This is a genomic window from Rhodococcus ruber (genome assembly GCF_027270735.1).
Taxonomy (GTDB): Bacteria; Actinomycetota; Actinomycetes; order Mycobacteriales; family Mycobacteriaceae; genus Rhodococcoides; species Rhodococcoides rubrum_A.
In genome coordinates, this window is sequence record NZ_JAPWIJ010000009.1 from 1 (window position 1) to 56050 (window position 56050).

The 56050-nt window shown below is 64.2% G+C and carries 54 protein-coding genes and 2 pseudogenes (1 of these 56 cut by a window edge); 31 read left to right on the forward strand and 25 right to left on the reverse strand.

Translation table 11 applies throughout. From position 1 onward, the window contains the following. Nucleotides 1-224: 224 nt before the first annotated feature. The gene (locus O4220_RS20310; protein WP_269607284.1) at nucleotides 225-848 is read left to right on the forward strand and encodes a DUF6188 family protein; all 624 of its coding nucleotides are present in this window, start codon (nucleotides 225-227) and stop codon (nucleotides 846-848) included. Here the strand turns inward: O4220_RS20310 and O4220_RS20315 are convergent. Next, nucleotides 827-1576, reverse strand: a complete 750-nt coding sequence (locus tag O4220_RS20315) for a YqjF family protein (RefSeq protein WP_269607285.1) — start codon at nucleotides 1574-1576, stop codon at nucleotides 827-829. The genes O4220_RS20310 and O4220_RS20315 overlap by 22 nt on opposite strands. A 23-nt stretch (nucleotides 1577-1599) precedes the next feature. Beyond that, the gene (locus O4220_RS20320; protein WP_269607286.1) at nucleotides 1600-2268 is read right to left on the reverse strand and encodes an SIMPL domain-containing protein; all 669 of its coding nucleotides are present in this window, start codon (nucleotides 2266-2268) and stop codon (nucleotides 1600-1602) included. 87 nt (nucleotides 2269-2355) lie between these two features. Here O4220_RS20320 and O4220_RS20325 point away from each other — a divergent pair, with 87 nt between their 5' ends. After that, a complete protein-coding gene (locus O4220_RS20325) occupies nucleotides 2356-3348 on the forward strand; it encodes an isopenicillin N synthase family dioxygenase (protein ID WP_269607287.1) in 993 nt (330 codons plus the stop codon). Here O4220_RS20325 and O4220_RS20330 read toward each other — a convergent pair. Beyond that, nucleotides 3342-3770, reverse strand: a complete 429-nt coding sequence (locus O4220_RS20330; RefSeq protein WP_269607288.1) for a hypothetical protein — start codon at nucleotides 3768-3770, stop codon at nucleotides 3342-3344. The genes O4220_RS20325 and O4220_RS20330 overlap by 7 nt on opposite strands. 34 nt (nucleotides 3771-3804) lie before the next feature. On the opposite strand from O4220_RS20330, the gene O4220_RS20335 reads away from it, so the two are divergent. Then, nucleotides 3805-4872, forward strand: a complete 1068-nt coding sequence (locus O4220_RS20335; protein WP_269607289.1) for a DNA polymerase IV — start codon at nucleotides 3805-3807, stop codon at nucleotides 4870-4872. Here the strand turns inward: O4220_RS20335 and O4220_RS20340 are convergent, their stop codons facing one another. The 3 genes from O4220_RS20340 to O4220_RS20350 form a co-directional block, all read right to left on the reverse strand. Further along, on the reverse strand, nucleotides 4873-5577 hold the full coding sequence (locus O4220_RS20340) for a TerD family protein (protein ID WP_269607290.1): 705 nt from the start codon (nucleotides 5575-5577) through the stop codon (nucleotides 4873-4875). Between the two features lie 204 nt (nucleotides 5578-5781). Continuing rightward, on the reverse strand, nucleotides 5782-7533 hold the full coding sequence (locus O4220_RS20345; RefSeq protein ID WP_269607291.1) for a pyruvate dehydrogenase: 1752 nt from the start codon (nucleotides 7531-7533) through the stop codon (nucleotides 5782-5784). A 206-nt stretch (nucleotides 7534-7739) separates the two neighbouring features. Beyond that, nucleotides 7740-8852 (reverse strand): YbfB/YjiJ family MFS transporter, encoded by a 1113-nt coding sequence (locus tag O4220_RS20350; protein WP_269607292.1) that lies wholly within the window; start codon nucleotides 8850-8852, stop codon nucleotides 7740-7742. A 157-nt stretch (nucleotides 8853-9009) separates the two neighbouring features. On the opposite strand from O4220_RS20350, the gene O4220_RS20355 reads away from it, so the two are divergent. The 4 genes from O4220_RS20355 (at nucleotide 9010) to O4220_RS20370 (ending at nucleotide 11793) form a co-directional block, all read left to right on the forward strand. Continuing rightward, nucleotides 9010-9309: a type VII secretion target gene (locus O4220_RS20355; protein ID WP_269607293.1), complete on the forward strand. Its 300-nt coding sequence runs from the start codon at nucleotides 9010-9012 to the stop codon at nucleotides 9307-9309. Next, nucleotides 9306-10313 (forward strand): hypothetical protein, encoded by a 1008-nt coding sequence (locus O4220_RS20360; RefSeq protein WP_269607294.1) that lies wholly within the window; start codon nucleotides 9306-9308, stop codon nucleotides 10311-10313. Before O4220_RS20355 ends, O4220_RS20360 begins: the two co-directional genes overlap by 4 nt. 173 nt (nucleotides 10314-10486) lie before the next feature. Then, a complete protein-coding gene (locus O4220_RS20365) occupies nucleotides 10487-11266 on the forward strand; it encodes a hypothetical protein (RefSeq protein WP_269607295.1) in 780 nt (259 codons plus the stop codon). After that, nucleotides 11263-11793 (forward strand): LpqN/LpqT family lipoprotein, encoded by a 531-nt coding sequence (locus O4220_RS20370; protein WP_269607296.1) that lies wholly within the window; start codon nucleotides 11263-11265, stop codon nucleotides 11791-11793. The genes O4220_RS20365 and O4220_RS20370 overlap by 4 nt, the downstream gene beginning before the upstream one ends. Here the strand turns inward: O4220_RS20370 and O4220_RS20375 are convergent. Then, nucleotides 11790-13157: an MmgE/PrpD family protein gene (locus O4220_RS20375; RefSeq protein WP_269607297.1), complete on the reverse strand. Its 1368-nt coding sequence runs from the start codon at nucleotides 13155-13157 to the stop codon at nucleotides 11790-11792. The two genes, O4220_RS20370 and O4220_RS20375, sit on opposite strands and share 4 nt — an antisense overlap. A 178-nt stretch (nucleotides 13158-13335) precedes the next feature. Here O4220_RS20375 and O4220_RS20380 point away from each other — a divergent pair, with 178 nt between their 5' ends. Together O4220_RS20380 and O4220_RS20385 are read left to right on the forward strand one after the other, a co-directional pair. Then, complete coding sequence (locus tag O4220_RS20380; protein WP_269607298.1) at nucleotides 13336-14148, forward strand: cyclase family protein; 813 nt, start codon at nucleotides 13336-13338, stop codon at nucleotides 14146-14148. Continuing rightward, complete coding sequence (locus tag O4220_RS20385; RefSeq protein WP_269607299.1) at nucleotides 14145-15572, forward strand: MmgE/PrpD family protein; 1428 nt, start codon at nucleotides 14145-14147, stop codon at nucleotides 15570-15572. Before O4220_RS20380 ends, O4220_RS20385 begins: the two co-directional genes overlap by 4 nt. Before the next feature lie 48 nt (nucleotides 15573-15620). Here O4220_RS20385 and O4220_RS20390 read toward each other — a convergent pair whose 3' ends face one another. Beyond that, entirely contained in the window at nucleotides 15621-16448 is an 828-nt protein-coding gene (locus O4220_RS20390) for an HpcH/HpaI aldolase/citrate lyase family protein (protein WP_269607300.1), read from the reverse strand. After that, a complete protein-coding gene (locus O4220_RS20395) occupies nucleotides 16445-17233 on the reverse strand; it encodes an IclR family transcriptional regulator (protein WP_037190737.1) in 789 nt (262 codons plus the stop codon). The genes O4220_RS20390 and O4220_RS20395 overlap by 4 nt, the downstream gene beginning before the upstream one ends. A 210-nt stretch (nucleotides 17234-17443) precedes the next feature. Between O4220_RS20395 and O4220_RS20400 the strand changes: the two genes are divergently transcribed. The 9 genes from O4220_RS20400 to O4220_RS20440 are packed head-to-tail and all read left to right on the forward strand — an operon-like array spanning nucleotide 17444 to nucleotide 26800. Then, nucleotides 17444-18664, forward strand: coding sequence for an ABC transporter substrate-binding protein (locus tag O4220_RS20400; RefSeq protein WP_269607301.1), 1221 nt, complete (start codon nucleotides 17444-17446; stop codon nucleotides 18662-18664). Then, nucleotides 18661-19650, forward strand: a complete 990-nt coding sequence (locus tag O4220_RS20405; protein ID WP_269607302.1) for a branched-chain amino acid ABC transporter permease — start codon at nucleotides 18661-18663, stop codon at nucleotides 19648-19650. Before O4220_RS20400 ends, O4220_RS20405 begins: the two co-directional genes overlap by 4 nt. Then, nucleotides 19647-20690 (forward strand): branched-chain amino acid ABC transporter permease, encoded by a 1044-nt coding sequence (locus O4220_RS20410; protein WP_269607303.1) that lies wholly within the window; start codon nucleotides 19647-19649, stop codon nucleotides 20688-20690. The genes O4220_RS20405 and O4220_RS20410 overlap by 4 nt, the downstream gene beginning before the upstream one ends. Then, complete coding sequence (locus O4220_RS20415) at nucleotides 20687-21409, forward strand: ABC transporter ATP-binding protein (RefSeq protein ID WP_269607304.1); 723 nt, start codon at nucleotides 20687-20689, stop codon at nucleotides 21407-21409. Before O4220_RS20410 ends, O4220_RS20415 begins: the two co-directional genes overlap by 4 nt. Continuing rightward, nucleotides 21406-22110, forward strand: a complete 705-nt coding sequence (locus O4220_RS20420) for an ABC transporter ATP-binding protein (RefSeq protein ID WP_269607305.1) — start codon at nucleotides 21406-21408, stop codon at nucleotides 22108-22110. The genes O4220_RS20415 and O4220_RS20420 overlap by 4 nt, the downstream gene beginning before the upstream one ends. Before the next feature lie 13 nt (nucleotides 22111-22123). Continuing rightward, entirely contained in the window at nucleotides 22124-22756 is a 633-nt protein-coding gene (locus O4220_RS20425; protein ID WP_269607307.1) for a hydantoin racemase, read from the forward strand. Further along, the gene (locus O4220_RS20430) at nucleotides 22753-24126 is read left to right on the forward strand and encodes an FAD-binding protein (protein WP_269607308.1); all 1374 of its coding nucleotides are present in this window, start codon (nucleotides 22753-22755) and stop codon (nucleotides 24124-24126) included. Before O4220_RS20425 ends, O4220_RS20430 begins: the two co-directional genes overlap by 4 nt. 20 nt (nucleotides 24127-24146) lie before the next feature. Then, nucleotides 24147-25613 carry a dihydroorotase gene (locus tag O4220_RS20435; RefSeq protein ID WP_094629347.1) on the forward strand — a complete coding sequence of 489 codons (1467 nt, stop codon included), beginning with the start codon at nucleotides 24147-24149 and terminating at the stop codon, nucleotides 25611-25613. Continuing rightward, nucleotides 25610-26800, forward strand: coding sequence for a CaiB/BaiF CoA transferase family protein (locus O4220_RS20440; protein WP_269607309.1), 1191 nt, complete (start codon nucleotides 25610-25612; stop codon nucleotides 26798-26800). The genes O4220_RS20435 and O4220_RS20440 overlap by 4 nt, the downstream gene beginning before the upstream one ends. Before the next feature lie 161 nt (nucleotides 26801-26961). Here the strand turns inward: O4220_RS20440 and O4220_RS20445 are convergent, their stop codons facing one another. Both O4220_RS20445 and O4220_RS20450 read right to left on the reverse strand, forming a co-directional pair. Then, complete coding sequence (locus tag O4220_RS20445) at nucleotides 26962-27885, reverse strand: ABC transporter substrate-binding protein (protein WP_269607310.1); 924 nt, start codon at nucleotides 27883-27885, stop codon at nucleotides 26962-26964. A 72-nt stretch (nucleotides 27886-27957) separates the two neighbouring features. Continuing rightward, the gene (locus O4220_RS20450; RefSeq protein WP_269607311.1) at nucleotides 27958-30261 is read right to left on the reverse strand and encodes an excinuclease ABC subunit UvrA; all 2304 of its coding nucleotides are present in this window, start codon (nucleotides 30259-30261) and stop codon (nucleotides 27958-27960) included. 173 nt (nucleotides 30262-30434) lie between these two features. On the opposite strand from O4220_RS20450, the gene O4220_RS20455 reads away from it, so the two are divergent. Beyond that, a complete protein-coding gene (locus tag O4220_RS20455; protein ID WP_269607312.1) occupies nucleotides 30435-30896 on the forward strand; it encodes a hypothetical protein in 462 nt (153 codons plus the stop codon). 38 nt (nucleotides 30897-30934) lie between these two features. Here the strand turns inward: O4220_RS20455 and O4220_RS20460 are convergent, their stop codons facing one another. Continuing rightward, nucleotides 30935-31468, reverse strand: a complete 534-nt coding sequence (locus O4220_RS20460; protein WP_269607313.1) for a DUF2231 domain-containing protein — start codon at nucleotides 31466-31468, stop codon at nucleotides 30935-30937. An 89-nt stretch (nucleotides 31469-31557) separates the two neighbouring features. On the opposite strand from O4220_RS20460, the gene O4220_RS20465 reads away from it, so the two are divergent. Beyond that, complete coding sequence (locus tag O4220_RS20465; RefSeq protein ID WP_269607314.1) at nucleotides 31558-33054, forward strand: acyl-CoA synthetase; 1497 nt, start codon at nucleotides 31558-31560, stop codon at nucleotides 33052-33054. Nucleotides 33055-33061: 7 nt separating this feature from the next. Here O4220_RS20465 and O4220_RS20470 read toward each other — a convergent pair whose 3' ends face one another. The 3 genes and pseudogenes from O4220_RS20470 to O4220_RS20480 all read right to left on the reverse strand — a co-directional run. Next, nucleotides 33062-34774: an HNH endonuclease signature motif containing protein gene (locus O4220_RS20470; protein ID WP_269607315.1), complete on the reverse strand. Its 1713-nt coding sequence runs from the start codon at nucleotides 34772-34774 to the stop codon at nucleotides 33062-33064. Between the two features lie 46 nt (nucleotides 34775-34820). Then, nucleotides 34821-35072: a DUF3253 domain-containing protein gene (locus tag O4220_RS20475; RefSeq protein WP_269607517.1), complete on the reverse strand. Its 252-nt coding sequence runs from the start codon at nucleotides 35070-35072 to the stop codon at nucleotides 34821-34823. Between the two features lie 15 nt (nucleotides 35073-35087). Continuing rightward, nucleotides 35088-35255 (reverse strand): annotated as a pseudogene (locus O4220_RS20480) (DUF2256 domain-containing protein); the annotation flags it as partial. Between O4220_RS20480 and O4220_RS20485 the strand changes: the two are divergent. Continuing rightward, nucleotides 35239-35805: pseudogene (locus O4220_RS20485) on the forward strand (peptide deformylase). The pseudogenes O4220_RS20480 and O4220_RS20485 sit on opposite strands and share 17 nt — an antisense overlap. On the opposite strand, the gene O4220_RS20490 reads toward O4220_RS20485, so the two are convergent. Beyond that, the gene (locus tag O4220_RS20490) at nucleotides 35806-36288 is read right to left on the reverse strand and encodes a hypothetical protein (protein ID WP_269607316.1); all 483 of its coding nucleotides are present in this window, start codon (nucleotides 36286-36288) and stop codon (nucleotides 35806-35808) included. It lies immediately after the preceding pseudogene. An 84-nt stretch (nucleotides 36289-36372) separates the two neighbouring features. Here O4220_RS20490 and O4220_RS20495 point away from each other — a divergent pair, with 84 nt between their 5' ends. After that, nucleotides 36373-36786 carry a DUF6992 family protein gene (locus O4220_RS20495; protein ID WP_269607317.1) on the forward strand — a complete coding sequence of 138 codons (414 nt, stop codon included), beginning with the start codon at nucleotides 36373-36375 and terminating at the stop codon, nucleotides 36784-36786. A 142-nt stretch (nucleotides 36787-36928) separates the two neighbouring features. After that, entirely contained in the window at nucleotides 36929-38197 is a 1269-nt protein-coding gene (locus tag O4220_RS20500) for a DUF4185 domain-containing protein (protein ID WP_269607318.1), read from the forward strand. Here O4220_RS20500 and O4220_RS20505 read toward each other — a convergent pair. Then, on the reverse strand, nucleotides 38130-38792 hold the full coding sequence (locus O4220_RS20505; RefSeq protein WP_269607319.1) for a hypothetical protein: 663 nt from the start codon (nucleotides 38790-38792) through the stop codon (nucleotides 38130-38132). The two genes, O4220_RS20500 and O4220_RS20505, sit on opposite strands and share 68 nt — an antisense overlap. Next, nucleotides 38789-39745: a hypothetical protein gene (locus tag O4220_RS20510; RefSeq protein WP_269607321.1), complete on the reverse strand. Its 957-nt coding sequence runs from the start codon at nucleotides 39743-39745 to the stop codon at nucleotides 38789-38791. Before O4220_RS20510 ends, O4220_RS20505 begins: the two co-directional genes overlap by 4 nt. 461 nt (nucleotides 39746-40206) lie before the next feature. Between O4220_RS20510 and O4220_RS20515 the strand changes: the two genes are divergently transcribed. From O4220_RS20515 to O4220_RS20525, 3 genes are all read left to right on the forward strand, one after another. After that, a complete protein-coding gene (locus tag O4220_RS20515; protein WP_269607322.1) occupies nucleotides 40207-40929 on the forward strand; it encodes an RCC1 domain-containing protein in 723 nt (240 codons plus the stop codon). A gap of 44 nt (nucleotides 40930-40973) precedes the next feature. Continuing rightward, complete coding sequence (locus tag O4220_RS20520; RefSeq protein WP_269607323.1) at nucleotides 40974-41600, forward strand: class I SAM-dependent methyltransferase; 627 nt, start codon at nucleotides 40974-40976, stop codon at nucleotides 41598-41600. An 81-nt stretch (nucleotides 41601-41681) separates the two neighbouring features. Further along, complete coding sequence (locus tag O4220_RS20525; RefSeq protein ID WP_269607324.1) at nucleotides 41682-43046, forward strand: acetamidase/formamidase family protein; 1365 nt, start codon at nucleotides 41682-41684, stop codon at nucleotides 43044-43046. A gap of 9 nt (nucleotides 43047-43055) precedes the next feature. On the opposite strand, the gene O4220_RS20530 is transcribed toward O4220_RS20525, so the two are convergent. Beyond that, nucleotides 43056-43673 (reverse strand): TetR/AcrR family transcriptional regulator, encoded by a 618-nt coding sequence (locus O4220_RS20530; protein WP_269607325.1) that lies wholly within the window; start codon nucleotides 43671-43673, stop codon nucleotides 43056-43058. Nucleotides 43674-43758: 85 nt separating this feature from the next. Here O4220_RS20530 and O4220_RS20535 point away from each other — a divergent pair, with 85 nt between their 5' ends. Next, nucleotides 43759-45111: a cytochrome P450 gene (locus O4220_RS20535; RefSeq protein WP_269607326.1), complete on the forward strand. Its 1353-nt coding sequence runs from the start codon at nucleotides 43759-43761 to the stop codon at nucleotides 45109-45111. 2 nt (nucleotides 45112-45113) lie between these two features. Here the strand turns inward: O4220_RS20535 and O4220_RS20540 are convergent, their stop codons facing one another. From O4220_RS20540 to O4220_RS20550, 3 genes are all read right to left on the reverse strand, one after another. After that, complete coding sequence (locus tag O4220_RS20540) at nucleotides 45114-45977, reverse strand: alpha/beta fold hydrolase (protein ID WP_269607327.1); 864 nt, start codon at nucleotides 45975-45977, stop codon at nucleotides 45114-45116. Between the two features lie 47 nt (nucleotides 45978-46024). Next, complete coding sequence (locus O4220_RS20545; protein ID WP_269607328.1) at nucleotides 46025-46321, reverse strand: antibiotic biosynthesis monooxygenase family protein; 297 nt, start codon at nucleotides 46319-46321, stop codon at nucleotides 46025-46027. Nucleotides 46322-46389: 68 nt separating this feature from the next. After that, on the reverse strand, nucleotides 46390-47766 hold the full coding sequence (locus O4220_RS20550) for an NAD-dependent succinate-semialdehyde dehydrogenase (RefSeq protein ID WP_269607329.1): 1377 nt from the start codon (nucleotides 47764-47766) through the stop codon (nucleotides 46390-46392). Between the two features lie 241 nt (nucleotides 47767-48007). On the opposite strand from O4220_RS20550, the gene O4220_RS20555 reads away from it, so the two are divergent. Further along, the gene (locus tag O4220_RS20555) at nucleotides 48008-50245 is read left to right on the forward strand and encodes an NADP-dependent isocitrate dehydrogenase (RefSeq protein WP_269607330.1); all 2238 of its coding nucleotides are present in this window, start codon (nucleotides 48008-48010) and stop codon (nucleotides 50243-50245) included. Between the two features lie 186 nt (nucleotides 50246-50431). Here O4220_RS20555 and O4220_RS20560 read toward each other — a convergent pair whose 3' ends face one another. Next, nucleotides 50432-51325, reverse strand: a complete 894-nt coding sequence (locus O4220_RS20560) for a LysR family transcriptional regulator (RefSeq protein WP_269607331.1) — start codon at nucleotides 51323-51325, stop codon at nucleotides 50432-50434. Between the two features lie 82 nt (nucleotides 51326-51407). Between O4220_RS20560 and O4220_RS20565 the strand changes: the two genes are divergently transcribed. The 3 genes from O4220_RS20565 to O4220_RS20575 are packed head-to-tail and all read left to right on the forward strand — an operon-like array spanning nucleotide 51408 to nucleotide 54474. After that, nucleotides 51408-52820 carry a CitMHS family transporter gene (locus tag O4220_RS20565; RefSeq protein ID WP_269607332.1) on the forward strand — a complete coding sequence of 471 codons (1413 nt, stop codon included), beginning with the start codon at nucleotides 51408-51410 and terminating at the stop codon, nucleotides 52818-52820. Then, on the forward strand, nucleotides 52817-54169 hold the full coding sequence (locus tag O4220_RS20570; RefSeq protein WP_269607333.1) for an acyclic terpene utilization AtuA family protein: 1353 nt from the start codon (nucleotides 52817-52819) through the stop codon (nucleotides 54167-54169). The genes O4220_RS20565 and O4220_RS20570 overlap by 4 nt, the downstream gene beginning before the upstream one ends. Next, on the forward strand, nucleotides 54166-54474 hold the full coding sequence (locus O4220_RS20575) for a hypothetical protein (RefSeq protein ID WP_269607334.1): 309 nt from the start codon (nucleotides 54166-54168) through the stop codon (nucleotides 54472-54474). Before O4220_RS20570 ends, O4220_RS20575 begins: the two co-directional genes overlap by 4 nt. Nucleotides 54475-54476: 2 nt before the next feature. Here the strand turns inward: O4220_RS20575 and O4220_RS20580 are convergent, their stop codons facing one another. Both O4220_RS20580 and O4220_RS20585 read right to left on the reverse strand, forming a co-directional pair. Beyond that, the gene (locus O4220_RS20580; protein WP_269607335.1) at nucleotides 54477-55310 is read right to left on the reverse strand and encodes an adenylate/guanylate cyclase domain-containing protein; all 834 of its coding nucleotides are present in this window, start codon (nucleotides 55308-55310) and stop codon (nucleotides 54477-54479) included. Beyond that, nucleotides 55307-56050, reverse strand: the 3' portion of a protein-coding gene (locus O4220_RS20585; protein WP_269607336.1) for a GlxA family transcriptional regulator. Its footprint extends 237 nt past the window's final position; the window shows 744 of its 981 coding nt (coding positions 238-981); its start codon lies off the right edge, out of view; its stop codon occupies nucleotides 55307-55309. The genes O4220_RS20580 and O4220_RS20585 overlap by 4 nt, the downstream gene beginning before the upstream one ends.

Consider the following 56050-nt stretch of genomic DNA (forward strand, 5'->3'; position numbering starts at 1 on the left):
GCGCCGATGGTACTGCACTCGACAGGGTGTGGGAGAGTAGGACACCGCCGAACACAACCATCCCAGTATGCCCCCGACCATCCGGTCGGGGGCATACTGCATTTCGAAACCATCGCCCCCACAACCCAACCCGCCGCACCGATCGCGAATCGATTCTCATCGACCATGCTCGCCAACGGTTGGTTGTGTACCAAGGGCTCGGTTCTGTGGCACAGTCGAAGTCGATGAAACTCGCCGTCGATCAGCACCGCGTCAGCAGAATTCTGCTCGATTTCGATCTGAGCATCGAATTCGACGACGGAGCCACCATTTCCTTCAGTGAAGTGGTGATCGATGACCTCACGGTCGACGAAGACAATCAGTTCGAGGGTTTACGGGCCCTCGCGGCCTTGCACGGTCTCGTGTGCGAAGACGTCGACTACGACCAGTCGGGCGTGCTGCGAATGGCATTCGCCGGCGGGCACACAGTGGTGGCTTCTCCCCGCGACGAAGTCGAATCCTGGGAGTATTGCGCCGCAGACGGGTCCACCGTCCTGTGCGGACCGGAAGGGGCCGTCGAATCGTGGCCGGCTCCTGAGCACCTCAGCACGGAAGTATCGACTGTCGAAGGTCTCCCTTCGATCGGTGCAACCGTGGTTCGGTTGTCGACGGGTGACGAGCCGGCTGTCGAATTCTCGGACGGCACCAAGCTGCTGTTCGATCTTCCGCTCGATTCCGGCTATCTCGTATTGCGGGAGAGCGTCACGTCGAGCACCATCTCCGAAGAAGGTACCGACCAGTCCCACGGGGATTGGGTGGTCGAGCTGTCCTCGGGACACGTGATCTTTTATCGGCCGCGAACCACGTAGGGCTTTCCGAACTGGGTTTCGACACCGGGTGAGTACAGCACCGAGTCCGGCGGGCGTGTGCTGACGCCGGGCAGGCCTGCTGCAGCCACGAGTTCGTCGGAGCAGTGGGTCAGTTCCGCATCGACCAGGTTCCAGTGCCGGTGCACGTTCGGTACGTACAGCAGCCTGCCGGCCAGCGAGGTGTGCAATCCCCATCGCGCCGTGAGAAAGACTGCCAGTGGGTTCTCGGACATGTCGCGTGTTCCCCGGACGATTCCGAAATCGGTCGTGGCACCTCGCCGCGGCGGAGCGAGGCGTTTGCTGCGGTAGCCGATCGTGGTGGTGTCGTCGTCGATGTCGATCGAGGCCCAGCGATACGGAATGCGAGCGAGGTTGGTGCCCAACACGACTGCCAGTCTGGAAGCCTCCAGCGATCTGAACACGACGCCGCGTCGACCCTCTGCGTCGACGGAGTACAGCCGGACGTTGATCTCCCCGAACGTACCGAAGTACGGAACAGGGTGCCGATATCCGAGGCCTGCACCGACCATGTGAAAGCCGATCAGCCCGACCCACGTGGAACCGTCGAACTCGTCGGGTTCACACCCGTCGGGAAGCAGCGGAGCGACAGCCGAGCTGGGCACTTGCCAGTGCAAGAAGACCAGCCGTTCCCAGCGCTGATCCATCACGATCGGACGAGGCAACAGCGGTGGCCGCGGCCAGAGGCGTCGGGCATCGTCTCGATTCATGGTTCGAGCGTATGCGCGCGGCGTCAGATAGCGGTGAATCGGGCGTGCACGCTCGCAGCGATCGTGATGTTCTCGGGTTTGAGCGCAAACCCGGTCGGTGCAGACTTCGCGGCGAACATACGAGGGGAGGCGTCGGGGCCGCCGTGCTCGGCGGTCCCCGGCAGCAGACCTGGATCGGCGATCGCGACGGCGCGCACCCCCGTTCTCCCCAGGCTCGACGCGTAAGCCTCGGCCTTGGCCACCGCGTCCCGAACGGCAAGTTCGCGTACTGCCAGCGTGTGCGAGATCCGGCTCGATGCGGTCAGGTCCCAATCGAAGTGATCGATCGACACTCCCTCGAGCGCAGAGGCGGCGTAGACGAAGGCGTCGACCAGGTCGAGTTGGCTGAACTGTACTTCGACGGATGCCTCCGCTTGGTAGACGTACGGCAATTGTTCGCCGTCGTGATTGAACGGCCTGTTTCGCGAGTGCCGCACCTGATCGACAGACCACCGATCGATGGGGCCGCCGTCGCTGCTGTAGAGGGGTTCGACGAGACGCGTCAGCTCGCGGACGAGCTGCTGGGCAGGCTCGGACGCCGACTCCGCCGTTCGTCCGTCGGTACGGACGGTCAGCGACAGCGTGCACTGCTCGGGCGGATAGGTGGCTGCGCCGTGACCGACGACTGTGATGTCGAGTGCTTCAGGGCTCATGGCGTCCAGTCTCGCATCCGCGCACCGATATTCACCGAATCTCAACAGTGCTGGCCGACGCGGCAGGTGGGGAGGACAATTGCGAACATGCTTCCTGTTCTCGATCTTGCATCCGCCGAAAACGACCCCCGCGCGTTCCAGCGGTCTCTGCGCGAAGCTGCTCATCGTTCCGGCTTCTTCTATCTCGTCGGACACGGGATCGAGACCGAACGGATGCACGAGGTGCTGCGTCTCGCGCGTCGGTTCTTCGCTGTGCCGGACCATGTGAAGGACGAGATCAGTCAGCTGAAGAGCCCGCACTTCCGCGGCTACTCACGGGTGGGTGGGGAGCTGACCAACGGCCGGGTGGACTGGCGGGAGCAGATCGACATCGGACCCGAGCGCCCGGCAATCGACGGGGCCGAGGGGTACTGGAACCTGCAGGGTCCCAATCTGTGGCCGTCACAGCCCACAGGGTTCAGAGAGACGTTCGAGGAGTGGGAGCGCACGGTATCGGGTCTCGGACTTCGTCTCCTGCGACATTGGGCGCAATCCCTCGGAGCCCCCGAGAATGTGTTCGACGATGCTTTCGCCACCGCGCCCGCAACGCTGATGAAGGTCGTCCGCTATCCGGGTACTCCCGATCATTCGCAGGGCGTCGGCGCACACAAGGATTCCGGGGTGCTGACGCTGCTCCTCGTCGAACCGGAGTCGTCGGGACTCCAGGTGGAGACGACTCCCGATACGTGGATCGATGTGCCGCCGTTGGCCAGGGCATTCATCGTCAATATCGGCGAGTTGTTGGAGGTGGCGACCGGAGGCTATCTCCGGGCCACGCGGCACCGGGTGGTCGCGCCGGGGCCCGGCATCGACCGGATATCGGTGCCACACTTTCTGAGCCCGGCCCTCGATGCCGTCGTCCCGGTGATCGAACTGCCCGCCGAATTGGCGCAGCATTCACGAGGAGTCGAGAACGACCCCGACAACCCCATCTACAGCACCTACGGTGAGAACGCGTGGAAGTCCCGCACGCGAGCACACCCTGATGTGGCCGAGTTGCACCACGGCATTGCTCCGGCCGGTCGGCAGTCTGTCTACTGACTCCGACCGCGGCCCTGACGTGACGCGCGGTACTGGGCCCAGGCCCCGGTGCACCACAGCGCCCAGACGATCAGCAGCGGCTGGAACAGCAATCGGATTCCTCGTGCTGCGTCGGAGTCGAGGCCGAACGCGTCGGTGTGGGTGACGAATTGCGAAATGTTGCCGGGGAACACCGCGACGAAGAAGGCCGCGACCACCCACCCGACAAGCGGTGCGCGAGCGGTCCAGAACAGCAGCGCCAGCCCGAGCCCGATCTCGACGACCCCCGACGCCAACACGACGAAGTCGGTGCTCAGTGGCACCCACCCGGGCACCTGGGCTGCGAAAGTACTGCGCGCCCAGAACAGGTGGCTCAGACCGGCGAAGACGAGGAACGCCCCGAGTACGACCCGGCCGATGGTGCGAGATATCGATTTCGTCATTGCGTCATGAGACACCACGGGCACACTGGGCACCATGACCGGGAGCACCCCAACCGACCCAGGGCGTCGCCGATGGGTACTGCACGTCGACCTCGACCAGTTCATCGCTGCCGTCGAAGTGCTGCGGAACCCCGATCTGGCGGGCAAAGCCGTGGTGGTCGGCGGTAGGGGAGATCCCACCGAGCGCGGTGTGGTCTCGACGGCGTCGTACGAGGCGAGGGCCGAGGGTGTCGGTTCCGGGATGCCGCTGCGAGTCGCCGCGAAGAAAATTCCCGACGCGATCTTTCTCCCGGTCGACAAACCGGCGTACGACGAGGCGTCTGCGATGGTGATGGACACGCTGCGAACGTTGGGTGTCGTAGTCGAGGTGATCGGCTGGGACGAGGCATTTCTCGGTGTCGAGACCGACGACCCGGAGCGCTTTGCCAAGACAGTGCACGACGCGGTGTTCGACGCGACAGGGTTGCATTGCTCGGTCGGTATCGGAGACAACAAGTTACGAGCCAAGATCGCTACCGACTTCGACAAACCGCAGGGCATCTATCGCCTGACAGAGAACAATTGGTTCGAGGTGATGGGTGCACGTGGTACCGACGCGCTGTGGGGGATCGGCAAGAAGATCTCGAAGAGGCTTACCGCACTGGATATCTCGACCGTCCGAGAACTGGCCGATGCCGACGACGCGGACCTGGCCGCGGCGTTCGGACCGAAGATCGGCCCCTGGCTCGGAACGAAGGGGCGGGGTGTAGACCTCGCGCCGGTCACCTCCGAGCCGTGGGTAGCGCGGTCACACAGTCGCGAGGTCACGTTCCAGACCAACGTCGCCGATTGGGCCGCGATCCGGCACGAGGTCGCGGCGTTGACGTCGAAAGTGTTGGCAGACATCGAAGCCGAGAATCGGCCGGCCGTACGAGCCGCACTGAAGATCCGCTACGCGCCGTTCGAGACGCACACCGTCAGCGCACCGATCGCTGGTGTGCCGACCTTCGATCCAGAAGTACTGACCTCGGCTGCGGTGGCGTTGGTGGATCGTCTCGATCACAGTCGAGAAGTCCGCCTGATCGGAGTCAGGCTCGAAATGACTCCACCGCAGTCGGTCTGACTACTTTCGGCCCGCTGCCCAGCGCAGTCCCCAGCCGTACTTCTTGTCGAGGTCGGCCTGACTGCCCTGGATGTACTCGACCTCACGGGTGACCGTGATTCCGGCAGACGTGTTCTCCAACAATGCGATAGAGCAGATCCGTGCCGAGTTCTCGGCCGAATCGAGGCGTACCTCCACCTGAGGTCCGCTGGTGGGGTACAGCGTCACCACTCCGTCGACTGCGGCCCAGTTCGGTGCGCCGTCGTAGATCATCGCGAAGATCAGGATGCGGGCGAACTTCTCGGGATGGGCGAGATTGATGTGCATGTTCTCGCCGCCGCTGACCGAGCCGGAACGGTCGTCGCCGTCGAGAGCGATGAACGGCGCGTCCTGCAGCGAACCGAAGCTGTTTCCGAGCGCTTGAACAACGCCTTTGGAGCCGTCGCGCAATTCGTAGAGGCACCCGAGGTCGAGATCGACTCCGCCCGAACCGTACGACGCGGCGGCCAACTTGGCCAGGAAGCCTTTCTTCTTCGGCTGTGCCGCAGGTGCGCCGCTGGACCAGTTGAGGTTCACCCGCATCGAGCCCTGCTTTTCGCCGGACTTGGTCAGGCTGATGGTCGGCGATGCTTTGGACAGCGTCACTTTGCTCAGACTGACCGGAGCGCCGGCCTGCGATGCCGAGGGTTGCCCGGTCGAGGGCTTGCGGGTGTAGTCGATGGCCATGGTGGTGCCTTCCGAACGGTCGATTCCCGGATCGTGATGTCCGGTTTGGGCGGTCCGTCGAGAATAGCCGCAAACCTGGCGATCGACGCTCGGTGTCGGCCGGACATCGAACGGTAGATGGAGGCACCTGCGACAGAACTCGGCGCGACGAGCGAGACCTCGCGGGTCACCCGTCGCGCCGATGTGGACAGACGTGAGGTCCGATCAGGGCCGGGGCACGTTGCGCAGGTTCGACTTCGCCATCCGAACGGCCTCGCCGACGCCGCCGTTGAGGACGACCTTGCTCATCGCCAACGCAAATCCCTTGAGCTGCTCTCCGGTGAGAGTCGGCGGCACCGACAGAGCCAAGGGATCGGTGATCAGCTGGACCAGCGCCGGACCGTCGACAGAGAACGCGGTCTCGAGGGCGCTGCGGATGTCACCAGGCTGCTCGACGCGTTGTGCATGGATACCCGCGGCTGCAGCGATGCCCGTGTAGTCGACCTGGGGCACGTCGACGCCGAAGTCGGGCAGGCCGTCCACGAGCATCTCGGCCTTGACCATGCCCAGCGTCGAATTGTCGAACAGCACGATCTTGACGGGCAGCTTGTACATCGCGACGGTCAAGAGTTCGGAGAGCAGCATCGAGAAGCCACCGTCGCCGGAGATCGAGACAACTTGGCGGCCCGGGTTGGCGAACTGTGCTCCGATGGCGTGCGGCAATGCGTTGGCCATGGATCCGTGCAGCATCGACGCGACGAAAGCTCTACGGCCGGTGGGGTTGATGTAGCGCGCGGTCCACACGTTGCACATGCCGGTGTCGGTGGTGAACACTGCGTCGCCGGCGGCGAGGTCGTCGAGAACCGACGCAGCGTACTCGGGGTGGATCGGAACGAGCTTCTCGGCGTTGCGGGTGTACGCGCCGACGGTCTTGCCCATCAGGTCGTTGTGCTTGTCCACCCACTTCTCCACGTAGCGGCGGTCTGTTTTGCGGGTGACCAACGGAGCCAATGCATTCAGGGTGGCCCGAACATCACCGTGGATGGGGTACTGCACCGAGGTTCGACGCCCCAGCTTGGTGGGATCGATGTCGATCTGCGCGGTCGTGACGTCCTCGGGAAGGAACTGCTGGTACGGGAAGTCGGTGCCGAGCAGGATGAGTAGATCCGCGTCGTGGATCCCGGCATGCGCAGCTCCGTACCCGAGCAAACCCGTCATGCCGACGTCGTACGGGTTGTCGTACTGGATGAACTCCTTGCCGCGCAACGAATGTCCGACGGGAGCGCCGATGGTGTCGGCGAATGCGACCACCTCGTCGTGGGCACCCTTGACGCCGTAGCCGGCGAAGATCGCGACCTTCTCGGCGTTGTTGATGGCGTCGGCCAGTCGCTGGATGTCCGCCGCGGGCGGTGTGACGATCGGTGCCGCGGGAATGGCGATCGGGTCCATCGTTCCGGCGGCCGACAGTTCGGCGATATCGCCTGGGAGCGTCAGGACCGACACCCCACCTCCGGTGATGGCGGCATTGATCGCCGCACGGAACACCCGAGGTGCCTGCTCCGCGGTGGAGACGAACTCGTTGTAGAGAGAACATTCGCCGAAGAGTCGATCGGGGTGTGTCTCCTGGAAGTAACCCGAGCCGATCTCACTGCTGGGAATGTGCGACGCGATCGCCAGAACCGGTGCGCCGGAGCGGTGGGCGTCGAACAGTCCGTTGATCAGATGAAGGTTTCCCGGGCCACACGAACCAGCGCATACGGCCAGAGCGCCGGTGGTCTGCGCGTCGGCCGAGGCAGCGAACGCCGCGGCCTCCTCGTGTCGCACGTGAATCCAATCGATACCGCCCTTGGCCGATCCGCCGGTACGACGCACTGCATCGACCACCGGATTGAGACTGTCGCCGACGATGCCGTAGATGCGTTGTACGCCGGCGTCGACGAGTCCGCGAACGAGCTGATCGGCCACTGTGGTGGGCATGTGAAATTCTCCTCGGATGTAGTGGCGCGTTCGGATCGATGTGCCTCACGTGCGCCAGTTCGACGCCTTCCCTGTGCCGAGGGCGTATCAAACATAGAAGTGCAGCACGATCGCTACCGCAAGAGGAAAGACCAGGTAGAGGCCCGGCGCGATCTCCGTCACGTGGCGATATTCCTGCCAGCACCCAACCGGTTTTGCGGGTGGCCCTACGCAGACAACCGCAACACCCGGAGGGACGCTGCGGTTCCCAGCACCAGTACCCCGGTCGCGATGGCGAAGGCGATCGAATAAGAATCGCCGATGGCGGGCGCGACGATCAGTGGGCCGAGTACCTGCCCGACGCCGTAGACCGCAGTCAGTGTTGCCGCGGTACGTCCGATGGGCAATGTCTGGGCGGTGCTCATCGTCAGCATCGTGATGCCCATGAACGTTCCGCCGAACAACAGAGCCGAGAACACAGCGGCGACGGTGTTTCCGGTCAGAGCGGGAAGGACCGCGGCGACGGTCTGCAAAGCGAATGCTGCCACCAGGGCGCTGCGCATGCTGGTTCGCCGAGCAATTCCCTGCCACAACACGGTCGCCGGTACCGAGGCGAATCCGACGACGATCCACACCGCCGGACCCACCGACGTACTGCCGTGGCCACCGACCGCCGCCACGAGAAACGTACCGACGACGATGTAGCCGAGCCCCTCGAGGAAGTACGCGAACAGCAGTGTTCGCCAGATGGTCCGGGTCCTGCGATCGATGTCGCCGGATGCAGCCTGCGTTGCGGGCTCGGGATGCACCCGTAGCGTCCACGCCGGGGCGACGAGGACCGCTGTCAGCACCGCCGAGCACACCCACAGCGCCTCCCACGACAGATGTGGCCCGACGAGCAACGTCAGTATGCCCGACGCCGCGATGCCTGCACCGACGCCGCCGAACGCGATCCCGGGTGACGCACCGTCGGCACTGTGCTTGGTGACGGTGCTCGCGCACGCGATGAACACCGCGGCGCTCGCCAGGCCTGCCAGGAATCTCAGGGCAGAGAACGCTGCGGTGGAATGCACAGCAGCCATGGCCAATTCGCTGGCGATGAGCACGACAGTCCACAACCGGAACGATGTCGTCGTGTTGATCGAGGGACGCACCGACAGTGCGATCGCGCCGACGAGATAGCCGGCATAGTTCGCGGTCGCGATGACGGCACCGCTGCTCGGGGTCAACTCCGCCGCGTCGACCATGATCGGTAGCAGCGGCGTGAACACGAATCGCCCGACGCCCATCGCGGCCGCGAGTCCGGCCGCGGCAGCGAACGACAGTCGACGGCCGTTCATGGCGAGCACCCCCCCTAGGTCGTTAGCCGGGCCAACGGTACTCGCCGCAGTCACGGCTCCGGAATCGGACCGGACGGAACCGATCCGAGCCCGCGGGCGTCAAACCCGATGACGCCGATTCACCGGGCGTCGATACGGTGCGACTCGGGGGAGCGTCATGACAGTGAATGTGGATCCAGTGATCCTGCGGCAATTTTCGAATGTGTTGTCGGGAACCGGGGAGGCGATCGCCGAGTTGAATACCCTCGCCCCGTTCCGCGAATCCGAGAATGCGCTGCAGGGTACCGACTTCGGCGCAGCATGTGCGGCGGCCGCGGCAGCGGCGGCGGGAGCCGTTGCAGCACTGGCCGGCCGGGCCGAATGCGTCGCGGACATTGCCCGCGGCGTCGCGCAGAACTACGAGATCGCCGACGACGAACTCGCCCGTTGCCTCGCTGCGATGGACCAGCCGAAGTGACGCCGACAGTGCCGCACGTCGCCGGCTGGGAACCGGAGTCGATGCGCAAGACGATGATCGAACTGGCCGAGATAGTCGAACGTGTCAACGGCCAGCGCACCGGGGTGTTGGAAGAGCAGGATGTGCTGGCCGAGACGTGGACCGGCGAGGCTGCGAGCGCTGCAGCAGAACGCGTGGTGACCGAATGCACCCGGATGAGCTCCGTGTGCGGTGAGATCGATTCCCTCGGTAGGGCATTCGAGACCGCAGCAGGAATGGTCGACGCCGCGAAGGCCCACCTGCAGGCGCAGGTGTCGGCGGCAACGGCGAGCGGGTTCGCCGTACAGGCAGACGGTGTGGTCGATCCCGGTGGAATGATCGCGCTGATCCCGGACAGCCTGGGCGACGAGAAGATACGCCAGGCCGACGAACTGCGCTCTGCTGCAGCGCAGTTGACTCGGGATATTCAGAGTGCTCTGAACCAGGCCGAAAAGGCCGCGCTCGACGCTGCCGAGCAGCTGGTCGGCCCCACGAAGCTGTTGACAGAGTTGGCGCTCACCAGCCCGACCGGACAGTTCGTGGAGAACCCGGACGGATCGTTCTCGTGGATGCCGGATTGGCCGACGACCGTGGCGGCGTCGGTCATCGGTGCAATGACCGACGCAACGAAGAGGGCGCTGGAACTTCCAGGTGTCGGTTCCGTGGACGACGTCGCCAAAAACATCGGTCGCGGACTCGGGGCGTTCGGTGCGGTCGCCGGAACGATTCCCTCGATTGCACACGATATCGACGAAGGAGTGGACCCGACCGAGGCAATCCTGGTGAATTCGGCGAGCACGGCCGTCGGTCTGGCGGCCGCAAGCTACGTGACGTACGCGCTCACCGGACTCGGGGGCGTAGCGGGCTCGTGGTTTCCGGGGCCTGGAACGGTTGCCGGCGCCGCCGCAGGGGTCGCGTTGGGAACCCTCGTCGGGGGCACCGTGAGCCACGGCGTGTCCAAAGTCTTCGAGTGGACATTGCGATGATCGACCGCAGAGACGATCGTGCCGTGCCGCGGCAGGAGGGTCCTCCGGCATATTCAGTTCGTAAAAGCGTTGTGGGACAGACGAAGCCACTATGGGTGCGAACGTGGCGCAGTGTGCATGTCGGGTGGCTCATAGCGTTCGTCGGCCTCGCTGGGGCATCCGTAGCGATTCTTGTGACCCTCGTCCTTCTGTTCGAGCCCCTTCCCCCGGATGTGCTCATGGGCTTGTTGTGGCCCGCGTTTCTGGTGATCGTGGCACTCGGACAGTCTGTGGTGATGTCCGGTGTAGGGTCTGCGCGGCTGTCGCGTTTCGTGCGACCGATCGAGGTTGCTGCGGAGGGACGTGGTTTGTCCGTGCCCGGGCGGGGAGACTTCCTGATCCGGAGCTTCATCTTCGCCCTCGCGGTTCTGCTCGGCGTTTCCTACTTCTACTGGAGGGATGACGAACCCGGACGTCGCCAGTTCAGGGCGGAGATCTCGACGCTCGTCGGAGCCCCGGTGGTGCTGCTGTGCTTCGTCCTCGGTTTCGTCATCGTCAACCGGACGAGAATTTCACTGCATCCCGACGGCATAGTGCAGGAGATCTATCGACGTCGGGCATGGAAGGTGATCAGCGACGTCACGGTTGTTCCGTGGGACGGGATTGTCGGCCTGCAGCCACAAACACATCCGAATCCGGCGGTGCCCCATCCGCACTTGTACCCCACTGTCCGGGTTGTGTATCGCGAAGCCGACAGCGAATCGGATCAGGAGCTGATACTGATGGTGTGCGAGAAGAAGGTCGAACCGAACTCGTTGCTCGCGCTGTTGCAATGGTGTCGCGACAATCCCTGGGCTCGTGAGCAACTGGGGCACGACGATGCGCGCGAGTTGCTGCGTCCACCCAGTCTGCTCGAGCGCATCCGCGCCGACCGAGCCGCCTCGATCTCCGCTGGAAGGAATGCTGTCCAGTGACGGTTCGAGAGGGATCGATCGAACGTTTCCTGCAGCAGCAGGGTGTCGAACTCGTGTCCGTACATCGCAGCGAATGCACCAGGTTCGGTCTCGAACTGCCGACAATGCCGGGCTGGGACCTGGTTCCCGAGTACCTGTTCCCGCATGCCACCGCGGTGCTGTGTTCGCCGTCGAACGCCGTCGACGGGTTCGTGCCGAATGCAATGGCTCTGGTGGGTAAGTTCACGCGGTCCGTGGACCCGATATCGCTGCTGGAGTGCGGGTTCGGAGACTCACGGGGGTTGCCGGGTTGGGTCGAGGTCAGTCGCGACCGAGCACCGCTGCGCGGATTCCCGTCCGTCTCGATCGCCGGTCGATACGACTGGGACGGTCGGACGCTGTTCGCCCGGACCCGCTATGTGGTCGTCCAGCACATCGTCGATCAGTACCTCGTGCAGATGACGGTCACCCTGCCCGACCTGACCAGGGATCGATTGGGTTGGGCAGCAGACGAGTTCGTAGACGAGGTGCGGATCGGACAACGCTAGTGTGTGGGCAACGAGCGCAACAGTGTCGCCACGTCATTCGTCTCGGCGATGGCATCGACGACGCCTTCGAGGATCGTGGCGTCGGCGTCACCGACCAAGCGAGCTATCTTGGCACGCAGGGCGGCGTAATCCATCGGGAAGTGATCGATGTCGCCCAACGGATTCGGAGCAGTCGCCGACACCGTCGTTCCGTCTCTGAACGCGATCGTCACTTCGGCGGCTCTCCGTGCAGGTAGCAGCGCATCGAGTTCGCTCGATGACTCGACGTTGACCCGTGCGCTGAACAATTCCGCCGACGTGAAAGTCGTACCTGTGGGATTCAGTGAGTCGACGTCTATCGCATCGGACACAAAAGCGGTCGCCACCACGAAAGGAAGCGAGAACATCGCGCCCAGCCTGCTGGACGGGTGCCGCCGAAACAGCGGTTCTGCCAACGAATGCGTCCGCACCCGCACATGCTCGATGTCGTCCACGGACCACTCGGCATTCGAGCGCAGGCTCTGTACGGCGTCCACAGCCGCGTGTGTGTACGAGCAGCTGGCGTGCTGCTTCGCGTAGCCCTCCAGCGTGAGCCATCGATCACCGAGGTCCTCGGTCAGCTTGGCCGTGTTCAAGGTGCCGACAATTGCGCCTAGGGTGTGTTCGATAGCGCCCGAATTGTGGACCATCCCCGATCTGGCCAGTTTGGCTGCGCTGACGCCTGCCCGTGCAGCACCGCCGATCCACAGGTTTCGGGAGAAATTCCCGTCGAGGACCACCGCCCACGGTGCCACCTGAACCAGCGCAGACGACGAATCGATCGCCGCAGCAACCTCGTTCGCACCCGCACCATGGATGATGGCAGCTGCCGTGGCCGCACCGGTAGCACCCCAGTGCCCGTGGGTGTGCCAGGAACTGTGGCGGGTCAGTGCCCAGCCGAATCGAGCAGCAACCTCGTATCCCGCCACGACGGCCGTCAGAAACGTCGAGCCGGTAACCGGCGTCGATGCCAGCCTGGTCGCAGCGATCGCCGCTGGTAGCACATGAGCAGCAGGATGACCGGCGGCGTATTTGTTGCCCTCGTCGAGTTCGAGGCAACACGACGCGATCGCGTCGAGCTCGGCCGCAGTGTCGACAGTGGTGCCGGCGCTCCCACCGATCGGGTGCGTAAATCCTGGCTCGGCCGACCAGTTCCTGCGCAATTCGACCATCTCCGCGGAGCGCGCACCGGCGAGGGTGACGCCCAGCAGATCGAACAGGATCAAGCGGACTCGGTCGCCCAGTGGTGCGGGCAAGGGTGCGCCCCTGAGTTCGACCATCACGGCTGACAGGCGATCAATCGCATCAATATGTTCCGTTGAGCGAAACGCTTTGGAGTCATCCATTCGTGGACTGTATTAGGTCCTGAACGGAAGAGTCAATGATCGAGACGGGTAAGCAGGGGACTGCTACGCTCGGCCTACTGCCGGTGCGACTCTCAGTGATTCTCAAACGTTCCGGCTAGCGAAACAAAATTACGCTGGTGTGAGGTGTCTGCTCAGCGTCGAACGAGGAGATGAAGCAATGTCCGATCAACTTCTTCGTGCCGTCCAGGGGGGCGTGCATGCAGTCGATCTCGGTAGGCAGCTGAGGGTCGGCATGCCGCAGTCGCCGAATCATCCGCAGTTCTGGCACACGTTGCCGCGCAGGCACGGTGACATGACTCGTGCGGATGGCGGCAGCGCCGCGAACGACATGATCACCACCGGAACGCATGTGGGCACACACATCGATGCCCTTGCTCACGTCAGCCAGGACGGCAAACTGCACGGCGGGGCCGATGCAGGTCAGTCCTGCCTCGGTGGAAAATACGTCGAACACGGCGTGCACACCATCGAGCCCATGATCCGCCGCGGTGTCCTGCTGGACATCCCGAGGCTCCTCGGCATCGGCCGATGCGAGGGCGGATACGAGATCACTGTCGACGATCTCGAATCAGCCTGTGCTGCAGAGGGCGTCGAGGTCGAACCCGGTGATGTCGTCCTGATTCGTAGCGGCTGGGGCCAGCTGTTCGCCGAGGGCCTGCCCTACGTAGGTGGACCGTCCGGTGTTCCCGGAGTCGGAGAAGCAGGCGCACAGTGGTTGGCGGGCAAAGGCGTACACGCTGCAGGTGCCGACACCATCGCGTTCGAGCGGCTCGCTCCCGGCGGCGGCCACGGTCTGCTACCCGCACACCGAGTTCTGTTGGTGGAGAGCGGTATCTACATCATCGAGGCACTCGACCTCGAAGAGCTCTCCCGCCAGGAACTCTTCGAGTTCACGTTTCTCCTCGTGCCGCTGAACATCTTCGGCGCAACGGGTTCGCCGGTCCGCCCGTTGGCGGTGAGGTCCGCATGACCGAACGCACACTCGCGCAGCACATCGCCCATTTCGCCGCGACCACCCGCTACCAGGATCTACCCGAGGCAGTTGTCGCCTCGGTGGGGATGCGAGTACTCGATACGCTCGGCATCGCGGTCGCTGCCACCGACCTCGATACCAGTCGGGCCGCGACCGCATGGGCACGCGAACAAGGTGGGTCGGCAACGGCGTCCGCCGTCGGACTCGATGTCGCACTGCCGCCTGCCATGGCCGCCTTCGTCAACGGCGTGCTCGCACACTCGCTCGATTTCGACGACACCCATCTGCCATCGATCCTGCACCCGAGTGCCAGCGTGGTGCCTGCGGCACTCGCAGCCGCTCAGGAGCACGGAACCGACGGTCGAGAACTCGTACGGGGCATCGCGATCGGGCTCGAGGTATGTGTACGGATCGGGATGGCGGGGTTCGATCCCGAGACCAAGAATTCGGTCTTCTTCGAGCACGGTCAACACGCCACCTCCATCTGCGGTGCCATGGGCAGCGCCGTGGCCGCAGCGGTCATCGGTGGTGCATCCGAGGAACAGATCGTGGACACGATGGGGATTGCGGCGTCGATGGCGTCGGGAATCATCGAGGCCAACCGCACCGGCGGAACGGTCAAGCGTATGCACTGCGGCTGGGCTGCGCATTCCGCGCTGTCTGCGGCCGGGCTTGCGCGACATGGGATCACGGGGCCGCCGACTGTGCTGGAAGGACGGTTCGGCTTCTTCCAGGCCTGGTTGCACGAGCCGGGCCGAGCGAACGAAATTCTGGACGGACTCGGCTCCGAGTGGGCCGTCCCCGGAATTTTCTTCAAGCCCTACCCGGCCAATCACTTCACTCACGCTGCGATCGACGCGGGAGCAGCGCTGCGGGCGAGGGGAATCGGGCCGGAGCAGATCGAGAAGCTGGAGCTGGGGGTGCCTGCGGCGAACCTGCGGACCATCGGCGAACCCATCGACGTCAAGCGCACGCCCGAGACCGGATATATGGCTCAGTTCAGTGGCCCCTACGCGGTGGTGGTCGGCTTGCTGGGCGGAGGCGGACTCGGTGCTGCGCTGGAGGACTACACGGACGAGTTGGCGAAGTCGGCCGATCGGCGAGCGCTGATGGCCAAAGTGGACGTCGTTCCGGATTCCCGGTGCGATGCCATTTTCCCGCACCAGTTCCCAGCGGTACTGACTGCGACCCTGACCGACGGAACAGTCGTCGTCGAAGAGGTGCTGACCACCCGTGGAGGACCCGAACGGCCGCTGTCGTTCGGTGAGGTCTCGACCAAGTTCACCAGCAATGCGGGGCCGTTCCTCTCCGACGTCGAACTGAAGGAACTGGCCGGTCGATGCGATCGACTCGGGGACCTGACCGACATCGGAACACTGCTCGCGCCGTTGACCGATCTGAAATCGACCAGGCAGCAATAGGACAGTCCTCGGGCACCGTTACTCGTGTGGCGGTGCCCGAGCCGGTTTTCACGCGCGGGCGAGGATCTCCCGCGCACCACGTACCACTGCTTCGTCGACGAAACGGCCGTTGTCGTCGACGGTCGGGCCACCCTGGGCCACGTCGTACAGTTCCACCAGTCGACGTGCGGCAGCGACGTCCTCCGTCGACGGCGTAAGTGCGGCATTGATGATCGGAACCTGGCTCGGGTGCAACGCCGTTCGGCCGCGGAACCCCATCTGCACGAAACGTGCTGTGGTGGTGACGAATCCGTCCAGGTCCCGGAAGTCGGTCGACGTCGGAGCGATCGGTGCGGCCAAACCTGCGGCAGCGCAGTCGATCACGACGCTCGCGCGGATTCCGTCGATCATCGCTTCCGTGGACTCCGAACGGGTGATCCGCAAGTCCGCGAGCAGGTCGACTTCACCGATCCCGAACGTTCGAACTCTGTTGCATCGAGCCATCTTCGGCAGAGCACGTAAGGAGTGAGCCGTCTCGATCAGTCCGATCAGCTCGACCTCGGGCAGGTTGTGCTCGGTGAGGAATCGGTCTGCGTGAGTGAGTGACTCGATCGAACACTTCGCCACCATGATGCCGGTGACTCCGCCTTCGGCCACGGCCTCGAGGTCCTGCGCCATGAATTCGGGGGTGACGCGGACCCAGATCTGAGTATCGGTCGATGGTTCCGACGCCAACCACCGTGCGAGGTCGGCGCGTGCTCGGTCTTTGTCCAGCAGTGGAACCGCGTCCTCCAGATCGATGATCACTGCGTCGGCGACACCGGCGACGGCCTTGTCGAACAGTTCGGGCTTGTTCGCCGGTACGTAGAGGAACGACCTGGCAGAGGTGAGGGTCATCGAGCTGCACGCGCTTCCAGGATGCTGGTGATCGACTGGGCTGCCGCGACAACCTGACCGGCGTGCACGATGTGTTCGTCGTCCGCGGACGAGGAGTAGCGGAAGGCGGGTCCCGAGGAGCTGACCGATCCGAGTACGTGCCCCGCGGCGTCGAAGAACGGAGCGGCGATCGAGGCTGCACCGGTGTTTCGTTCGTTCGTCGAGGTTGCGTACCCGTTGGTGCGGATCTCGGCGAGGCGAGCGCGGAAGCGGGTCTCGTCGGCGTCGGGGGAACTGCTGCGGAGCTCCTGAAATGCTTCCTGCGCGAATCGATCGGGGAGGAACGCCAGGATCGCTCGGCTCGATGCACCCGAGTGCAGCGCGTACTGAGGCCCGATCTCGACGACCATCTTGACCTCCTGGGGGCTCTCGTACTGATCCAGATAGACGCGTCGGTGACCGACAAGCACCGACAGTGTTGCGGTTTCGCGTGTATTCGCCCGCAGCGCGCGGAGCACTGGAGCGGCGATCGAGCGAACGTCGAGCTGGCTCCACGCCTTGGTGCCGAGTCCGATCGCCGCCGGGCCGAGTGAATAGGTCGACTCGCCCGCGACCGGCTGCACGATCGACCGCGACGCGAGCGATTGCAGAATGCGGTGCACCACAGCCTTGCTCAGGTCCAGAGTGCGGGCGATCTCGGACACGCCGAGCGCCCGGTCGGATTGCGCGAAGGCGATCAGTACATCGGCGACACGATCGGCCGACTCGGTTCCGGTCGAGGTCTCCAGTGCAGGCTTGCTGACCATAAGTGCCACCTTTCGGATGTGCAGGCGTTCCGCTGAGCGAACCATACCCGTAACAAGAAATTGACGGAAGAGCCTGTTCTGAGGCCGTGATGCGTGCCATACTCGATTTCAGCGAGATCAATCATCAATCTGATGGTGCGCTCAGCGGAACGGTAGGTTCCGCCCAGTGGTTCGACTCGGCGCCGATGGGCGCGGAAGGCAGACTCAACAATGAAGAAGCTCGTAGGTGTGCTGACAGCCGTTGCAGTCGTGGGTGCAGCAGCGTGTGGTTCCTCCACCGGCTCGGACGACTCCGGCCCCATCAAGATCGGATCGGTTCATCCCACCACCGGAGCTCTGGCAGGTGTGGGCGGATTGATGAACGACGGTGCTGCTCTTGCGGTGGCCGATATCAATGCAGCAGGCGGCATTTCGTCCTTGGACGGTCGGCAGTTGGAGTTGGTGTCGGGTGACAGCCAGGGCAAAGCAGAGGTCGGCCAGAGCGAGGCACAGAGACTGATCGACGATGGCGCGGTGTCGCTCATCGGCACGTACCAGAGTGACGTCACGCAGAACGTCGCTTCGGTCGCCGAGCGATCTCGGGTGCCGCTCGTGATAGACGTGGCCGTCGACGACAAGATCCTCGACCAGGGGTACCAGTACTCGTTCCGTATGCAGCCGAACGCCTCCAGCATGGGAACCGACGGTGCCAAGGCGCTGGCCGCCATCGAGGAGCAGACCGGTCAGGCCATCGACCGAGTCTCCTACCTGCACATCGAGGGATCCTTCGGCGACAGCGTCTTCAACGCATTCGAGGCCGAGGCTGCGAACCAGGGAATCTCGTCGGTGCAGGAAATCACCTATCCCGCAACGAATTTCTCCGACGCCACCACACAGGTCCGTGAGGCGGCGGTGTCCAACCCCGACGTCATCGTCGCCACCGGCTACTACCCGGACGGGCTGTTGATCGCCCGTGCGGTCGAACAGCTGAATTTGAACGTCAAGGGTGTTTACGGAATTGCCAACGGCGCGTTCGACGACAGCTCCTTCCCCAGCGATGCAGGCGCGGCCGGCGACGGCGTGTTGAGCGCCAACTACCACTACGACGCCACCAGTGACCGCGTCACCGACATTCGTTCGCGCTTCGAGGCCCAGTACGGACGCCCGATGGAGACCGCAGCGATGCTGTCCTACCAGGCGGTCGAGGTCATTGCGGCAGGTCTGAACGACGGCGCCTCCAGTGACCCGGAAGATCTGCGCGAGGCCATTTCCGGCGTCTCGATCGCAGACCCTCTCCTTGCCTTCAGCGGACCGATCGAGTTCGACGAGACCGGGCAGAACAAGAACGCGACCGTCATCGTCATGCAGGTGCGCGACGGTGCAGTCGCTCAGGTCTTCCCCGAGGAGTTCGCAACGGACGCACTCGAGTTCCCCGTGGGAGCCGGCCAGTGACGGCCGCTACCTCGACTGCGGAGAAGACGGGAAAGAAGAGTCTCTCCGGGCTGAACCCCGGCATCCCGGTCGCAGCAGCGATCGTCGTCATCATGGCGGTGATCTATCTCGTCGGCGGAAAAGATCAGGGCCTTGTCACACAGTCGGTGGTCTCCGGACTTCTCCTCGGTGGTGTGTACGCACTGATCTCCGTCGGGCTGACGCTCATCTTCGGCGTTCTCGGTATCGTGAACTTCGCCCAGGGTGCGATGCTGACGATGGCGATGTACATCGTGTATGCGCTGTCCACCGCCGGGTTGCCGGTCTACGTCGCAACGCTGCTGGCCGTTCCGGTGATGTTCCTGTTCGGCATGGTCGTCCAGGCAACGCTGCTGACGAAGCTGACCATCAGTGGCAGCCACGACGGCCCGCTACTGGTCACCCTCGGCCTGTCGCTGCTGATCATCAACGTGCTGCTGATGATCTTCGGCGGGCGACCTCAATCGGCACAGGCTCCGATCGACGGTTCTCTCGACGTACTCGGTGCCGTCGCCTCGTGGCCGCGAGTCATCGCGTTCATCGGGGCCGCTCTGGTCGCCGTCGCGCTCACCGCGGTACTGAAACGGACGCCGCTCGGATTGTCCATCCGTGCGGTGGCGTCGAACTCCGAGGGAGCCAAGCTCGTCGGCGTCGACATCGGTCGGGTCTACGCGCTCACCTTCGGTATCGGTGCTGCCTGCGTCGCAGTCGCCGGCGGCTTGATGACGCCGTTCACCAGCCTGACGCCGTCGGTCGGAGAACAGTTCACCATCCTGGCCTTCGTCATCGTCGTCCTGGGCGGACTCGGAAGCGTCGTGGGAGCCATGGTCGGCGGCCTCGTCATCGGCCTCGTGCAGACCGTCGGCGCGCTGTATCTGCCTGGAACAGGCTCGCTGATCCTGGTCTTCGCGGTGTTCGTTCTCGTCCTGTTTCTCAAGCCCGAAGGATTGTACGGAGCGCGCCGATGACAACGACAACAACCGCACCCACCCCGGTGCCCGACGATCCACGGTTGAAGGACACCTGGCTTCGTCGTCAACTGATCACGCTCGCAATCGGATTCGTCGTGGTAGCAGCATTGCCGCTACTGCTCGGTGAGCAGGCGCAGACCGTTGCCGTTCGTACGCTGATCTTCGCCGTGATGGCCGTGGCATGGAACATCATGAGTGGGTTCGGTGGCATGTTCAGTTTCGGCCACGCCGCCTTCTTCGGAATCGGTGCGTACACCGGTGCATATCTGTTGGTCGAGCACGGCATTTCCCCGTGGATCTCGATGGTCGTCGCGGCGATCATCTCGGCGGTGGTGGGAACCCTCATCGCGTATCTGTGCCTGCGTTACCGACTCGCCGGTTCCTACTTCGCGTTGGCGACGTTCGCCTTCGCGCAGATGTTCCTGCTGCTGGTGCAGAACCTCGAAGTCTTCAACAAGACCGAGGGATTCAATGTGCCCATCCTGCCTCGTGATTCGTGGTGGATGCTGCAGTTCGAGAAGGGCAGCCCCAACTACGTCTGGATTCCCCTCGTCATCCTGGCCCTCGCCGTTCTCGGAACCATCTTCTACACCCGCTCGCGGGCCGGGCAGTTCGTCCAAGCCACTCGCGACGACGAAACCGCCGCGGCCTCGCTCGGTATCGACACGATGAAGTATCGGCTGATCGCGGTGGCGGCGAGCTGTGCTCTGACCGCCGTCGCAGGCGTCTACTACACGCAGTACTACTTCTTCGTCGGCCCGGAACAGGCCTTCGGTTCGGCGGTCTCCGTCGAAGCGATCGTCCCGGCCGTCATCGGCGGCATCGGAACGATCTGGGGACCGGTCATCGGTGCTGCGGTGATCGGGCCGCTGTCCGAGTTGATCAACGAGCTGCTGAGAAACCCACCCGCCTTCCTCGAATTCCTGCAGGGAACAATCGGATTGGACGTTGCCGCGTACTCGGTGATTCTGATCGCGATCGTGATCTTCCTGCCCAAGGGAATCTTCGGCACGATCCGTGAGAGGTGGAACCGATGAGCCTGTTGAGCATCGAATCCCTGAGCAAGTCGTTCTCGGGTATCCATGCGGTGCGCGACGTCAGCCTCGATGTGCCCGAGCACGAATTCCTCGGGATCATCGGCCCCAACGGGGCAGGTAAGACGACCTTGTTCTCCCTGCTGTCCGGTGAGCAGCCGCCGACCACCGGCCGAGTGATCTTCGACGGTACCGACATCACCGGTTGGCCGGCCAGCAAGATCGCACGCGCCGGACTGGTTCGTACCTTCCAACTGATGCGCCCCTTCGAGTCGATGTCGGTGTTGGAGAACGTCACCATCGCCGCGTTGTCGAAACGCAAGTCGCGTAGGGATGCTCGGCGTCACGCCCTCGACGTTCTGGACCGCGTGCAATTGTCCGATCAGGTCGGAGGCAAGGTCTCGGCCATGTCGACGGCGGGATTGAAGAGACTCGAACTGGCTCGCGCACTGGCCATGGAGCCGCGCGTTGTGCTCCTCGACGAGGTTCTCGCCGGGCTGGTCCCAGCCGAGCGTGCACCGATGATCGAACTGCTGCGCACAGTGCACCAGGAGGGCCAGACGGTGCTGTTCGTCGAGCACATCATGGCGGCGGTGATGGCCCTGTCCGAGCGTCTGGTAGTCATGCACGAAGGCGCGGTGCTCACCTCGGGTGACCCGCGCACGGTGGTAGCCGACGAGCGTGTCGTCGAGGCATACCTCGGTGAGGAGAAAACAGCATGATGCTCGAAATCGACAACCTGCATGCCGGATACCGTCGTCTGGAGATCCTGCACGGGTTGAACCTCGGGGTCGATCGACACGAGATCGTCTCACTGATCGGCGCGAACGGTGCAGGAAAGACGACAACACTGCGTGCACTGTCCGGCCTGGTGTCCACCTCCGGCGGCAAGATCCTGTTGGACGGCAACGCCATTCACGGAATGCGGGCGGACAGGATCGTCCGAGCGGGGCTCGTGCACGTGGCACAGGACCGAGCGCTGTTCGGCAGCCTCACTGTCGCCGACAACCTCGAGATGGGCGCCTACACCCAGAAGCGCAGCGGTGTGAAGGAATCCCTGGACCAGGTCTACGCACTGTTCCCGATTCTGGCCGAACGACGAGAACAACGGGCCGACACCATGTCCGGTGGTCAGCAGCAGATGCTCGCGATCGGCCGCGCGATGATGTCGAAGCCGCGAGTGCTGACGCTCGACGAACCGTCGGTCGGGCTCGCGCCCAAGCTCGCGGCCCAGGTGCTCGATGCGATCGTTCGAATCCGTGATTCGGGTGTGACCGTGCTGATCGTCGAACAGAATGCCGCGCAGGCACTCGCGATCTCCGATCGCGCATACGTCATCGAGAGCGGGTCGATCGTGTTGACCGGCACCGGATCCGAATTGGCACACGACGAGCGGGTCAAAGCTGCCTACCTCGGTATTTAGGAGTTCACTTCACATGCACCTCTTGGCCTTCACCCCGATCGATGTCGACGCGGCAGAACTGCAGCGGCGGCAGGATCGGTACGACCAGCTCTCTCCCGCAGGGATCAGCGTCGAGCTGCGCAACATCGGGGCCGACGCACCCAGCGCATTGGACACCGAATTCGACATCAGACGATCCGAAGACGTGCTGGCGCTGGCCTTCCGCTCCGTGCACGAGACGGAAGCCGACGGGTTCCTGCCCGACTGCGTGCTCGATCCCTGCGCCGAGGAGTCGGATTCGTTCGCGCGGCCGCTCTACGGCCTGACCCGGCTGACGGCATCGTTCTATGCCTCCCAAGGACACCGGATCGGCGCGCTGGCGAGGAACGACGCCATCGCCGCGGAAATGGACCGCCGACTCGGGTTCTACCGGATCGTCGCCGAGGCCACCGAGGTACTCGGGCTCGGTGTGCACGATATTGCCGACACCGCAGCCTGGGGGAGAGCAGTCTCGGGACACGCGAGCAAGCTCCGGTGCACCATCGCCATCAATGCCTGCTCCGCAGTCGATCTCGTCGATCCACTCTCGTCCCCGCAGGTGGTCGACCCGACCGCCACTGCGCTGAGGCTACTCGGTCTGCGTTCGGAATTGCAGGTCCCCGCATGAGCGAGGACGGCCCCGACCTGGTGGTGGCCGGCGCGGGCGGCGGCCTCGTCGCGGCTCTCCGTGCGGCCGAGCTCGGGCTCGACGTGCTGGTCGTCGAGGCCAGTGCGCACTTCAAGCGGGGCAACAACACTGCGATGTCCACGGCCATGATCCCCGGTGCCGGTTCACGGTGGCAGCGTGCGGCCGGAATCGACGATTCCCCGCAGCAGTTCTTGGACGACGTGTTGCGCAAGACCAAAGGCAGTGCCGATCTGCGGCTGGCGTCCACCCTCGCCGATGTCAGTGCCCCGCTGGTGGAATGGCTCGCAGATCACGTGCAACTACCGCTCACGCTCGTCACCGATTTCGCGTATCCGGGCCATTCACAATTGCGTTGTCACACTGTCGAAGGCCGGCACGGCAGTGGGATGCTCGAGCACCTCGCGCGAGCGGTCGCCGACGAGCCGCGCATCGACATGCTGACACCCGCGCGACTGACCGACGTGTCCGTCGATTCCGACGGGGCCGTCGACGGAGTGACGATCACGATGCCCGACGGCAGCGTCGATGTCGTTCCTACTCGTGCAGTCCTGTTGGCCACCAACGGCTACGGTGCCAACGCGGAGATGGTGGGGGAGCACGTGCCGGAGATTTCCGCTGCCCGCTATCACGGCAGTGAGTACTCCACCGGTGACGCGCTCACCATCGGGCGTCGCCTCGGTGCCGATTCGGCGTACCTCGACGCGTACCAGGGCCACGCGGCACTGTCGAAGCAGGCGACGACGCTCGTCGGGTGGGCAACGGTGATGCACGGCGGCATTGTGCTCGACGGAACCGGCAGGAGGTTCGGCGACGAGACGACCGGATACTCCGAGTATGCCGCCACTCTCGCCGCCAGGCCCGGTTCCGAGGGTTGGGTTGTCATCGACCGCGAGATCTACGACAAGTGCTTGTCGTTCAAAGACTTTCAGCAGACCGTCGACTCGGGTGCCGCAGTGTGGGCCGACGATGCGGAGGGTCTTGCGGCCGCAACAGGGCTCCCACCTGCGGCAGTGGCGGAGGAACTCATCGCTGTGGAAAGGTATGCCTCAGGCGAGGCACCGGACCCGTTCGGCCGCAGCTCTTTCGAGCACACACTCACCGGGCCGTATGCCGCCATCAAGATCGTGCCCGCGTTGTTCCATACGCAGGGCGGCCTCGTCGTCGACGAGAACGCACGTGTTCTTCGCACCGACGGTTCCGCCATCACCGGTCTGTTCGCCTCGGGCGGTGCCGCGATGGGAATCTCCGGCCACGGTGCTGCCGGGTATCTCGCGGGGAACGGACTGCTCCCGGCACTCGGACTGGCGTACCTCGCGGCAAGCTCACTCCGAACAACTGAACTCTTGTGAAAAAATTCGAAAGGACCATCATGTCAACGCTGTTGATCACCAATGCGCGCGTAGTTCGGCCAGGATCCGACGCACCCGACGAGGGTGAGTTTCTGGATCTGCTGATCGAAGACGGCAAGTTCACCCGTATCGAGGCGAACATCGATGCAGGATCCGCGGAGACCGTCATCGACGCTGCCGGCAAGGTCGCATTCCCCGGTGTGGTCGACGCACACCAGCATTGGGGCATCTACAATTCGCTCGGCGACGATGCCGAGACCGAGTCGCGGGCGTGTGTCCAGGGCGGCGTGACCACCTCACTGTCGTACATGCGGACCGGCCAGTACTACATGAACACCGGTGGTTCCTACGCCGACGTGTTCCCGAAGGTTCTCGACGCCACCGAGGGACGCCCGTACGTGGACTACGCGTACCACCTCGCGCCGATGTCCAAAGAACACATCGACGAAATCCCCTCGCTGATTGCCGATCACGGCGTTACCTCGTTCAAGATCTTCATGTTCTACGGCAGCCACGGGCTCCACGGGCGGTCGACCGATCAGAGCGAATTCCTGATGACCCCGGAGGGCGAGCGCTACGACCTGGCGCACTTCGAGTTCGTGATGCGCGGCATCCAGGCTGCCCGAGAGCAGATGGGCGACAAAGCCGATCACATCTCGCTGTCGCTGCACTGCGAGACCGCCGAGATCATGAGCGCGTACACGAAGATCGTCGAAGAGGAAGGCACCCTCGAGGGCCTGGCTGCATACAGTGCGTCGCGGCCGCCGCACTCCGAGGGCCTCGCCGTCACCATCGCGTCGTTCCTCGCGGACGAGACGCAGCTGCCGAACATCAACCTGCTGCACCTGTCCTCGCGCAAGGCGCTGACTGCGGCGATGCGGATGGCAAAGGCGTTCCCGCACGTCAATTTCCGCCGTGAGGTCACCATCGGGCACCTGTTGGCCGATATCGACACCGCATACGGCCTCGGCGGCAAGGTCAACCCGCCGCTGCGTCCGCGTGACGACGTCGAAGCGCTGTGGGAGCACCTACTCGCAGGTGACATCGATTGGGTCGTCAGCGATCACGCGTGCTGCAAGGACGAGAAGAAGTTCGCCGAGGACCGCGGCGACATCTTCGCCGCCAAGTCCGGCTTCGGGGGTGCCGAGTACCTGCTCCCGGGACTGGTCAGCGAAGGACGCAAGCGCGGCCTGAGCTGGCGGCGTATCGCCGAGCTCACCTCGCTCAACCCGGCCCGGCGCTACGGCCTACCGGGTAAGGGAGACATCGCCGTCGGGATGGACGCAGACATCGCCCTGATCGACCCGGACCACACCTGGACCGTCCGTCCGGAGGATTCCGAGTCGGCGCAGGAGTACACACCGTTCGAGGGATTCGAGCTCGGTGCCAAGGTGACCGATACGTTCGTCCGTGGTCAGCGGGTACTCGCCGACGGTGCCGTCGCCGGCGCTCCCGCCGGCCGCTACCTGCACCGCCCGTACCTGTGACGGGGCCACTGGAGGGCATCAAGGTACTCGACATCTCGACGATCCTCGCCGGCCCCCTCGTCGCGCAGATCCTCGGCGACTTCGGGGCAGAGGTCATCAAGATCGAGCACCCCACCAAGCCCGACGGTATGCGCGGGCATGGCTTGGACAAGGACGGTCACCCTCTGTGGTGGACGATGATCGGGCGGAACAAGCGCACGGTCACCCTCGATCTCGGAAACTCCCAAGGCGGAGCCATATTCCGACGCCTCGCCGCAGAAGCCGACGTGGTCGTCGAGAACTTCAGGCCGGGAACCCTCGAACGCTGGGGACTGGGATACGACGTTCTCTCCGAGCTCAACCCTGGTCTGATCCTGTTGCGTGTCACCGGCTTCGGCCAGACCGGACCGTACGCGACCAGGCCGGCCTTCGGAACGCTTGTCGAATCGATGAGTGGTTTCGCGCACCTGACCGGCGAAGCCGATGGGCCGCCGACGCTTCCGGCGTTCGGCTTGGCGGATTCCCTTGCCGGGATCGCGGGCTCGTCGGCCGTGTCGATGGCTCTACTGCACCGCACCAACAACGGCGGCAAGGGGCAGCAGATCGACCTGGATCTGTTGAGCCCCATCATGGCTGCGGTCGGGCCGGGCGTCATCTACGCCGATCAATTGGGCATCGATCAGGAGCGGACCGGGAACCGGTCGAGCAACAACGCGCCCCGCAACCTGTACAAGACCGCAGACGGGCATTGGTTGGCGATCTCCACGAGCGCCAACTCGATAGCCGAACGCGTGCTGGTACTGGTGGGTCACCCCGAGGTGCTGGACGAACCGTGGTTCGCCACCGGTCGTCAGCGCGCCGCCCACGCCGACCTTCTGGACGAGTACGTCGGCGGCTGGATTGCCGAGCGGACCAAGGACGTGGTGATCGACGAGTTCGAGAAAGCCGGCGCGGCAGTCGCTCCCGTTTACAAGCCGAGCGACCTGTTGTCCGATCCTCAAGTCAACGCCATCGAGATGGTGACGACCGTCGAGGACGACGACCTCGGCCCGGTCCGGATGCAGAACGTCATGTGGCGGATGGGTGGTAGCCCCGGCCGAATCCGCTACACCGGCCGCAAACACGGTGCCGACACCGATGAAGTGCTCACCGAAATCGGATGCAGCGCCGGTGAGATCGAGGCCATGCACCGCGACAGCGTCGTCTAGGGCTGGTTCGTCGTTCGACGACAGTCCCTCTCTGTAGTGCTCGGAAGTTCGGCTGCAGGAGGGACTGTCGGCCTCGATCGGTACGTCGCAGGACAGAGCACGCCGGTCGTGGGTTTTGAGCTACCCGCGAGAGTTACCGGGATTCACGCAGGCGGCGGGATTCACGCAGGAATTTGTTGCACCACGGCGGCAACAGCCTCCACCTGGTCCGCGATGCGAGGACCCCATCGACTCGACAGATCCTCGTCCATCGGGAAGACCCGGCCGTCCCGGACGGCGGGCATCGATCCCCAGCCCGGCCGAGCCGCGACGGATTGGGCTGTCACTCCGCAGCATTGGGCGTCGGCGAGAAAGATCACGTCGGGGTCCGCGGTGATCACCGTCTCGGCGGACAGCTGCGGGTAGTCGCCTGCATCGGAGCCGTCGGCGATGCTCTGCATACCGAACAAGCCGTAGATCTGGCCGACGAAGCTCTTGCTGGACACCGTGTACAGCGTGTCGTCGAGTTCGTGAAAATACTTCAGCGGCTCTTCACGCGTTGGCACGCTCGCGACGGCGGCGTCGATCCGGTCACGCATCTGTGCGACCACCGCGTCGCCTTCGGCGTCGTGCCCGGTCGCGTCGGCCACTTGTTCGATCTGCGAGTACGCGTCGTCGAGGCTCGTCGCGGCCGGCAATAACAGCGTCGGGACCCCCGCCTTGGCCAGAGTAGATGTCACGATGCCCAAGTCGGTGGAGGTGATCACCAGATCTGGGTCGTACGCAATGATCGCCTCGAGGCTCGGCGTGAATGCCGACAGGCCGGTCTTGGGCGCGTCGGCCGGATAGTCCGACTGATCGTCGACGGCCGCAACCTGCTCACCCGCGCCGACGGCGAACAGGGTCTCCGTTGCCGTCGGGCTGAGCGAAACGATCGTGCGGGGCATCGCGTCGATAGTGACGGTCCCGCCGTCCGAGCCGGACGCGATCGACTTCGGAAACTCCCCGCTCGGCGCAGCAGAGGAGGTGGCGGTCGGTGCGTCCGTAGTCGCGCTGCCGCACCCGGCTGCAACGAGCGCGACGACCGCGAACCCTGCTGAGATCATTCGTGCCGATCGACGCTGCACTGCTACTCCTGTGTCCGATGTCCTGGAGGGTCAACACTATCGGGTCCTCGGTCACCGTCCCAGGCTGCGCGCCAGGTACCTCCCGGTGTGGGTGTCCGAGGCGAGCAGTCCGCCCACCGGTCCGGTGAACGTGATCAGGCCGCCGTTGTGCCCGCCGTCGGGACCGAGGTCGATCACCCAATCGGCGGCGGCGACGACGTCCAGGTTGTGTTCGATGACGATGACCGATCTGCCCTCGTCGACCATCCCGGACAAAAGCGCGATCAAATTCGACACGTCCGACGGGTGCAGGCCGGTCGTCGGTTCGTCGAGCACCAGCACCGGTGATGATCCGACCAGTTCGGTGGCGAGCTTGAGCCGCTGGCGCTCGCCACCGGACAACGACGACAGGTTCTGGCCGAGTGAGAGGTAGCCGAGTCCGACGTCCCGGCACCGCCGCAGAATGTCGCGGATCTTCTTGACGTCGAAGAAGTCCTGCGCGTCCTCGACGGACATCTCGAAGATGTCGGCGATGCTGACGCCGTCGACGGTGTGCCGGATCGCGCCCGACCTAAACCGCCTGCCCTGGCACGTCTCGCACGTGCTCGTCACCGGGTCGGTGAACCCGAGATCGGTGAAGATCACGCCACTGCCCTGGCAGTCGGGGCAGGCACCGTCGGAGTTGGGTGAGAACAGCGAGGGCGGCTGGCCGGTCTTCTTGGCGAAGTACGCGCGGATCGGGTCGAGTAGACCTGTGTAGGTCGCGGGGGAGGAGCGGCGCGAACCGCGGATGGGGGCCTGGTCGATGATCACGGCGTCCGGTGCCGCCTCGCGGAGGTGTCCGTGGATGAGAGATGACTTGCCGGAACCGGCGACCCCGGTGACGGCGGTCAGCACGCCCAGCGGAACGTCGACGCTGACGCCCTGCAGATTGTGGGTGTTTGCTCCGGTGATACTCAGCCAGCCCGAAGGTGTACGGGGAGTGCGTAATTCGACGTCCTCACGCCGCAGAGCGGCACCGGTCCGGGTATCGGCATCACGCAGCTCTTCGTAGGTGCCCTCGAACACGACTGTGCCGCCGGATTTTCCGGCACCGGGCCCGATCTCGACGATGCGGTCCGCGATGGCCATCACCTCGGGGTCGTGCTCGACGACGAGGACTGTGTTGCCCTTGTCGCGCAGGGCGAGCAGCATGTCGTCGAGGCGGTGCACGTCGCGAGGATGCAACCCGGTGGTCGGCTCGTCGAAAACGTAGAGCATGTCGTTGAGCGTGGCTCCCAGGTGCCGCACCATCTTGATGCGCTGAGATTCACCACCGGAGAGCGACGACGTAGCGCGGTCGAGGCTGAGGTACCCGAGCCCGAGGTCGACGAGTCTGCGTAGTTGCGTGACGATTTCGTTGGTGAAGGTGCCCAAGCCCTTGATCTGCCAGCCGTCGATCCGGTCGGCGAGTTCGGATACCTGCATGGCGAATGCGTCGGGCAGCGACAGCCCTTCGAGAGTGGCACCGCGGATGGTCTCGTTGTATCGGGAGCCGCCGCAGGCCTCGCAGGTGCCGCGCGTGACGATGCGCTCGAATGCCAGCTTGGACTTTCCCTTGAGCGCATCGGCGTCCTTCGCCAGGTAGCTGCGCCGGAAACGAGAGACGATGCCCTCGTAACTCTTCATCACGGCGTCGGGGTTCGTCACCTCGACCTCGCCGGGCTTGGCGTCGAAGAAAATATGGCGCTCTCGGGCCGAGTACTGCTCGATCGGGACGTCGAGATCGAACAGACCCGAGTCGGCGAACACCCGGTACGGCCATTTGCCGACCTCGAAGTCCGGATGCTTGAACGGCCCTTCTCGCAAGGACTTCGACTCGTCCACCAGTTCGCCGAGGTCGACGACCTTTGCTTCGCCGAGCCCCTCGCACTCGGGGCACATTCCGGCGGGGTCGTTGAACGAGAACGCGTTGGCGTACCCGATCGACGGCGTGACGCCGCGGGACCACAGCATGCGAAGCCAGTCCCCGATGTCGGTGATCGTGCCGACCGTCGAACGCGGGCCACCGAAGAGTCGCTTCTGATCGACGATGACGACGGCCGACAGGTTGGCGATCAGGTCTGCGTCGGGCCGGCCGTAGGACGGAAGAAACGTCTGCGCGAACGCGGTGAACGTTGAGTTGATCTGCCGCTGGGCCTCGGCTGCGATGGTGTCGAAGACGAGCGACGACTTGCCCGACCCGGAGACGCCGGCGAACACGATCAGCGAACGTTTGGGCAGGTCGAGGGTGACATCACGAAGATTGTTCTCGCGGGCACCGCGAACGATGATGGTGGACAGTTCTTCGGCGGGTGTCGATGGTTCGGTCGAGATCGTCGGCTGGGCTGGAGTCATTGCGCGGGAGTCGCCTTTCGCCGCCCCCGGCGCTGGTTCGCCCGGGGCCGACGCAGTCTACCGTACGGCGTACGGAAACGCTCGGAGAGAGACCGCCGTAACAGACTTACCGGTCCGGCGATCTCTCATGGGCACCGGTTGCATCAGGCTGTCGGTCGTGTCGAAAGGTCTTCATGACGAGCAATAGTCGTTTCCGCGTGCGATCGGCCATCGTTCTCGCCCTTCCTGTGTTCGTCCTCGCTGGCTGCGGATCTACGGACTCCGCCGAACCCGAGGTTCGAACCGAAGTGCGGACAGTGACCGTGGAGGCGACCGCGACCCCAGCCACGACCGCGCCGACATCTATCGAGAGGATTGTCCTTCCGGACACCACCGCGCCCGAACCACCCGCCGCGGAGCCCGTCCTCGTCGCCATGCCTCCGGTCGTGTGTATGAATCTGCAGAGTGCTCAGAATGCAATTCAGGCAGCAGGGGTCTTCTACTCCCGGAGCGTCGACGCGTCCGGTGCGAGCCGAATGCAGGTCAACGACTCGAACTGGATTGTCGTAGCGCAGGATCCGCCCGCAGGGACTCTCATCGGTGAGGGGGATGCGCTGCTGTCCGCGGTGAAGGTCGGTGAGCCGAACAATTGCTGACAGACTGCGGGCACCCGACGGTGTCGGAGCCGCGCGGATCACATGTCGTGCTTGCTGGTCAGGGCAGATTCCTCCCCGGTGGAGCTGTAGGCGAGGTGACCTCCGATGAGTCCACCCACGCTGGCAGAAGCGAGACCAGCCGCGGCGAGCGCTTTGGCAACACCGTCGGTGTGCTTGCGGCGTCGTAGGTAGGAACCGAGGAACAGGAATACTCCGGTCGCGTTCGAGGCGGCGTGGATCATCCCTACGCGGCGCTGACGAGTGTTCATCGTCGACCAGTCGGCCCAGCCGGTGGCGATGGCCGCCGGTGCTGACGCCAGCCCGACGGAGATGACCAGTTTGCTCGCCCGGGACTGGTGATTCATCAGGTCGAGGACCACTGCGCTCGTCCAGCTGCCGATGGTGACGTTGACCAGCGCTGGGTGGATGGGGTGCCCGATCCACCGGCCGCGGAGCGCAGAACCGACGGCGGTGTCGTCGAGTGCGGGCGCGAGAACTCCGTTGATCGCGTTGCTGGGCCCGTCGAGGAAGGAGGCTGATTCCAGGCTGTCGAGTGCTTGTTTGACTGTCATACCTTCCCGCATGCCCCACTTGTGCTGCGCGAACCGTAAGGGCAGCCAAACACGGGACGAGATGCTTGGACGTCCTATAACGTCGGGTGATGAGCAGCGGAACACGAGTGAACACCGTCGACGGCGTCCTGCGACGGTCGGCAGCGAAATTCCCCGACCGTCTCGCCGTGACGTTCGAGGGACGTAATCACACCTACAGCGAACTCGATACCGCTGTCACCCGCGCCGCGCGTCGGCTGCGTGCGTTGGGTTTGGAGAAAGGTGACCGTGTGGCGGCGTACGGCGTCAACTCGGACGCGTACGTCGTTGCGTTTCTCGCTTGTGCGCGAGCCGGATTGGTGCACGTTCCGATCAACTACGCGCTCGTGGGCGAGGAATTGCAGTACTTGCTCCAGCAGTCGGGCTCCCGCGCGGTGCTGGTCGACCCAGCCTTGGCTGCCACCCTCGACTCGGTTCGCGGAAAGCTGACTATCGAGCACGTGGTCTCCCTTCCCGACGTACTGGGCACAGATGGCGACGGCTCCGAACTCGAACCCGCCGCCGATTCGACCGACCTCGCTCAGTTGCTCTACACCTCCGGAACGACGTCGAAACCCAAGGGCGCGATGATGTCTCACGGCGCGCTGGTTGCGGAGTACGTCTCGTGTGTCATCGCGCTCGGGTTCACTCAGGGCGACGATCCGCTGCTCGTGATGCCGATGTACCACTCGGCGGGGATGCACGTGTTCATGCTGCCCTACCTGTCTGTGGGTGCCACGGTGCGACTGATGCGTAAGCCCGACGTTCCGGAGATCCTGCGCCGCATCGAAGAAGAGAAGATCAGGTCACTGTTCCTGGCCCCGACGGTGTGGGTTCCGTTGGCCAATCACCCCGACCTGGAGACGCGCGATCTATCGTCGTTGAAGAAAGCGCAGTACGGGTCGTCGATCATGCCGGTCACCGTCCTCACTCGGCTACGCGAGCGGTACCCGGACATCGAGTTCTACAACTGCTTCGGCCAGTCCGAAATTGGGCCGCTGGCAACGGTATTGCAACCTGATGAGCACGAGGCGAGGCCGGCGTCGTGCGGCCGCGCGGTGTTCTTCGTCGAGACCCGCGTCGTCGACGCCGACGGCAGCGATGTGCCGGACGGCGAGCCCGGTGAGATCCTCTACCGTTCCCCTCAGTTGTGCGACGGTTACTGGGACAAGCCGGAGGCGACGGCAGATGCGTTCTCGGACGGGTGGTTTCATTCCGGCGACCTGGTGACCCGCGATGCCGAGGGGTTCATCACCGTCGTCGATCGGATCAAGGACGTGATCAATACCGGCGGCATTCTCGTCGCGTCACGCGAGGTCGAGGATGCGATCTACACCCATTCGGCGGTTGCCGAGGTCGCGGTGATCGGGACCCCGGACGACCGGTGGATCGAGGCGGTGACGGCTGTCGTCGTCCTGAAGGACGGGCAGCAGTTGTCGGCGGAGGCGTTGATCGACCACGTCAAAGGCCGGATTGCGCCGTTCAAGGTGCCGAAGACAGTCACGTTCGTCGACGAGTTACCGCGCAACCAGAGCGGGAAGCTGCTCAAGCGAGAGTTGCGCGGTTGACCTGTTCTCAGGCTGCCCGCCGTTTTCGCCGGTGGTAGCTGTGTATGGGTTGTCTCGAGGGGGCGATGGATTGGGGTGGGATGGCGTACGGGTGTCCGTCGTCGCCCATGATCAGTTGCCAGTCGCCGTGGTGGACGAGGCGGTGGCATTCCCCGCACACCAACGCGAGGTTGTTCAGATCGGTTGCGCCGCCGTCTTCCCAGAACTTCACGTGGTGGGCCTGGCACCACTGCGCGGGGCGGCCACACATCACGCAGCAGGTATCGCTGATGGTCAGGGCGATGCGTTGGTCGTCGCTGGCGAGTCTGGTGGTGCGTCCGAGCGCGAGTGGGACGCCGTGGTTGTCGACGATGACGGGGGTCAGGTCGGCGTCGCAGGTGAGAAGCTCGGCGAGGGAGCGACTGATCGGGCCGGTCCAGTCGAGGTGGAACGGCCAGTCGGCGTCGCCCGGCTCGGGCGCAGACTTCTGCCCGGCACCACCACCACCGGCAGTATCGCTACCGGCTGCTGCTCCGCGGCGAGCAGCGGCGTCGCCCGGCTCGGGCGCAGACCTCTGCCCGGCACCACCACCGGTTGGTGCTCCGCCGCGAGCGTCCGTATCGCCTCGGGCAGCGCCATCGGGACGCGCGCCAGTGCCACCGGTGCTGTCGTCGTCTTCGTGACGCGCAGAGTCGCCGCCGGAATCGACGCCGTGGCGGTCGGCACCGCCGCTCGAAGCGCTCTCGGCGACTGCACCGGTTCCCGCCGAATCCGTTGTTGCGCTTCCTGGTTGCTCCTTGCCGCCGTCGGCGAGCAAGTCTCGTAGCGGAACGATCAGGTGCACCGACGCCCGCGACCCGCCCGCCGTCCCGCGGCTGCTGCCGCGTAGGTGTCGGTCGAGGATCTGATCGAGTGCATCGGCGCGGCGCTTCGACGGGCTGCGTGGGTCGCGTACGCCACCGGGACCTGGCCGCGGTGCCGTCAACTGCGACAGGGCGGTGAGAAGTTTCTCGGCCAATAGTCGGTCGACGTCGCCACCGACCTGGTAGCGGCCGTTGGCCAGAGCATGCATGTCGAATCGGTTCAGGTCCGGGTTCTCCGACACCGGTCGCGGTGCGGGAGTCGGCGGAACAGGCTCGGGTGCAGGCGGTTCCGGATCGGGCAGCCTGCCGCTCGAAGTCGCTGAAAGATCGCTTTGACCCGCCTGATCCCGTCGTTCCTGTTCCTGCCGTTCTTGGTCGCGTCGTTCCTTCTCCGCCTTCTCGTGACGAGCCCGAGCATCGTCGGCCGCGGAATGCGCCAAGGCTTGCGCACGCGAGGTGACCTGACCGGCGGTGCTGCGGAGCGCAGTCTCGAGGAGTTCGGCGACGACGGCCGCGCGTCGATCCTCGCCCAACGTCGGGTCGGCCACCAGCACGACGTCGTAACCCTCGGCGATCGCCGACGCGTGTGCGGCGTGAATCTCACCGCAGGCAAGGGCGTCGAGCACGGTGTGATGGTCGCGCAGCCAGTATCCCAGTGCGTTCTGGCGGGCGGCCGATCCGTCGGTGATCCGGACCGATCGGGCGTACCAGCGGGTGACGGACGAGTGCCCGAGTTTCATCGCCAAGCCGCGTCGGTCGATCTCGGCGAGCAGAGTCAATCTGGTTGCAGCGAGCGCGTTTTCGAGGGAGGCCACGTCAGCGAGCTCGGAGACCAATTCCTGGTTCCCGAGCTCGAACACATCCCCCCATGTCTTCACACCACGAAAGCTATACCCACCCACCGACAGGTTCCTGCGACGCCGGTCAGCGCTTCCAGCGAATCCGGATCGGGCCCTTCGCGGTCGAGGGATCGACGACGGACCCCTTCTGCGTGATCTCGACTTCTCCCGCGTCGACCATGCGGCGAGCAGCGCGTCGGACCGGCTCCATCAAGTCGCGCCATCCATCGTCGGACAGTGCTCGTGCCACGTCGGAGGGGCAGATCGTGGCGTCGCGGGATCGGGCGTCGAGCAGAGCGCGGATCTTGTCTTCGAGTTCCTTGTCGGTGGTGCTCACCTTGTGTCTCCGGCATGCGTCGCTGCAGTACTTGATGTCATCCCAGTTCTTTTCCCATTTCTTGCGCCATTCGATTCTCCGCCCGCACGATGCGCAGACCTTGTCCGCGGGGTGCGCTGTGGGGGAGCGACGGGAGTGGGCCATGCTTCGACAGTAACCTCGTCGCATGGCGATTCGACCCATCCTGATTGCCGGCGACCCGCGGCTGACGACCTGTGCCACTCCGGTGACAAAGTTCGACGCGGAACTGGCGGCGTTCGTGGACGACCTGTTCGAGACCAACACTGCCGCGCACGGGGCCGGCCTCGCCGCCAATCAAGTCGGTGATCCGTGAGCGATGTTCGTCTACGACCTGCGCGACGGCGGTGTCCAACACCGCGGGCACGTGATCAATCCGGTTCTCGAGACGTCGGCGATCCCGGAGACGATGCCCGACCCTGACGAGACCGAGGGCTGTCTGTCCGTCCCGGGGGAGCGGTACCCCACGGGACGCGCCGAGTGGGCACGCGTCACCGGTGTCGATGCGGAGGGCACTCCGGTGACGGTCGAGGGCGAGGGCTACCTGGCTCGGTGTTTGCAGCATGAGTGCGACCATCTGGCCGGCCATCTGTATGTCGACCGTCTGATCGGCCGCAATCAGCGTGCAGCGAAGAAGATGATCAAAGCCAATGGGTGGTTGGAGCCAGGTAACACTTGGCTGCCCGGATCCGACTCGAACCCGTTCGGGTGGTGATCAGCACGCCCCGGTGACAGCGCACGCCGTCGAGCGTTCCAGCTTCCAACGGCCCTCGGTGACTACGAAGCCGACCGAGGACACGTGGCCGTCGCTGGTTCCGCTTGCCTCGACCCGGCCAGGTGCGACGACGTCGACGCGGTCGAAGGACGTCTGCGACATCGTTCCGCCGTTGTCGAACAGTGGCCTGTTCTCCTCGGCCGTGCCTTCGAGTGCGTCGGCGCGGTCGGACCGTTCAGCGGTCCAATCGAAGACGGTGCGGAAGATGGCCGTCGCTTCCTCCGGCGTCGGGGTCGTAGAGGGCGCGACCGAGGGTGGAGGCGGCGGGAACGAGGACGGCGCTACGGTCGGCGCGGCCTCGATTGTCGGTTCGGGTTCCGTTGCAGCGCAACCGGTGAGAGCGACCAGCGTCGGTCCGCCGATCGCTAGGGCGACTCCGGTGAGAATCTTCTTCAGCATGGTGGCTCCGTCGGTTTCGAGCACGAATACTCGGTCCTCACTGGATCGACTGCAACCGACCTTGCGTTACGAAACTGCGCTGCCGCCGAACACGGCACACTGGAAACCATGACTGCAATCGAAGCCCCCATCGTCGCTGAGCGGCTCGGCCGTCGCCTCACGCTGTGGGGCGGTGGAAGTGTGCTCGCCGGAACGGTGTTGGCGTTGCGTGGCTCGTCGCCCGCGCGCCGGGCGTTCGGTCTGCAGACGGCCGGGTGGGGTGCGATCGAACTGGCGATCGCGGGCGCCGGCGCACTGAGTTCGAAGCCACCGACGTCGGCGAGCCTGACCCGTCTGCTCTGGGTCAACGCCGGTCTCGACGTTCTGTACATCGCGACCGGTGCTCACATCGCCGTCAGGAAGCCTCGATTCGGCCGTCGGATCACTGCCGACCAGGCGCTGGGCCACGGAACGGCAGTGGTGGTCCAAGGCGCAGCGCTGCTGGTCCTGGACACGACGCACGCCCGCATGATCCGCGGCTAATCACACGAGTGTCATTCCCGCAGTAGGTGATTTGTCAAGCACCGACACGCCCCATTTGTTGCGCGATGAGTAGATTTGCGTAACACTCGTCCCATCAGTCACATCAGTATCGTGGGTCACACGGGAAACGGTGGGTTCGTCCATGCGTGTACGTAGTCGGCAGATCGCTGTCGGGGCTGTCCTGGCACTGGCGGTGAGCGGGCTCAGCGCCTTGACCGCGCCGACCGTCTCGGCCGAACCGTGTGGCGGCCTCGGCGGGCCCGGCTCGTCGCCGCTCTTCGGGTCTTCGGGCAGCGCGGGGATGTCGGGCAAGAATCCCCAGGGGCCGCAGGGGGCTCTTCCGCGGATCACGGGCAACACGCAGAGCATCGCCTGGGTCACCGGCCCGCAGAGCGTGAACGACACCTACAACACTCTGGCGATGTCGGGAACCGACCTCGGCATCAGTTGGGACAACGGCTCCGGCCAGATCCTGATGGCGTTCGGCGACACGTTCGGTGATTGCTCCTCCGGAAATGCGCAGTGGCGCAGTAACGCGCTCTTCCGGTCGGACAAGGCGTCGACCGATCTCTCGCAGGGAATCAAGATCGGCCCGGCCGACCCGAACAACACCACCTCGGGTGCTGTTGTCAAAGCGAACAACCCACGCTACGCCGCCGAAATCATCTCGAGCGCAAAGCTGCCGAGCGTCGAGGACACGACCATCCCCACGGCGGCCATCGCGATCGGCAACACCCAGTACATCAATTACATGTCGGTGCAGAGCTGGGGGGCACCCGGTCGCTGGATCACGAACTACTCCGCGACGGCCAAATCGACCGACAACGGCCAGAATTGGACAACCGATCCCAGGACCATCCGCGTCAACAAGGGTGTGACGATCCCCGGCTTCACGAACGTTCACGAAAGCCAGGGCAAGTTCCAGCAGAGTGCCTATGTACTGAGCCGAGACGGCGAAACTCTGTACCAATTCGGCACTCCCAACGGGAGATTCGGTGATGCCTTCGTCTCACGAGTTCCGGCGGCAGACATCGAGAATCTCGATGCGTACGAGTACTCGACGCAGGATCCTGATCCAGCCAAGCAGTGGTCCAGGAACATCGGTGATACCGTCGCCATCGTCAAGGGCCCGGTCAGCGAGATGTCGGTTGCGTGGAACGACTACTTAGGCCGCTACGTGATGATGTACGGGGACGAGAACTCCCGCACGTTGGTTGCGCGTACTGCCCAGAATCCCGAGGGACCGTGGAGCGCGCCGAAGACGATCCTCGACGCCAATCAGACGGCCGGCGGTATCTACGCACCGTTCATTCATCCGATGTCGAGCGGGAAAGACCTGTATTTCACTGCTTCTCGGTGGTCGGACTACAACGTGCTGCTGCTGAAGACGAACCTCGATGCGCTGAAGTGATCTTCGCGGACCGTTGGACGGCTTCGCCTAGGTAGGCATCGACGTCGAGATCGATTGTTGCGGAGAGCAGCCCGCGGCGAATCGTCGAGAGATATCTGCTCGACGGTTCGCCAGGCTCCCGCACGATCGAGCTGGTCAGCGTGAACGCCGGAATTCCGTCGATGTCCGGAAGACGCAGCAGTGCATCATATTTCCCGCGGAAGCTCTCGCCTTTGCGATCCACTGCCAGCTGCGACCACTGTCCGATGGCGAGCGTCTCCGTCTGTCCGACATCGATGGATGCAACAACATTTTCGACCGCGGCCAGATGGGCGAACTGAGCTCGTTCGATCAGATATCCGTGCGCTACAGAGCGATTGGGCCCATCGACCGCGGTCGAGACGAAGGCGGATGCTCCGGTCCAGCGTCGGGAGATTCCCGCGAAGTACAGCGCATGATCGATCCACAGCCATCGTTGTTCGGCGGGTAGTGACGCGGTGGGTGCCGGCGGGTGCGCACCGAATTCGGAGCTCTCGTCGGATCCGGTCAGGTAGGTATGAAACCTCTCGCGCAGCAGGTTGGACCCGTACGAGACGTACCACAGCCGATCGGTCATTCGGCTTCGAACAACTGCCGGTATGCCTCGGCGAGTAGGTCGGCCGCGAGATCGTGGTTGTGTGCCGCTGCGCCCGTTGAGTTTCCGGACCGCATCAGTCGAGCGTTGAGGCCGTAGGCGAGGTCGTCGAACGTGTCGTCGTCGATACCCAGGTCGACGTCCACATCCTCTTCCAACAGCGCTCCGAGGTCGATCGACCACGACCACACGCGTTCGTCGCGGTACGGTCCGCGTCCGGCGCTGACGGTCTCGTTGGAGATCTCGAGCTGCTCGTCGGTCCGGTCGCGCGGAACGTTGGTGTTGATGCGCAGGTCCAGTTCGATGGTGTCGTCGTCGTGCATGATCTCATCGACGCGGAGGGTTTCGAATCCACCGCACGTCAGCGTCACCAGGCGCCGAGGACCGGTTCCGGACGCTTCGTCCGACAGTGCGGCGATCTGCCACAGGTACTTCGCAGTGTTCGCCGGGTCGGGGATCGAGGAGTTGATGTAGTCGGCCACGATGCTGCGAATGGCGGGGTAGGCGATGTGGTCGGACAGCTCCCAGAACTGTCGACGACGTTGCCCGACGGCCGCGTCCAGCAGCGTTGTCCGCTTGGCGCGTTCCTTCGGCAGTGCGGTTTTAGCGCTCGGTGCGTCGCCGAGTGCAGTCGGCTCCGCCGGGCGCTGGCGCAGGTCGGTCAGTTGCGAGACCAGCGCTGTCAACTGCTCGAGCTTGTCCTCGGTCTCGGGGGTGAAGTCGAGCGCCTCGATGTCGGCCCAGACGTCGCGATCCGCGGGGAATTGAGCTGCGACGGAATCGGAGTAGCCGGCATAGGCTTCGCCGTTGGCGAAATGCAGGACGTACAGCCCGGATCGGTGATCCTTGGCCGCGAATGTGGTGGCGATGGATCCGGTGTCGATGACATCGAACCGCTCGAAGGCGAACCCGTCGGGTGTGGAGGCTGTCGTCATGGTTGTGAATCTACCCAGTTCGGTGGACGGCACCTATTTCGAGCCGTGCCCGCATTGTCGGGTATTCGTTTCCTCGGGCAGCAGAATAATGTGAACCCTGGGAGAAGGAAAGTCCAAAAACATTCTGCTACAACATCGTCCAACCTCGGACGCGTCGGCATCAGGTCTGTCGATGAGAACCAGTGACGAATTCGTGGTGCCATCGTGTGGAATGTTTGTGTGAAAGATGCCGAGTGTCGTGCCATTCGATTCTTTTGTCGCGTCGACGCTGCCGGCCCCACTATGGTCGAGGGCTGTTTTGAGATGATCGAGGGATGAGCCGAGAACGTGAGCCTGTGTCGACCCGAGCTCGGATTGCCGCGGGCCGCAGGCATTCGGCTGCTGTATCCGCTGACGGTTCTGTCCTGACCGCAGGCAGACCGAAGTCGGAGGAGCGTGACGTCGACGACTGGACTGATGTCATGGCTGTAGCGGTCGGGAACGTACACACCGCCCCGAACACGGGGCGTTCTCACACAGTGGGTCTGCGTACCGACGGCACGGTGCTTGCTACTGGTTGGAACGGCGACGGGCAGTGCGACGTCGAAGCTTGGTCGAACGTCATCGGTATCACCGCTGGTTGGCGGCGCACCCTCGCGGTGCGCGTCGACGGAACAGCTCTTGCGGTCGGTCGTCGTCACGAAGGAGCCAACGACGTCCAAGGGTGGGGTGAGCTGGTCGCCATCTCAGCGGGGGACTGGCATACCGTCGGGCTCCGGGCGGACGGCACGGCCGTAGCCGCGGGAAACAACAGGAAGGGGCAGTGTGCGGTAGCTGGTTGGCGTGATGTGCGCGCCGTAGCTGCTGGCTATCTCCACACGGTCGGGCTCACCCGAGGCGGTCGGGTCATCGGAACCGGGAATCTATTGGCCGGTGTCGACGAGCTGCCGGATTGGCGTGATGTCGCTGCAGTATCGGCCGGCAGCTATCACACTGTTGCAGTTCTCCACAGTGGGCGCGTGCTTGCGGCCGGCGACAACAGTCGCGGGCAGTGTGGGGTTGCAGCGTGGCGAGACGTGATGGCTGTGGCCGCCGGTTCTACTCACACGCTCGGGCTTCGCGCCGACGGAACTGTGCTGGCGGTCGGCAACAACGACGACGGCCAGTGCGAAGTCGACAGCTGGCAGCTGAGCCCCGCCCGTTAGTGTCGGCTCCCGAACAATCGGCCGACGGACGGTACCTTCGGTCGGTGACGACCGCCGCTTACTCTGCCCGTGCAGAGGAGTACACCGACCTCCTTGGCTCTATGTCAGCAGTGCACCCGTCGGACCGCCAGATCATCGACTCGTGGGCCGAGCGCCTCAGCGGACGGGTTCTGGACGCCGGATGCGGGCCCGGGCACTGGACCAATCACCTGGCAGGGCTTGGACTCGATGTCCGGGGTATCGACCTCGTGCCGTCCTTCGTCTCCCACGCCGAGTCGACATACCCCAGCATCCGGTTCGATCTTCAGAGCATCGATGACATCGCCGAGGCCGATGGGTCACTGGGTGGCGTCCTGTCCTGGTTCTCGACCATTCACCACGATCCATCGGCAATTGCTCTACCACTCGCTGAGTTCGGACGGGTGCTTCGGCCTGGTGGCCAGCTCGTTCTGGGCTACTTCAGTGGCCGAACCATCGAGTCGTTCGATCATGCCGTCGTGAGTGCCTACCGGTGGCCGGCCGAGGAATTGCATACCCTGCTGAATGCGGCAGGGTTCGACGTCCTGGAGACGCACGTACGGGAAGCTCGAAACGAACGGCCCGTGGGGGCGATCGTATGCGAACGACGTACCGCAGGGTCTGAATCGACCCCAGCTGAGCTGTCCTGCTGAGCAATTCGTCCGACGCGCGATCGTAACTGCCGAGAAACACCCCTGATCTACGTTCGAGATTCGGACAATTCAGGAGGCATCATGGCGCGGTCGATGGCGGAGCAGGCAGCGGAGACAATTAGCAAGGGGATCGGTCGGCGCGGATTCATCCAGGCGGTGGCCGCTCTGGGAGCGGGCGTCGGAATTGCCGGAACGGCAGCGTGTTCTACGTCCTCGTCGAACACCGCCGCTGCGAGTTCATCGGCACCGGCACCTACCGCTGCCGGGATTCTTCAGCCCGGAGCCGGTGACATCTCCGGCGATCACTACCTGAGCTCGGAGGTCGACAAGGTCCTGTGGGGTTACGTCCCGACGGTCGAGTCCGAATCGGTGCTGCAGATGAAGTCCGGCGAGACGGTGACCATCGACGCGCTCAGCCACGAAGGAATTCTCGAAGATCAGGGCCGCGATCCCGTCGAATTCTTCGGCGGCAAGGGTGTTTCCGAGTCCGACGTGCTTCAGGACGCCATCGACATCGCCGGCGGGTACGACCGGACGGTACGCAGCTTCGACGTCGACGGACCGCATGTGGTGACGGGCCCGGTGTTCGTCGAGGGTGCGCAGCGCGGCGACGTGCTCAAGATCGAGACGCTCGAGGCGATTCCACGCGTTCCGTACGGAGTGGTGTCGAGCAGGCACGGCAAGGGCGCTCTGGCGGTCACTGCGTCCGGTGAGGCACCCGCGGGCATCGGTCTGGACGAGGTCATGCCGCCGATCGGAAACGACGGCAGGAAGTCGGGTGACCCGACGCAGTACGGCAACGTGTCCACGTTCACCGCTGTCGAGGACGGGCAGGGTGTGATGCGGTACGGCGATGCGGCCGTGCGCTTTCCACTGCGGCCGTTCATGGGGATGATGGGCGTTGCGTTCGCCAGCGATCCGGGTCTGACGTCCCCGAACTCCAATTCGATTCCGCCGACGCTGGGCGGCGGCAACATCGACGTCGGCCTGCTCGGCGTCGGTTCGACGTTCTATCTCCCCGTGTTCGCGGAGGGCGCGTTGTTCTACGTCGGTGATCCCCACATGGCGATGGGCGACGGCGAGGTCGCCCTCACCGCGATGGAGGGGTCTCTGCGCGGCACCTTCCGTCTTACCGTCTGCAAGGCGGGCAGCGGTGATGCCCCGTCCGTCGCGTACTCGTATCCCTTTGCCGAGAACGAGGATTCATGGATTCCGATCGGCCTATCGGATCCGGACGGTGCCGTCGGCGGCCAGAGTTCGGACCTCAACGCCGCCATGCGCCGCGCCGTCGTCAACGCTCTGGACTTCCTGGAGACGGATCTCGGCATGGACCGCGCGACGGCGTACGCGTACCTCTCCGCGGCCGCGAACTTCACGGTCTCGCAGGTGGTCGACAAGACGGTCGGCGTGCACGGGCAGATCTCGAAGGCACACTTCGACCGGTAACCGTTCGGCTCAGCGGTGCGCCGTCGCGATGAATTGTCGTGCTGCGGCGTCGACGATATCCGCAGGGGTGATGTCTATTTCGTCGTTCAGCCAGGCGATCACCAATTCGGCGAGTCCGCCGATGAACAGCAGGCCGTTGATCTCCGACTGCGGTTGGGGGAAAGCCTGCTCACCGTAGAGTTCACGTGATTGTTCGGCCACCAGATGGGCGAACGCGCGCATGGACTTTCGTCGGTACGCCCGTAGCGAGTCGACGGCCAGCGATTCGATCATCGCGACGCGGCCCTTGCGTGCGTCCTCGGTGAGAACGCCGACGAACGCGGCGATGGCGTTGTGCACCTGTTCCTCGACAGTGGGTGCGGGGGAGTGCAGTGCGTCCAGGGCCTTGGCTCGAATCTCGTCGGAGATCGAATCCACTACCTTTTCGAGGAGATCATCTCTGCTGCTGAAGTTTTCGTAGAAATAGCGTTCGGTGAGCTTGGCACGTGCGCAGATGGCGGTCATGGTGGCACCCTTCGCCCCGGCTGCCGCGAACACCTCGAGTCCGGCCTCGAGCAGTCGGGCACGACGGTCGGCAAGGCGATCGTCTGCGCTCATGCCGTTGTAGCGGCGCGTGGTGGAGGCCATGGGTAGATCTTGACAGACGGAGCAAGTGTGACGCAGACTACATCTCATCTGACAGGCCGCTCTGTCAGATTGATGGAGGTCGACAATGTCTCGTGCTCTCGCTGCTCCACCTGCTGATTCGACGTTGCAACCGGTGTTCGGCGATGGCGGTCTGCCGGTAGTCGGTCACACCCTCGAGTACATCCGCGACCCGCTCAAGCTGTTGGGCAGTCGGTGGGAGAAGTACGGCGAGGTGTCCTGGTTGACGATGGCCGGTCAGAAGTGGATCACCGTCCTCGGGCCGAACGCGTGCCAGCAGGTGCTGCAGAACGCGGACAAAGCGTTCGTCAACGGTGACGGATGGTCTCTGCTGATCGGACCGTTCTTTCACGGCGGTCTGATGCTGCTCGACTCCGAAGAGCATCTGCGGCACCGCCGAATCATGCAGCAGGCGTTCACTCGCGATCGGCTCACCAAATCCGTCGACGCGTTGAACCCCGTCACGGCAACAGGATTGGACGCCTGGCAGGGCGGACGCGACTTCCAGGTCTACCCGGCGCTCAAAGCCCTGACGCTCGAGGTGGCGACGAGCATATTCATGGGCGGTGCCGAGGACAGTACCGACGCCGACATCGCAGAACTCAACGCCAGTTTCGTGGCGTGCGTCCAGGCCGCAACCTCGATCGTGCGCTATCGGGTTCCGGGAACGCGGTGGAAGCGGGGGCTGGACGGCCGGGCAGTGCTCGACGACTTCTTCCGCCGCTATCTACCGGCCAGGCGCGCACAGGAAACCGACGACCTCTTCTCGGTTCTCTGCCACATCGAAGGGGACAACGGCGAGCGTTTCTCGGACGACGAAGTGATCGACCACATGATCTTCCTGCTCATGGCTGCGCACGACACGTCGACGATCACGCTGTCGACGATGATGCAGTACCTCGGCCAGCACCCGGAGTGGCAGGACAAGTGCCGTGCCGAGTCCGAGGCGCTCGGCACCGATGCGCCCACGCTCGCGCAACTGGACGAACTCCCCAGCGTCGATCTGGTCATGAAGGAATGTCTGCGTTTGGTGTCGCCGACCCCGGTGGTTGCCCGCCGGGCAATCAAAGACACCGAGGTGCAGGGCAAGTTCGTCCCCGCAGGGACGTATGTGTCGGTCGCCCCGCACTTCACGCACCACATGGCGCAGTACTGGCCCAACCCCGAGGAGTTCGATCCCGGCCGATTCGCCGACGACCGTCGTGAGGACAAAGTGCACCGCTACGCGTGGGAGCCGTTCGGTGGCGGCGTCCACAAATGCATCGGGATGTTCTTCGCCGGCGCGGAGATCAAGACGATCATGCATCACCTGCTGCTGCGGTTCGACTGGTCGGTCGATCCCGATTACGTTGCACCACTGAACTTCACGTCGCTGCCCTTCCCCGAGGACGGGCAGCCCGTGCAGCTGCGTCGGCGGTAGAGCTACCCGGCGCGGTCGGTGAGCCAGCCGATGACGTTGGCAGTGACCTCGTCGCGGTTGGTCTCGTTCAGAATTTCGTGGCGGGCACCGGGGTACAGGGTGACTGTCACATCGCTCATGCCTGCCTCGCGGTATCGGGCCGCAAGGGTTTCGATCAACTGGCCTCCGCCCGCGAGCGGATCGTCGGTTCCCGACGTGATCAGCAGTGGAAGGTCGGAGCGGATCTGCTCGAGGTTGTGTGGATCGGCGAGCTTCTCGGCCTCACCGAACAGTGCGGGCACCGTCGACTCCGGCAGGTCGAAGCCGCACAGCGGGTCGGCGACGTAGGCGTCCACTTCGGCCTCGTCACGTGAAAGCCACTCGTATCCGGTGCGGTGCTCGAAGGCGGCGTTGAACACGCTCAGGTCGTCGGCGGGTGCGTCGGCCATTCCGGCGGCGAGGACGTCCAGCGTGGTCGATCCCGATAGCACCACGCCTTCGTACAGATCCGATCGCTCGATCAGAACATGCTGCGCGGCAAACGAACCCATCGAGTGAGCGAACAGGAACAGTGGCAGGTCCGGGTACTCGTTGAGCAACGATTCGCCGAGCTGCTCGATGTCGGCCCACAACCCGGCGAAGGCGGCGGCACCGAAGTCACCCGGAGTGTCGACGATCGACTCTCCGTGGCCGCGATGATCGGACGCGACGACGTGGAATCCGGCGTCGTTCAGTGCTGCGGCGAATCGGGCGTAGCGGCTGCCGTGTTCGGCGAGTCCGTGCGCGATCTGTACGACGCCGCGAGCCGGATCGGCGGACGTGGCCCAGGTGTAGGTGCTGATCTCGATGTCGTCCTGTTTGGATACGAACGACGAAGCGTTGGCCACGACAATCTCCTCGGAGCGGCGATAAGGACGAGACTCGAACTTATCTCTTACGCCCGCAGTATCGGGTCGAAATGCTCGACGACGGGGAACGGCTCGTAGAAGTGATGCAACAAGGTCTTCCAGTCCTGATACTCGTCGGACTGTCGAAAGCCCTCGGTGTGGTCTTCGAGGCGCTCCCACTCCACCAGCAGTAGATAGACATCGGGCTGCTCGATGCCCTTGGACAGTGTCAGATTCACGAACCCCGGCATCGAGGAGATGATCGACTTCGCGTCGGCGAAGGCGGCCTCGAATTCGACGGTTCGCGCGGGGACGACGTGCAACAGAGCATGTTCGACGATCATCGAGACAGTATGACCGCGGCATGGCGAGGCTCCCAGGACAACTGCCCGGGGAGCCTTGCCGAACGGATCTACTTCGCGGAGACTCTGACGAGCTTCTTGTTCACGAACTCGTCCATGCCCCACGGTCCCAGCTCACGGCCGACGCCGGAGCGCTTGACGCCGCCGAACGGTAGGCCGGGGAGGGTGGTGCCGTGCTCGTTGACGAAGGCCATGCCGACCTCGAGCTGTTCGGCCACATCGCGGGCCTTGTCCAGGTCGGCGCTCCACACCGATCCGCTCAGGCCGTATGCCGACGAGTTCGCCAATTCTATTGCTTGCTGGGGGCTTTCGACCTTGTAGATCACGCCGGCCGGCCCGAACAGCTCTTCGCTGTATGCCCGCATGTCCGGGGTGACGTCGGTGAGCAGGGTCGGCTGCACGTATGCACCCGGTCCCTCGATCTTCTTGCCGCCGGTCAACAGCGTTGCGCCTTTGGCGACGGCGTCGTCGATCTGCTCGATCAGCGTGTCGGCGGCGGACTGCGACGACAGTGGTCCGAGGGTCGTCTTCGCGTCCAACGGATCACCGGTCTGCACTGCCTCGAAGGATGCGACGAGCTTGGTGACGAAGTCGTCGTAGAACTCCTCGGCGACGAGGATGCGCTTGGCGGCGTTGCAGGCCTGGCCTGCGTTGGACAGCCGTGCCCGGGTCGCGGATTCGACGGTGGCGTCCATGTCGTCGGAGTCGAGCAGGATGAACACGTCCGATCCGCCGAGCTCGAGGACGACCTTCTTGAGGTTGCGTCCGGCAGTCTCGGCGACGGAGGTTCCGGCCCGCTCGCTACCGGTCAGCGAGACTCCCTGCACGCGTGGGTCGGCGATCATGTCGGCGATCTGGTCGTTGGTCGCGAAGATGTTGATGTATGCGTCCTGGGGGAGTCCGGCCTGCTGGAAGATCTCCTCCATCAGCAGCGCCGACTGCGGGCAGTTCGGTGCGTGCTTGAGCAGAATCGTGTTGCCCACCATCAGGTTCGGGCCGGCGAACCGGGCCACCTGGTAGTACGGAAAGTTCCACGGCATGACGCCGACGAGTGCGCCCACCGGCTTGCGCTGCAACACAGTATCTTCCGCACCGGGAACGTCGAGCTTCTCGTCCTCGAGCAGTGCGGGGCCGTTGTCTGCGTAGTAGCGGTAGATGTTCGACGACAGCTCCACCTCGCCTTGGGATTCGGTGAGGGGCTTGCCCATTTCGATCGAGATCGTGCGGGCCAGTTCATCGGAACGCTCGGTGTAGAGGTCAGCGACCTTGTGCAGAATTTCGGCACGGTGTTTCGGTGAGGTCTTGCGCCACGTCTGGAAACCGGCATGTGCGTCGGCCAGTGCGCGCTCGACGCCGGCCGCGTCGAGAGTCTCGAATTCCTTGACAGTTGTGCCGTCGGCAGGATTGACAGTCTTGTAGGTCGTCATACCTCGTTCAACGGACGGGACGGGTGCCGTTGTTCCAATTCGGGCAAATCGGATGCTCCGATGGTGGTCAGAGGCGGACCGCAGCGGGATGGCGAAACCCTTTGAGCGCCCTACTGGTCGGTAACTTGGAAGCGTAGGTGGAGTGATACCCCACTGCCCCCACACAGTCGCGGGATCGAAGATTAAAGTCGACAGTGGACGCATCCAAAAGACGACGTTGAAACTGAGGCAAAGGCGAAACATGACTGCGAAGAAGCCGACCATTATCTATACCTTGACCGACGAGGCGCCCATGCTGGCGACTCACGCGTTTCTGCCGGTCATACGTTCTTTCGCCAGCGCGGCCGAGATCAACGTCGAGTCGAGTGACATCTCCGTTGCCAACCGCATCCTCGCCGAGTTCCCCGATTACCTCAACGAAGACCAGCGAGTGACCGACAACCTCGCCGAGCTGGGCAAGCTGACACAGCTGCCCGAGACCAACATCATCAAGCTGCCGAACATCAGCGCTTCGGTGCCGCAGTTGCTCGCGGCCGTCAAGGAGCTGCAGGACAAGGGCTACGCGATCCCCGACTTCCCCGGCAACCCCAAGACCGACGAAGAGCGCGAGATCCGCGACCGCTACACCAAGTGCCTCGGCAGTGCGGTCAATCCTGTTCTGCGTGAGGGTAACTCGGATCGTCGCGCACCGAAGGCCGTCAAGGAATTCGCCCGCAAGCATCCGCACAGCATGACCGAATGGTCGATGGCGTCGCGCACCCACGTCGCGCACATGCGCGAGGGCGACTTCTACCACGGTGAGAAGTCGACGGTCGTCGACGGTGACCGTGAGGTCAAGATGGAGCTGCTGCCCGCCGACGGCGAGCCGATCGTGCTCAAGGAGAAGGTCTCGCTCACCGACGGTGACGTCATCGACTCGATGTTCATGAGCAAGAAGGCGCTTCTCGATTTCTACGAGGCCGAGATGCAGGACGCCTACGAAACCGGTGTCATGCTCTCGCTGCACGTCAAGGCGACGATGATGCGGGTCTCGCACCCGATCGTCTTCGGCCATGCCGTCCGCGTGTTCTACAAGGACGCGTTCGCCAAGCACAACGAGATCTTCGAAGAGCTCGGCGTCAACGTCAACAACGGCCTGTCCGATCTGTACACCAAGATCGAGACGCTGCCGGCGTCCAAGCGTGACGAGATCATCGAAGACCTGCACAAGTGTCACGAGACCCGCCCGGAGCTCGCGATGGTCGACTCCGCTCGCGGAATCTCGAACTTCCACTCGCCCAGCGACGTCATCGTCGATGCGTCCATGCCCGCGATGATTCGCGCCGGCGGCAAGATGTGGGGAGCTGACGGCCGTCCCAAGGACACCAAGGCCGTCAACCCCGAGTCGACCTTCTCCCGGATCTACCAGGAGATGGTGAACTTCTGCAAGACCAACGGCCAGTTCGATCCGACGACGATGGGCACCGTCCCGAACGTCGGGCTGATGGCGCAGAAGGCCGAGGAGTACGGCTCGCACGACAAGACCTTCGAGGTACCGAAGGCGGGCGTCGCCAACATCACCGATATCGCTACGGGCGAGGTGCTGCTCACGCAGACCGTCGAAGAGGGCGACATCTGGCGTCTGTGCATCGTCAAGGATGCGCCGATCCAGGACTGGGTCAAGCTCGCCGTGACCCGCGCGCGTGAATCCGGAATGCCGGTCGTCTTCTGGCTCGACCCGTACCGCCCGCACGAGAACGAACTCATCGGCAAGGTGCGCAAGTACCTGAAGGATCACGACACCGAGGGCCTCGACATCCAGATCATGTCGCAGGTTCGCGCGATCCGGTACACGATGGAGCGTCTGGTCCGCGGACTCGACACCATCTCGGCCACCGGCAACATCCTGCGTGACTACCTCACCGACCTGTTCCCAATCCTCGAACTCGGCACCAGCGCCAAGATGCTCTCCATCGTTCCGCTGATGGCCGGCGGCGGACTGTACGAGACGGGCGCGGGCGGTTCGGCTCCCAAGCACGTCAAGCAGCTCATCGAGGAGAACCACCTGCGCTGGGATTCGCTCGGCGAGTTCTTGGCTCTGGCAGTGAGTCTCGAAGATCTGGGCACCAAGACCGGCGACGTCAAGGCGACCATCCTCGCCAAGGCACTCGACTCCGCGACCGGCAAGCTGCTCGAGAACAGCAAGGGACCGTCGCGCTCGACCGGTGAACTCGACAACCGTGGCAGCCAGTTCTACCTCGCGCTCTACTGGGCACAGGAACTCGCCGAGCAGACCGAGGACGCCGAACTGGCCAAGCACTTCGGAGCACTGGCGAAGACGTTGGCGGACAACGAAGAGAAGATCGTCGCCGAGCTCAACGAGGTCCAGGGCACGGCAGTCGACATCGGTGGCTACTACTACCCCGACCCGGAAGCAACCGCTGCAGTGATGCGTCCGTCGAAGACGTTCAACGATGCTCTGGAGTCGGCGAAGCAGTAGTTCTTTCTGGCTCACCCCCCATGGAATGAATGGTCCATTCACGCGCTCAGACGTTGTGAATGGACCATTCATTCGTTCTGGGGTGCAACACATTCGGTCCACCACCCGCCCCGGAAACCGTCTGCAGCCCGCCCCCAGTTGGGATCAATGCGTGTTTCAGTCGCTTAGATGAACTGAATGCGGCATTCATCCCTTCGGGGGCGGCACCAAGATGTCGAGAAACGCCGAACAACTAGCGCTCTGGCGTCGCCCCGGCAATTGCACGACCGAGATGGTGCGATGGATGGTCGGCTCGATCGGCAGGTAGACAAGGCTCGCGAACGACATCATCGGCACCACCAATTCTGGGATGACGGTGATGCCGAGTCCCGCCGCGGTCAGGCCAGCCACGGCGGCTACGTTGTGTGCCTGAACCGACGGTCCGACGTCGACTCCCGCGTTCTCGAGAGCCAGTCGTACATGCGACGCGATGCTGGATTCGGGGCCGAAGGCGATGAACGGCTCGTCGGCGAGGTCGGTCCACCTCAGGCTCTTGCGCTGCGCCAGAGCGTGATTCGACGGTAGCGCGCAGACGAACGCATCGGCGCTGACCGTCGTACGCATCAGGTCGTTCGCTCGACCCGAAGCTGCCACCACCGCGAAATCCACGGAGCCGTCGCGGACGGAGGCCACCACGTCGTCGCGCAGCCCGTCCTTGATGTGCACCGAGACGTCGGGATGGCCGTTGCGGAAGTCCACGATGTACGGCGGGAGGAACGTCGCCGCGATCGACGGCAAGCACGCGATGGTGACGGTTCCGCGATCGCCGGAAACGAAGCGTCCGATCTGCTCCAAGCCGTCGTCGAATTCGAGCAATACCCGACGGGCATAGGCCGTCACCTCGTGTCCGTCACCGGTGAGGTCGACGCTGCGGGTAGTGCGCACGAAGAGTCGGACGCCCAGGCGTCGCTCGGCCTCGGCGACGGTACGACTCAGATTGGGTTGAGAAACCATCAGCGAGGCAGCCGCTGCGGTGAAACTCGCGTGGTCGGCGAGTGCGACGACGGCGCGTAGATGGGCGATGCCCAGGTTTATGCCCACAGTGCATGAATCTATACCCAACTGATGTTGGACTGCGTAAGTGATCTGCACAACACTCGTCGTATTCGATGAAGGAGATCACATGCTGTCACTGCTCGGCTTCGGGACGATTGCCGTCATCCTGCTGCTGTTGTTCACTCAACGTGTCGCGGCGATCGTGGCGCTCGCGGGTGTTCCGCTCGCCGCGGCGTTCCTGGCCGGCAACTCGCCGTCCGAGGTGGCAGGGTTCGTCAAGGAGGGACTCGGCGGCGTGGTGGGCGTCGCGGCGATGTTCCTGTTCGCGATTGTCTTCTTCGGGATCATGCGCGATGCGGGTCTGTTCGATCCACTCATCGCGCGCATCGTGAAGTGGGCGGGCAGCGCTCCGCCGACCGTCGCGGTTGCTACGACGGCTCTCGCGCTGGTCGCCCATCTCGACGGCGCAGGAGCGGTGACGTTCCTCATCGCCGTTCCCGCGATGCTCCCGATCTACGAGCGCATCGGCATGAGTCGGCTGGTGTTGGCCACCTGTGTCGGACTGGGCGCGGGCGTGATGAATATCGTTCCCTGGGGCGGCCCGACAGCGCGAGCAGCCGCAACATTGGGCGTCGACGCCAACGAGCTGTGGGTGCCGCTGATTCCCGCGCAGATTGCCGGAGTGGTGTTCGCGTTGGCCATTGCGTATTACCTCGGACGCCGCGAGCGGAACCGGCTGGCGAAGGTCGCTGCGGGCGACGTCTCCGCCGAAGTGGAGGAGTCGACGGCACGCGTCGGGCAGCGAATCCCCGTACCCGCTACGGGCGGAACAGACGAGCCGGCCTCAGCCGGCTCGGGCGGTGACGAGACCCCAGAAGAGCCCGACAAGCCAGACGAGCCCAGCTTGCTACGCCCGAAGCTGTTCTGGGTCAACGTCGTTCTCGTTGTCGCCACACTTGCCGCGCTGATCGCGGCCGTTGCACCTCCCGAGACCTGCTTCATCATCGCGACCATCATCGCGCTGCTGATCAACTACCCGGGCATGAAGGCGCAGTCCGCGCGGATCGAGGCACATGCCGTCGGGGCGATGCTGATGGTGGGCACATTGCTCGCGGCCGGTGTTCTGCTGGGTGTGCTCGACGGCAGCGGCATGATCGAATCGATGGCCGTCAGCGCAGCCAACGTGATTCCGGACTGGATGGCACCGGCACTTCCGCTCATCGTCGGGGTGTTCGCGGTACCGATGAGTCTGATCTTCGGCCCCGACGCGTACTACTTCGGCGTGCTGCCGGTGCTCATCGAGGTCGGTGACCAATTCGGTATCAGCGCAATCCATCTCGCTCAGGCGTCGATCATCGGCGAGGAGACCGTCGGCTTCCCGATCAGTCCGATGACGGGCGCGTTCTACCTTCTCGTCGGTCTGGCCAAGGTCGATATCGGCAGGCACATCCGGCACACCTTGGGGTGGGCATGGCTGGTCAGCCTCGGCATGCTCGGAGTTGCCTTCGCGACAGGCGTCATCCCGGTGTGGGTATCGTGAGCGCCCCCGGAACCGTCCGATTGGGCGCGGGCGCAGGGTTTGCCGGCGATCGTATCGACCCCGCCCAGATCTTGGCTGAGCGAGGCGAGCTCGACTATCTGATCTTCGAGTGCCTCGGAGAGCGGACGGTTGCGACCGGGCAGGCCCGAAAATTGCTCGATCCTACGACGGGCTACGACCCACTCTTGGGAGCGCGCATGCGCGCAGTACTCGGCGCGACGACGGAGCAGGGCATCACCGTCGTCACCAACTCCGGAGCCGCGAATCCTGTAGCGGCAGCTGCGGTCGTCGCGCAGGTGGCGGAGCAGATGTGCTCGCGTCCGGTGCGCATCGCTGCCGTCACCGGCGACGACGTGCTCGACGCAGTGGGCCGCATCGATCCGGTGGTGTGGGAGACCGGCCGCCCGCTGTCGGAGCATTCCGAGGAGATTGTGTCGGCCAACGCCTATATCGGGGCCGATGCCGTATTGCCCGCACTCGACGTCGGTGCCGACGTGATCGTCACCGGCCGACTTGCCGATCCAGCGCTGTATCTCGCGCCGCTGATGCACGAATTCGGTTGGGCCGGGCAGGATTGGGAGACGCTCGGTGCCGGTACCGCCGTCGGGCACCTACTCGAATGCGCGGGCCAACTGACCGGCGGCTACTTCGCCGACCCGGTCACCAAGCCAGTGCAGGGTCTGGCAAATCTGGGCTTTCCGTTCGGGGACGTACGTGCTGACGGCACAGCCGAATTCGGCAAAGTCGACGGCACCGGCGGGGAATTGACGCGGCGAACGTGCGCCGAGCAATTGCTCTACGAGGTAGGCGATCCAGCCAGATACTTGACGCCGGACGTCACCGCCGATTTCACCGGAGTCGCGTTCGAGACCGTCGGACCCGATCGGGTAGCAGTGTCCGGGGCGACGGGCAGCACGCGCCCGGAGGAGTTGAAGGTGACCCTCGGATTTCGCGGCGGTTGGCTCGGTGAAGGGCAGATCAGCTACGCCGGACCACGCGCACTGCAACGCGCTGAGCTCGCCGGAGCGATTGTGCAGCAACGACTGTGGGAGGTGCACGGCATTCCGGCGAAGAATGTCGGCATCGAATACATCGGGGCAGGTGCGGCATTCCGCGGACTTGCGTCCATAACCGATGTCCCCGAAGTGCGACTGCGCGTGACCGCGAAGGTGCCCGACGCCCAAGCCGCTGCACTGGTGGGATGGGAAGTCGAAAGTCTGTACACCAACGGCCCGGCCGGGGGAGGTGGCGCACGGAGCAGTAGCGCCGAGGTTCTCGCAATCAGATCGTGTTTGATTCCACGCGCTCAGGTGGCGACGGACGTGCACATCACGGAGGTGACGGTATGAGGACTGTCGACGACTTGGCCGACGTGCGAACCGGGGACAAGGGCGACACCCTTATTCTCGCTGTCTTCCCGCGGACCGACGAACACTACGAGTTACTGACCCGCGAACTCACTGTCGAGGCCGTTGCTGAACATTTCGCGCCGTTGGTCACCGGAGACGTGCGCCGCACGGAGATGCCGTTGGTCTCCGGCCTGGTGTTCGAGTTGCCCGGCGTGCTCGGCGGGGGAGTGACGGGAAGCCCTGTTCTGGACGGACACGGCAAGTGTCTGAGCTACCACCTGCTGAGTATGGCTGTGGGCGAGTAGATCTAGTCGAGCTGCTTGACCTCGGTGTTGGGCAGCACCGGCAGCGCCACCGGATACAACTGGAAGCTTCCGCTCATTCCTTTCAATTCGACTTCACGGGGCGCGCCGAGAGTCAGGTCCTGTGCCGAGCCGATGGAGTTGCGCACGGGTTCGCTGATCAGAATCTCACCGCCCTCGGCTTGTCCCGCAACCCGCGCTGCCATGGCCACGTTGAGTCCGAAGATGTCGTCTCCGCGTCGCACCGAACTGCCGACGTGGACGCCCATGCGAACACGGATGCGGTCCCACCTATCTGGGTTCTTCAGCAGGGCCTCTTGGACTTCCACCCCGCAGCGCACGGCCTCGGCCGGGTCGGAGAAGGCGAGCATGTAGCCGTCGCCCTGACTCTTCACCACGTGTCCGCCGTGGTCTGCGACGTGCTTGCAGATCAGTTTGTTGTGCTTTTCGAGCAGCTTCACCCAGCCGCGGTCGCCCAGTTCCTCGTTGCGAGCGGTCGACCCCTCGATGTCGGAGAACATCACCACGATGTCACCGTCGGCGGTCATGCGTGCCAGGTCGGGGCGTTCCACCTTCGCCCAGCCGGCGAGATCCTCGACGGAGTTGCGCACTGTTGCGCTGAAGCCCTTGTTGATGAGTAGGTCCGTGGTGTGAAAGGCAGTTCTGATCGCGAAGGGCACCAGGCCGCGTCGCTTTCGACGTTGCTGAGATTCGAGCGCGCGGTCGAGTGCACGGCGCGTGTGCCTCAGCTTGCGACGCGACACGATCAAGACCACACCGAGCGCGATGATGGCGGCGAGCTCTACTCCGGCAACTATCCACAGGATCACGTCGCTCATCCTTGCCTGTCGACCGCTTCTGTGGGCGCACAACCGACGGCGAATTGCCGCCGATATGCCGTCGGTGTCACCGCGAATGCCGAGCGGAAATTCTGACGCAGAGTGATGGCGCTGCCGAATCCGCACAGGGCAGCGATGTTCTCGATACTGCGATCGGTCGTTTCGAGCAGGCTCCGAGCTTCCTCGAGGCGTTTGTCCAGCACCCAGCGAGCCGGGGTGGACCCCGTCTCGAGCTGAAACTGACGGATGAAGCTGCGTCGGCTCATGCGCGCGTGTTCGGCCAGTCGCTCGATGGGCAACGCCTCGTCCAGTCGTTCGAGTGCCCAGCTCTGTACGTCGGCGATTGCGGTGTCTCCGGACGCCTCGATGACCGGACGTTCGATGTACTGCGCTTGACCGCCGTCGCGATGGGGTGCGACCACCAGGCTGCGCGCCACCCGTGTCGCGGCAGCAGATCCGAGGTGCTTGCGGACGATGTGCAGGCAGGAATCGATCGACGACGCGGTTCCCGCGGAGGTCATCACGTCTCCGTGGTCGATGTAGAGGACCGACTCGTCGACGCCGGCGTGTGCGTTGCGCTCCCGCAGCTCGGTCATCTTGGTCCAGTGCGTGACGGCGGGGCGGCCGGCCAGCAGCCCGGTGTCTGCGACGGCGAACGAACCGAGGCACAGACCCGCAATCTGTGCGCCTCGGGTATGTGCTCCGCGGAGTGCGTTCGAGAAGTCAGTGCCTATGTGGGG

Excerpts from the sequence above, each read along its gene's own strand:
- O4220_RS20375 (WP_269607297.1), bottom strand. The coding sequence starts at position 13,157 with ATGGATGACTCCAAAGCGTTTCGCTCAACGGAACATATTGATGCGATT.
- O4220_RS20460 (WP_269607313.1), bottom strand. The coding sequence starts at position 31,468 with ATGACAGTCAAACAAGCACTCGACAGCCTGGAATCAGCCTCCTTCCTC.
- O4220_RS20340 (WP_269607290.1), bottom strand. The coding sequence starts at position 5,577 with ATGGCCATCGACTACACCCGCAAGCCCTCGACCGGGCAACCCTCGGCA.
- O4220_RS20310 (WP_269607284.1), top strand. The coding sequence starts at position 225 with ATGAAACTCGCCGTCGATCAGCACCGCGTCAGCAGAATTCTGCTCGAT.
- O4220_RS20500 (WP_269607318.1), top strand. The coding sequence starts at position 36,929 with ATGCGTGTACGTAGTCGGCAGATCGCTGTCGGGGCTGTCCTGGCACTG.
- O4220_RS20465 (WP_269607314.1), top strand. The coding sequence starts at position 31,558 with ATGAGCAGCGGAACACGAGTGAACACCGTCGACGGCGTCCTGCGACGG.
- O4220_RS20430 (WP_269607308.1), top strand. The coding sequence starts at position 22,753 with ATGAGCGAGGACGGCCCCGACCTGGTGGTGGCCGGCGCGGGCGGCGGC.
- O4220_RS20315 (WP_269607285.1), bottom strand. The coding sequence starts at position 1,576 with ATGAATCGAGACGATGCCCGACGCCTCTGGCCGCGGCCACCGCTGTTG.
- O4220_RS20320 (WP_269607286.1), bottom strand. The coding sequence starts at position 2,268 with ATGAGCCCTGAAGCACTCGACATCACAGTCGTCGGTCACGGCGCAGCC.
- O4220_RS20530 (WP_269607325.1), bottom strand. The coding sequence starts at position 43,673 with ATGGCCTCCACCACGCGCCGCTACAACGGCATGAGCGCAGACGATCGC.
- O4220_RS20345 (WP_269607291.1), bottom strand. The coding sequence starts at position 7,533 with ATGCCCACCACAGTGGCCGATCAGCTCGTTCGCGGACTCGTCGACGCC.
- O4220_RS20335 (WP_269607289.1), top strand. The coding sequence starts at position 3,805 with ATGACCGGGAGCACCCCAACCGACCCAGGGCGTCGCCGATGGGTACTG.
- O4220_RS20435 (WP_094629347.1), top strand. The coding sequence starts at position 24,147 with ATGTCAACGCTGTTGATCACCAATGCGCGCGTAGTTCGGCCAGGATCC.
- O4220_RS20425 (WP_269607307.1), top strand. The coding sequence starts at position 22,124 with ATGCACCTCTTGGCCTTCACCCCGATCGATGTCGACGCGGCAGAACTG.
- O4220_RS20505 (WP_269607319.1), bottom strand. The coding sequence starts at position 38,792 with ATGACCGATCGGCTGTGGTACGTCTCGTACGGGTCCAACCTGCTGCGC.
- O4220_RS20355 (WP_269607293.1), top strand. The coding sequence starts at position 9,010 with ATGACAGTGAATGTGGATCCAGTGATCCTGCGGCAATTTTCGAATGTG.
- O4220_RS20495 (WP_269607317.1), top strand. The coding sequence starts at position 36,373 with ATGACTGCAATCGAAGCCCCCATCGTCGCTGAGCGGCTCGGCCGTCGC.
- O4220_RS20380 (WP_269607298.1), top strand. The coding sequence starts at position 13,336 with ATGTCCGATCAACTTCTTCGTGCCGTCCAGGGGGGCGTGCATGCAGTC.
- O4220_RS20580 (WP_269607335.1), bottom strand. The coding sequence starts at position 55,310 with ATGAGCGACGTGATCCTGTGGATAGTTGCCGGAGTAGAGCTCGCCGCC.
- O4220_RS20565 (WP_269607332.1), top strand. The coding sequence starts at position 51,408 with ATGCTGTCACTGCTCGGCTTCGGGACGATTGCCGTCATCCTGCTGCTG.
- O4220_RS20400 (WP_269607301.1), top strand. The coding sequence starts at position 17,444 with ATGAAGAAGCTCGTAGGTGTGCTGACAGCCGTTGCAGTCGTGGGTGCA.
- O4220_RS20350 (WP_269607292.1), bottom strand. The coding sequence starts at position 8,852 with ATGAACGGCCGTCGACTGTCGTTCGCTGCCGCGGCCGGACTCGCGGCC.
- O4220_RS20555 (WP_269607330.1), top strand. The coding sequence starts at position 48,008 with ATGACTGCGAAGAAGCCGACCATTATCTATACCTTGACCGACGAGGCG.
- O4220_RS20385 (WP_269607299.1), top strand. The coding sequence starts at position 14,145 with ATGACCGAACGCACACTCGCGCAGCACATCGCCCATTTCGCCGCGACC.
- O4220_RS20545 (WP_269607328.1), bottom strand. The coding sequence starts at position 46,321 with ATGATCGTCGAACATGCTCTGTTGCACGTCGTCCCCGCGCGAACCGTC.
- O4220_RS20515 (WP_269607322.1), top strand. The coding sequence starts at position 40,207 with ATGGCTGTAGCGGTCGGGAACGTACACACCGCCCCGAACACGGGGCGT.
- O4220_RS20395 (WP_037190737.1), bottom strand. The coding sequence starts at position 17,233 with ATGGTCAGCAAGCCTGCACTGGAGACCTCGACCGGAACCGAGTCGGCC.
- O4220_RS20410 (WP_269607303.1), top strand. The coding sequence starts at position 19,647 with ATGACAACGACAACAACCGCACCCACCCCGGTGCCCGACGATCCACGG.
- O4220_RS20325 (WP_269607287.1), top strand. The coding sequence starts at position 2,356 with ATGCTTCCTGTTCTCGATCTTGCATCCGCCGAAAACGACCCCCGCGCG.
- O4220_RS20445 (WP_269607310.1), bottom strand. The coding sequence starts at position 27,885 with ATGATCTCAGCAGGGTTCGCGGTCGTCGCGCTCGTTGCAGCCGGGTGC.
- O4220_RS20535 (WP_269607326.1), top strand. The coding sequence starts at position 43,759 with ATGTCTCGTGCTCTCGCTGCTCCACCTGCTGATTCGACGTTGCAACCG.
- O4220_RS20575 (WP_269607334.1), top strand. The coding sequence starts at position 54,166 with ATGAGGACTGTCGACGACTTGGCCGACGTGCGAACCGGGGACAAGGGC.
- O4220_RS20525 (WP_269607324.1), top strand. The coding sequence starts at position 41,682 with ATGGCGCGGTCGATGGCGGAGCAGGCAGCGGAGACAATTAGCAAGGGG.
- O4220_RS20510 (WP_269607321.1), bottom strand. The coding sequence starts at position 39,745 with ATGACGACAGCCTCCACACCCGACGGGTTCGCCTTCGAGCGGTTCGAT.
- O4220_RS20455 (WP_269607312.1), top strand. The coding sequence starts at position 30,435 with ATGACGAGCAATAGTCGTTTCCGCGTGCGATCGGCCATCGTTCTCGCC.
- O4220_RS20550 (WP_269607329.1), bottom strand. The coding sequence starts at position 47,766 with ATGACGACCTACAAGACTGTCAATCCTGCCGACGGCACAACTGTCAAG.
- O4220_RS20415 (WP_269607304.1), top strand. The coding sequence starts at position 20,687 with ATGAGCCTGTTGAGCATCGAATCCCTGAGCAAGTCGTTCTCGGGTATC.
- O4220_RS20450 (WP_269607311.1), bottom strand. The coding sequence starts at position 30,261 with ATGACTCCAGCCCAGCCGACGATCTCGACCGAACCATCGACACCCGCC.
- O4220_RS20330 (WP_269607288.1), bottom strand. The coding sequence starts at position 3,770 with ATGACGAAATCGATATCTCGCACCATCGGCCGGGTCGTACTCGGGGCG.
- O4220_RS20420 (WP_269607305.1), top strand. The coding sequence starts at position 21,406 with ATGATGCTCGAAATCGACAACCTGCATGCCGGATACCGTCGTCTGGAG.
- O4220_RS20390 (WP_269607300.1), bottom strand. The coding sequence starts at position 16,448 with ATGACCCTCACCTCTGCCAGGTCGTTCCTCTACGTACCGGCGAACAAG.